The sequence below is a fragment of the Streptomyces flavofungini genome (assembly GCF_030388665.1).
Classification (GTDB): Bacteria; Actinomycetota; Actinomycetes; order Streptomycetales; family Streptomycetaceae; genus Streptomyces; species Streptomyces flavofungini_A.
On the sequence record NZ_CP128846.1, the window covers coordinates 8833689 to 8890956 of the forward strand.

Below are 57268 nucleotides of genomic sequence, written 5' to 3' on the forward strand. Positions count from 1 at the left end.
CGGCAGCAAGGCCCCGGTGTGGTTCATCCACCCGGGCTTCGGGCTGTGCTGGTCCTACCTCGGCATGGCCACGCAGCTCGGCGACCGCCCGGCGTACGGCATCCAGGCCCGCGGCTTCGACGGCGCGCCGCTGCCGGAGACCTTCGCGGACATGGTCGCCGACTACGCCGACCAGATCCTGGCCGTCCAGCCGGAAGGCCCCTTCCACCTCGTCGGCCACTCCATCGGCGGCCCCATCGGCCAGGCCGTCGCCGTGGAGCTGCAGCGCCGCGGCCACGAGGTTCCCCTCGTCGTCCTCCTGGACGCCGTACCGGGCGACTGGTTCGCCGCGCAGGAGGACGCGCGCCTGGACCTGCGCGAGGCCAGGGACTTCCTGGAGAACTACCTGCCGGGCGAGGAGGACGGCGAGGAGCGCCGGGCGCTCATCGACAACGGCGCCGCTCTCATGGTCCAGCACGGCCGGATGGTCAGGGAGTTCAGCCAGCCCACCTACCGGGGCACCGCCCTGTTCTTCAAGGCCACGCAGAGCCCCGAGGCCCAGGCCGCCTTCTGGGAGCCCCACATCGAGGGCGACCTGCACACCTACGACATCGACGCCACGCACCTGGGCCTGAACGCGCCCGCGCCCGCGGCCGAGATGTGCTCCATCATCACCCGCCACCTCACGGACTAACGATCAGGGAGCCGGCATGAGCACCAACCCCTTCGACGACGAGAACGGCACGTTCCACGTCCTCACCAACGACGACGAACAGCACTCCCTGTGGCCGCAGTTCGCCGAGGTCCCGCCGGGCTGGCGCGTCGTCTTCGGCGCGGCCGACCGCGCCGCCTGCCTCGCCTACATCGAGGAGCACTGGACGGACCTGCGGCCCAAGAGCCTGCGCGAGGCCATGGCCGCGGGCGCGTGACGAGGGCCCCCGCAGGCCGCGTGCACCCGCGCACCACCCACCGCGCACAACCCCCGACAGCCGAGCAGTGCCCGAAGAGAGGGAACGAACGAACATGACCCAACTCGCCGACCGCTGGGGACTGAACCCGCTCCACTTCTGGATGTGGGGACGCACTCCGGAGCACCCCGTCAAGGTCGATGAAAACGGCGTCGTCCACATGTACGGCTACGACGAGATCGTCGGCGTCTACAGCAGCCCCAAGGAGTACTCGGCCAACGTGAGCGCCGCCCTGATGGGCGACACTGCGGCCGCCGACGCCTTCAACCAGGGCACGCTCCTGCAGGCGGACCCGCCCGGCCACACCAAGCTGCGCAGGCTCATCAGCGGCGTGTTCACCCCGCGCATGGTGGCCGAGCTGGAGCCGCGCATCGTCGAGATCACCAAGGGTCTCCTCGACGATGCGGAGGAGAGCGCCACCGGCAACCAGCTGGAGCTGGTCGACGCCCTCACCTACCCGATGCCCGTCATGGTCATCGCCGAGATGCTGGGCGTACCGCAGAGCGACCGCGGCCTGTTCAAGCAGTGGGTCGACCAGATGATCGCCGCCGCCGGTGACATCTCGGTGGGCGGCGAGGAGTCGGTGGAGGACGCCGACGTGGCAGCCGCGCTGCGGCACGTGCCGGAGTTCCTCGCCTACCTCCAGCAGCACGTGGACGAGCGCCGCTCGAAACCGCGCGAGGACCTGCTCACCAAGCTCGTCCAGGCGGAGGTCGACGGCGAGGGCCTGAGCGACGCGGCCGTCGTGAACTTCGCCAACGAGCTGCTGATCATCGGGCACACCACCACCAGCGCGCTGCTCGGCAACATGCTGCTGTGCCTGGACGCGCACCCCGAGCACTTCGCCCGGCTGCGCGAGAACCCCGAGATGGTCTCGGGCGTGGCCGAGGAGACCCTGCGGTTCCTGAGCCCGATCGCGGGCTCGTACCGCATCGCCGCCGCCGACACGGAGGCGGCCGGGGTCAAGGTGCCCAAGGGCTCGCTCGTCTCGCTGTGGCTCGGCGCGGCCAACCGCGACGAGCGCCGCTTCGAGCGTCCGCACGAGTTCGACCCCTACCGTGACCCCAACCCGCACCTGGACTTCGGCCGCGGCATGAAGTTCTGCATCGGCGCGCCGCTGGCCCGCCTGGAGGCGCGCATCGCCATCACCGCGCTCCTGGAGCGCTACCCCGTGCTGCGCACGGACCCCGCCAACCCGCCGGAGTTCCTGCCGGTGGAGCAGGCGATCGGGGCGACGAAGCTGCTCCTTCGCACCGACTGACGGGACGTGCCCGGCGTGTGACGGAGCGAGGCGGGACCGGTGTCGCACCGGCCCCGCCTCGCCCGCGTGCCCTAGTGGACGGGGAGCGGCGTGCGCCGCTCGCTCTTCGGCCGGGGGCCGAAGATGCGCCGCTGTGCCTCCGTGATCGGCACGTCGTTGATGCTGGCCTCGCGGCGTGCCATGAGCCCTTCGGCCGTGAACTCCCACAGCTCGTTGCCGTAGCTGCGCCACCACTGGCCGTCGAGGGTCCGGCACTCGTACTGGAAGCGCACCGCGATCCGGGGGCCGTGGAAGTCCCACAGCTCCTTGCGCAACGCGTACTCGCCCTCCCGGGACCACTTGTCGCGCAGGAACGCGGTGATCTCGTCCCGCCCGGTGAGGAACCGGTCCCTGTTCCGCCAGACCGAGTCCACGGTGTACGCGAGCGCGACGCGCTCGGGGTCGCGGGTGTTCCAGGCGTCCTCGGCGGCCTGGACCTTCAGCAGCGCCGTCTCCTCGTCGAACGGGGGGAACGGGGGGCGTGACGTCATGTCGGCTCCTTCATGTGCTCTTGCTGACCCGAGACGGAGAACGCGCGTTCTCCGTCTCGTCCGCTATCGTAGAGAACGATCGTTCTCATGGGTAGCGAACGTGCCTCCGAGGCAAAGCGGGGCACACCGAAGGAGGCCGTCGGCCGATGGACACCGCAGCCGCCGCCGAGCGGGCCCTCGACGCGGCCGAGGGGCTCTTCTACCAGCGGGGCATCCAGTCCGTCGGCATGGACCGGATCCGCACCGCGTCCGGCCTGTCCCTCAAGCGCCTCTACCAGCTCTTCCCCTCGAAGGAACGCCTCGTCGAGGCCTACCTGGAACGCCGCGACGAGCGCTGGCGGCGCGACCTGGCCGAGCACGTCGAGCGGCACGAGGACCCCGAGCGGCGCATCCTGGCCGTCTTCGACTGGCTGGGGGAGTGGTTCGCCGAACCCGACTTCAACGGCTGCGCGTGGATCAACTCGTACGGCGAGCTGGGCGCCACCTCGGAGCCGGTGGCCCGCCAAGTGCGCCTGCACAAGACGGCGTTCAAGGAGTACGTGGCCGGCCTTGCGGCTGCCGCGGGGCTGCCCCGGAGCCTGGGGGAGCAGGTGTTCCTCCTGGCGGAGGGCGCGATGGCGACGGCGGCGATCACCGGCACCCCGGCCCCGGCGGCACAGGCGGCCGAGGCCACGCGCCTCCTGATCACCGCCGGCCGCCCGTCGTAGGCGGGGCCCCGGCCCCGGCCTTCAGGCCTGTCCGGCAGGCTGCCGGCCGGTTTCGGCAGCCCCGCGATCGGCCGCGCCCATCAGGACCTCCGTGGCGGACACCGCCACGGAGGTCGGCTCGTCAGGGAACGGCATTCCTCCTCCTCGTCGACGCGGGCCGGACGCGTCGGCTCATTGCTTCAGGCCGTAGAAGTGGATGGGTGTGTTCGGCTCGAAGCCGATGCGCGGGTACACAGGGGCCCCGGCGACGGTCGCGTGCAGCGTGGCACGGGTCAGCCCGGTGGCCAGACCGCCCTCGTGCAGCGCCTTGCGCGTGACCGCCTCGCCGTAGCCCCTGCGCTGCCACTGCGGGTCGGTGGCGACGAACGCGACGAAGAGGCGGCCCTCGGCTTCGACCGTGGCGGCGCACGCCACGGGGACGTCGTCGCGCAGGGCGAGGTAGGCGTACATCTCGTCGCCCTGCCAGCGGGCCAGGCCGAGCAGGCCCTCGCGGCCCGCCTCCAAGGGGAAGCCGTAGGCGCGTGACTGGAGGTCCGCGTAGGCCCGCAGGTGCTCGTCGGTGCGCACGCGCACGAACGTCAGGTCGGGGTGGACCGGGTCGGGGACGGGCAGCAGGTCTCCGGCCATGCCCGTGCCGGGGAAGGCGTATTGGAGCCCGGCCCGCTCGGCGGCCGCCTCCCGTACGGCGCGCGCCTCGTCGTCGAGGAGGTTCTCGAAGAGCCACAGGAAGCCCGGGTTCTTCTTCGCCCGCATGATGTCCGCCGCCTCGCCCAGGCGTCGCGCGACGAGGTCGGCCCCCGCTCCCGGCTCGGTCAGGGTGATGCAGTTCCAGAACGCGAACGGGCTGTCGGCCCAGCGCACGGCGATGCCGGGGAGGTCGCGCACGTCCGCGTCCGCGTCGCGGTCGAGCACCATGGCACGCCAGGCCACAGCGAGCTGCTGGGCGGATTCGACGGACTCCGTGAGGTCGGTCACCGTACTCCCATGGAAGGTTGGGGCTGTGTGCGAGGACGCGCTGTCGCCGCCATCAGATGATGCCTTCGAACTGCTTGTCCTCGGTAGGGGAACTGGAGCGGGGCACGTGGTACGAGTCGCGTCCGAAGCGCCGCCACAGAGCCGCGATGAGGAAGGCCACCACCACGGCGACGGGGGTGTAGTTGAAGGTGCTTGCGGTGATCGGGCTGCTCTGCGGCAGCAGGAACAGCACCGTCACCGCGCCCGCCCACAGCACCGCCACCCAGCCGATCGGCCGGCTCCAGCGGCCCAGGTTCCAGGGCCCCGGGGTGAAGCGGTCGCGGTGCAGGAGCCGCAGCAGCACCGGGATGGCGTAGGCGGAGGTGAATCCCACGGCGGAGATCGCGGTCACCGCCGAGAACGCCGTGGAGGAGTACAGGGACGGCAGCGCGAGCAGGAACGCCACGGCGACCGCGAGCCAGACCGCGTTGGCGGGGATGGCGGTGCGGCGGCTGACCTGCTTCCAGAGCCCCGAGCCCGGCAGGGCGCCGTCCCGGGCGAAGGCGTAGATCATCCGGCTGGCGCTCGCGGTCACGGTGTAGCCGCACAGGAACTGGGCCACGATGATCACGAGCAGCAGGGCCTTGGCCGCCGCCATGCCCAGCGCGTCCAGGAGGATCTGCGCCACGGGCACGCCGGTCTCACTGCCGAGGGTCGCGGTGTAGTCCTGGATGGCGAAGAGGAGCGTGGTCAGCAGGATGCCGCCGGCGATCCAGGACACCGCAACCGAGCGGAAGATCCCGCGGGCCGCGGCGACGGACGCGTGGTTGGTCTCCTCGCTCAGGTGGGCCGAGGTGTCGTATCCGGCGAGGGCGAAGACCGGCAGGAGCATGCCCAGCAGGACCACGTAGGACGAGGCGCCCCAGCCGGTGTTGTTGGTGAACTCGGAGAAGACGAAGCCGGCCGACTGGTGGTCGGAGGGCACGAGCGCCAGGGCGCCGATGATGACGACGGCCCCCGCCAGGTGCCACCACGCGCTGATGGACGTCAGGATGTTCATCAGCCGGGTGCCGAAGAGGTTCAGGATCGCGTGCAGCGCGAGGATGACGGCGTACAGGAGCAGCAGGGACTCCGGGGTCGGCGTGTGGCCGAACTGGAGGTTCATCCACGCGGCGGTGAACGTCGCTATGCCGTAGTCCTGGGCGGCGATGCCGCCGAGCAGGCCCAGGAGGTTGAGCCAGCCGGTGTACCAGCTCCACCGCTCCCCGCCGAGCTGGCGGGCCATGTAGTACAGGCCGCCGCTGGTGGGGTAGCGGGAGGTGATCTCCGCCAGCGCCGCGGCCAGACACAGCACCAGCGGCCCGATGGCGAGCCAGCCCCATGTGATCACCGCGGGGCCGCCCGAGTTCAGGCCGAAGCCGAACAGGAGCAGGGTTCCCGACATGATGGAGATGACCGACAGGGAGGCCGAGAAGTTGCCGAAGGCGCCCATCCGGCGGTGCAGTTGCTGGGTGTAGCCCAGCGACTGGAGGATGCGCGCGTCCTCCCCCTGGTCGTCGACCGGGTTCGGCTGCTGGCGCGATGTTGGTACCGAAGTCATGGGTTCTCCGCACGGGGAAGCTGGAAGAAGGGGTGCAGGCGGGGTGGCTGCCGGGCCGCTCGCGGGACGTGGCGGCTGCCGCCCCCGGGGCCGGGGCGGGCGGTCATGAGGGTTCTCCCGGGCGCCGCGGGTGGGATCTCAGACAGGCGTAGCGGTCCTCCTCGAATGCCCTGCGCCACTGGTCCTTGGGGTGCCGGGCGTCGTACAGCCACGGGGCGGGCGTGGCGAAGTCGCCGATGGCCTCGAACACTTCGGCCGCCCACTGCGGGAAGCCGCCCCTGGTCAGGGCGTAGGCGAGGTAGTTCAGATCCAGTTGGGAACTGGTCGCCGGATCGCATGTGCGGAACCAGCCCTCGAACGCCTGCGTGACGGCTCGGGTGGTGTCCTCCCTGGTCCACAGCAGGTTCAGCGTGACCTCGGTGCCCTTGTCCCGCCGCTCCCGGAACTCCTGCACGCGGGCGTAGAGAGGCAGCAGGAGCAGCGGCGAGTCCGGTGGCGCGAAGGAGACCGTCCAGCGGGCGAAGTCCGTGGAGACCGCCTGGCGGCCGGCCGGACCGGGGCGGGCCTGGAGCGCCTGGGACATGCGGTGCCAGGCCTCGCGGTTGAACGGGTCGCGGCGGTGCACTTCCCCGAGCAGCCCCCATGGCCCGCTGGGCAGCAGGTACTCGTGCGGTGGCGGAGCCATGTGATGCTCCGGGTGGTGTCCCGTGGTGTCGATCTCGGCCAGGGCCAGGCGGCAGATCCAGGGCACCGAGTCGTGGGGATTCCCCTCGCTCGCCTGGTGGCACGCCTGCCGGGCCCGGTCCGCCAGCTTCTCCAGGTCCCGCGCCTGCTGGGCGTCGTGCGCGCGGTGCCCGCGGTGGGCCTGCAGCACCCGTTCGGTGGCGACTCGGGCGTACATCACCCGGGCCGCGAGGCTCTCCGGTTCCTCCCTGAGCCACAGCTCCACCACATTGGTCTGAGCTGCGACGACCCCGAGGACCTGGGTGCGGGACGTCCACTGCGGCCAGTTGCCCGTCCGGGCGAGCACCTGCCGCATCTGCATCCAGTAACCCGCCTGTATGTCCTGCACCGCCGCAGAGAGGTCCGCGTCACGGCCGGCCGGGTTCGAACCCGCCATCAGCGCTTCCGCCGGGGACGTGCGGGGCTGTCAGCGCTGCGGCTCGCCGATGTGTGTGAGCACGACACCGAGCGGTGTGCGCTGGCGAGCATAGGCGGTGGACCCCTCGGACAGTTGGGACGGTGGCGCACGGTCGTGCGCGGGAGAGCGGCGTGGGCTGACGGGCAGGGCGGAGTCGGCCACTGGCGCAATGACCCGGCCGAGGCCGTCGCACTTGGCTGGTAGCGAATGCCTGACAGGTACTTAAGTGCCTGGAGAGGCGCATGACCAGAGGATTCCAAGATTGTTCGGTTGTGCATCGCCGGGTTTCGGCCATGCGGCGGGAGGGCGTCGCCATCCGTGACCGAACGCGTCGGCCGCAGCACGTGGACGGCGCGCCGCCGCGGCCCGGACGCTCGCGGCCGTGTGCGCGCGGGCACGGGGAAGAGGGTCGCCTTCCGCCGCTGCCGACGGGGGCCGATCGGGTCCCGGGCAAGCCCTGCGGTCCGTCGGCGCGGTGCGCGACAGCCCGCTCGGTACGTCGCGGACCTGCTGAAACTGACGGCGCAGCGCTTCCTCGGCGCGAGTGGGAGCCGCGTGCCGCGTGGCGGGGCCATGCGTCGGCGTCTGCGTGTCGGCGAGCCGCCTTGACACGACCTTCCTCGTGCGCGGCGTTGCCCCGCCGGTGTGCCCGGGCCGCCCGTGGTCGAGGGGAGGTGGTGGTCAAGGCGGGTGCGGGGCAAGCGAGTTGGGGCGTGCTGGTGGCGCACAGGGGCCGTGGGCGCGTGGCGTTCAAGTGTGCACGGGTGTGCCCGTAACGGTCTTCGGGCCGTGGATCATTCGGCCAGTTCGGAGCGGTGGTCACTGAATGTGATCGAATGGTCCGCGGGCCGTGGTGATGGCTTGACGGTCCGTCAAGTCGAGGAGTCGCGGGCGGCTCGAACGGCACGGCGGCACGGCGAAGTGACGAAGAGACGGAAAGGACGGGGACGGGTGTGGGCGAGGGCTGGGAATGGGACGAGACCTTGTTCTCGGGGGCGGCCGCCTACTACCCGCGAGGGCGGCTCCCGTACGCGCCGGGGCTCGCGGACGTGCTCGCCGACGCCCTGCGGCTGGACGGGCAGGGGCGCCTCCTCGACGTGGGATGCGGTCCGGGCACGGTCGCCCTGACCCTGGCGGAGCTGTTCCGTGAGGTCGTCGGCCTGGATCCGGACGAGGGGATGATCGCCGAGGCCGGGCGCCGGGCGGCGGAGGCGGGCCTGGCCGGGAAGGCGCGTTGGGTGCGGGCCCGCGCCGAGGAACTGCCCGCGGGGCTCGGCACGTTCACGGCGGTCGCCTTCGCCCAGTCGTTCCACTGGATGGACCGCGACCTGGTCGCGGCGACCGTACGGGACATGCTCCGGCCCGGCGGCGTGCTCCTGCACATCTCGGACCTGAAGTCGCAGCCGCCCGCCGCCGAGGCCCTGCCCCATCCGGCCCCGCCCCGCGCCGCGATCGCCGACCTGGTCGCCGCGTACCTCGGCCCGGTCAGACGGGCGGGCCGCGGAACCCTGGCGCGGGGCACGCCCGGCGGTGAGGCGGCGGTGTACTCCCGCGCCGGGTTCTGCGGCCCCGACCGGTATGTCGTCCCCGGCGGGGAGCCGCTGGTCCGCGATCACGACGACGTGGTGGCCGAGGTCTTCTCGATGTCCTTCTCGGCCCCGCACCTCTTCGGCCCGCACCGCGCCGCCTTCGAGCGGGACCTGCGCCGCGTACTCCAGGAGGCTTCCGCGTCCGGCCGGTTCTCGGTACGCCGACCCGACACGGAGGTCTGCGTCTGGCATGCGCGCCCGGCCGGGCCGGGACCGGAGGCCGTCGCCTGAAGGTCACCGCGTGCGGGGCGGGGCCGGGTCGTCCGCCCGGGTCCGCAAGGCGCGAGGGAGCCACCGGGTGGCGGGCGCGCCCGCGCGCGCCGTCCCGGCGGACGTGAGCGCGCCCGCGGCTGCCGTCGCGACGGCGACGAGCGGGACCACCACCCGGGCGCCGCCGACGGGGGCGTTGGTCTGTGGTGCGGCGTAGCCACCGGGCACCGCGTACACCGCGATGTGGTCGCCCGTCTTCGCGTCGGCGGGGCAGGCCCTGCCCAGGGGGAGGAAGCCCGACTCGCTGAGGCGCCGTTCGAGGGCTGTGCCGTCGAGACGTTCCAGGGAGCACTCCCACCAGGCGCCCGTGACCTTCCCCGTCGGGGTCTTCCTCTCGTGCCGCACGGCCTTTGTGACGACGGTCTCCCGGCGTTCGCCCCACACGTCGAGCACGGCCTGGCCGAGGAACGTCAGCAATCCCACGGCCAGCAGGCCCTGCACGATCGCGGCCGCCCCGAAGTGCCAGGGGCCGAGGTGGATGAAGCAGAGGGCGATCACGGCGAACCCCGCGCCGAGGACCAGCAGCGCCGCGACGGCGGCCACCGTCGGGTGGTGCCACCACGCGGGCACCAGCACCGCCGCGACCACGGCGAGCGCACACGTCAGCGCCGAAGCGGCCACCCCCACCAGCGCGCCCGCCACCCGCAACCGCCGTCTCCCGCTCACCGCCACCTCCCCGCCCGCAAGCATGCCCCGTACTCTCCTGGCCGGCCTGGCTCAGCCGCTGTGGCGCAGCGCGCGGAGGAGGCGTTCGAGGGCCGCCCAGGTCTCGGCGGGGTCCGTCGGGCCGGACGGGGAGGCCAGCCACAGGGCGGCCTCGTTCATGGCGCCGGACAGGAGGTGGGTGAGGGGTTCCACGGGCTGCGGGGGAAGGGTTCCCTCGGCGACGAGGGCGGTCAGGGCGTCGTGGAGATGCCGGGCCGACGACGCCTCGTCCAGGGCGCGCCAGGCGCTCCAGCCCAGGACGGACGGGCCGTCCACCAGCATGATCCGCTGAATGTCCGGCTCGGCGGTCACGGTCAGGAACTCGCGGCAGCCCGCCGTCAGTTGATCCCAGCGGTCGGCGTGCGCGTCGGCCGCAGCGGCCACGCGCCGGCCCACCTCCCGCTGCACCTCATCGAGCACGGCGCCGAAGAGGTCGGCCTTGCTGTCGAAGTGGTGGTACAGCGCGCCCTTGGTCACCCCGGCGGCCTCGACGATCTGCGCCAGGCCCACCGCCCCGTAGCCCTGGGTGGCGAACAGCTGCCTGCTCTCCCGCAGCAACGTCCGCCTCGTCTGCTCCCGTTGCTGTGCCCGGACGCCCTGCCCGCTCATCGCGCTCCACTCGGTCGACGATTGCCAGTTGACGTACCGATGGTACGTGAATAGCTTCTTTCGCATACCGACGGTACGCGAATGAGGGGCGACCATGAAACTGACCGGCTTCTATCCCGTGATCTGCACCGCCCGGCTCGCGGAGTCCCGGGACTTCTACACCCGGCTCCTCGGCTTCGAGACCACTTTCGAGGCCGACTGGTACGTGAGCCTGCGTCGCCCGGGTGACTCCCCGTACGAGCTCGCGCTCCTCGACCACACCCACCCGACCGTCCCGGAGGGCTACCGCCTCCCGGCCCAGGGCCTCCTGCTCAACCTCGAGGTCGAGGACGTCGACGCGCAGTGGGAGCGACTCGTCGTACGCGAAGGGCTCAGCCCCGCCCTCGAACTGCGCAGCGAGGACTTCGGGCAACGGCACTTCATCGTGGCCGATCCCTCGGGGGTCCTCGTCGACGTCATCACGCCCGTACCGCCCAGCGGTGAGTACGTCAGCCAGTACGTGGGCGGGTGAGCGGGCCCCAGGGGCGCGGCCCCGCGATCCGGCACCGAGGCCGCACGGCGGCGTGGGCGTCGCCCGCCTGGGGGTGCGAGGTCACCGGCGCCTGCGGGACTGCAGGTACCAGGCTGCGGCGATGGCCAGGACGACGAGGACGATGATTATCTTCATGCGGAGTTGCTGCCCCGGATCGTACGGCTGAAGCGCGCGCGGGCCGTCAGCGTTCCGCGACCAGCTCGTGCGCCAGGCGGATCAGGTCCGGGATCGCCGGGTGCGCCGACGTGCCGCGACGCCAGGCGAGGACCAGGGGGACCGGCGGGGCGTCGGTCAGGGGGCGGTAGGCGATCGCCGGGTGCGTGTGCATGCGGGGGGTCGCCGAGGTGGAGACGCCCACGGCCCGGCCCACCGCGATGGCCGTCAGCCACTCGTCCGTGTTGGTGACCTCGATGACCGATGTGGGGCGCGCGCCCGTCGGCCACAGGTCGAGCGTGGTCGTGCCCGCCACCGTGTTGAGGGCGATCGGCCAGGGCGTGAGGTCGGCGAGCGCGAGCTCGTCGCGTGCGGCGAGTGCGCTGTCCGCGGGCACCACCGCCACGCGTTCCTCCCGCATCAGCAACTCCGAGACCAGGTCGGGAGCCCTCAGCTCGCCGCGCAGCAGCGCGACGTCGACCTGGCCCCGGGTGAGACCCGCCGTGCGGTCGTCGACGCGGCGCAGCTCCAGCGGCACACCGGGGTGCCGCTCGTCCCAGCGGCGCAGCAGCGGCAGCGTCAGGTCGCCGAGCGCGGCCCAGGGATGCCCGAGACGCAGTGGCAGGCCGGCCGACGAACGGGGATCGAAGGCCTGCTCCACGGCGGCCAGCGCGGTCGCGGCCCGATCGCGGAACGCCCGTCCCGCGGCCGTCAGTTCCAGATGGTGCGTCGAGCGGTCGATCAGGCGCACCCCGAGATGCGACTCCAGCTGGCGCAGCGTGCGGGACAGCGCGGGCTGGCCCGTGTGGAGCCGGGCCGCGGCGCGCGTGATGGTGCCCTCCTCGGCGATGGCGAGGAAGGCCCGCAGGTGGCGCAGTTCCATGGTCATGCCTGGCAAGCATAACCACGGCTCACATGGCATTTCACACGGTGCGCTCGGCTTTCTAGCGTGGGGGCATGACATACACGAGGGTTCAGGCGGGGGCCGCGGCGGCAGGCTCCGCGGTGAGAGGGACTGGGGCGGCGGGGCCCGCGGCGGCGGGTCCCGGGGGAGCGAGGCCCGCGGGGACGGCGTCCACGACCGGGCGGGGCGCACCCGCCGCCGGGGGCATACGCAAGGCGACAGGGCCCGCGAGCGCCGGCAGCCTGGGCGGCATCGGTCTCGTGCTCGCCGGTGTCCTCTCGGTGCAGTTCGGCTCCGCCGCGGCGGCCCTGCTCTTCCCGCGCGCGGGCGCGCTCGGCGTGGTGGCGCTGCGGGTGACGATCGCAGCCGTGCTGCTCCTGGTCGTCTGCCGTCCCCGGCTGCGCGGCCACAGCCGTAAGGACTGGGGTGTCGTGGGTGCCTTCGGGCTCGCCCTCGGCGGCATGAACGTTCTCTTCTACCAGGCGATCGACCGCATTCCGCTGGGCCCGGCGGTGACGCTGGAGGTGCTCGGCCCGCTGCTCCTGTCCGTGGTCACCGCGCGGCGGGCGGCGAGCCTGGTGTGGGCCGCGATGGCGTTCGCGGGCGTGTTCCTGCTCGGGCAGGGCAGCTTCGGCGAACTCAGCGCGACGGGCGCCGGGTTCGCGCTCGGGGCGGGCGCCATGTGGGCCGCGTACATCGTCTTCAGCTCCCGGGCCGGTGCCCGCTTCCCGCGCCTGGACGGGCTCGCCCTGGCGATGGCCGTGGCCGCGCTCGTGAGCCTGCCGCTGGGGATCGGCGCCGCGGGCGCCACCCTCGTGGAGCCGAAGGTCCTCGCGATCGGCCTGGTCGTGGCGCTGCTGTCGTCGGGCGTCCCGTACACGCTGGAACTCCTCGCCCTGCGCAGGCTGCCCGCGGCCACCTTCGCGGTCCTGATGAGCCTGGCCCCCGCGGTCGCCGCGCTTGCCGGCTTCCTGGTGCTCGGGCAGACGCTGTCGGCGCTGCAGTGCGTGGCGATCGCCCTGGTGGTGGGGGCGAGCGCGGGCGCGGTGCGGGCCGGGGGAGCGGGGCGGAAATGAGAGTTCCGGGCGGGTCCCTCACCGGCCCGCCCGGTCCTTCCCCGGTCCCCGCCGGCCCTTCCCCGGTCCTTCCCGGGCCCCTGCCGGTCCTTCCCCGTCACCACGAGAGCTGCTCGACTCCCGGGCTAGGATGCGGCGCATGGACATCGTGATCCCGCTCTTCGACCGCTTCGAACCGCTCGACGCGATCGGACCGTACGAGATCCTGGCCCATGTCCCCGACGCCACGGTGCGTTTCGTAGCCCCCGAGCCCGGTCTGGTGCAGGACGTCCTCGGCTCCCTGCCGGTGCACGTCCCGACCCGGTACTCCGAGGTGGAGCGCTGCGACGTCCTGCTGATCCCCGGCGGCGGAGGCGCCTGGACCGTGGCGGACGATCCCGAGTTCCTGGACTGGGTCCGCCGCATGCACGAGGGCACCCGCTTCACCACCTCCGTCTGCACCGGCGCCCTCGTGCTCGCCGCCGCGGGGCTCCTGGACGGCCTGACCGTCACCAGCCACTGGGGCGTCATCGACGAACTGCGGTCGTACGGGGCCGTCTACACCCCCGAGCGGATCGTCCGCCACGACCGGATCGTCACCTCGGCCGGGGTGTCCGCCGGCATCGACATGGCGATCCGGCTGGCCGCGCTGCTCAGCGACGACACCACCGCCCAGGCGATCCAGCTCTACACCGAGTACGACCCGCAGCCCCCGTTCGACACCGGCTCGGTCGCCAAGGCCCCGGCCGAGGTGCTCGAACGGGCTCGCAACCTGACCTGAGGCCCGGCCCGTTGCCGGGACGCCGGGACGCCGCCCGGATCTTTGTGGCTTCGGCCCGGGCGTTCGAGGACAGCGATCCCCTGGGCGTGCGCTCCGAGGTCGGTGACGTCGCCGGACTGCGGCCACTGGAGCGGCCCTTCGATGTCGCCCTGGGCGTGCCGTTGCTCAACTGCGCGCCGTACATCGCCGCCATGGAGCGGACGTGCCGCAACGTCCACCGGAGTTCGAAGCCCTGCGGCGAGTTCTTCCTACGCGCCCTGACGCCCGCATACCGCTTCGACGGCCCGCCCCGAGAGGCCTCTGCGCGGCACCACCTCCATGGGGGGTGGTGCTGAGTGCACCCCCGAACTGGTTGGTAGCGCGCCTGCCACCGCCGCCGCTCCTGCCTACCTTCATAGGTACCGCCGCACGCACGGGAATCGCGGCACGGAGGCAGGGCACGGACTGCGGCGCGGGTGCGCGCGGCCGACGACCGAAGGGGCAGTGATGGGTACCAGGGACGAGCAGGCGCGACGCACCGTTCTGCGGGCCGCGACGATCACGGGCGCCGACAAGGCGGACTGGCTGCCGAACGGTCCGGTGCGCGTCACCCCCACCGATCCGCGCTACGCCCACCTGACCGCGCGGGGCGCGAGCAACCACTTCCGGGGGCGGCCCGAGCAGGTCTACCTGGTCGGTACGACGGCCCAAGTGGTGGGCGCCGTACAGGAGTCGGTGCGGGCGGGCGCCCGGCTCGCCGTGCGCAGCGGCGGGCACTGCTTCGAGGACTTCGTCGACCACCCCGAGGTGCGGGCCGTCATCGACATGTCGCCCATGCGGGAGGTGTCGTTCGACGGCGCGCGCCGCGCCTTCGTCGTGGAGGCCGGGGCGACGCTGGGGGAGGTGTACCGGAAGCTGTACCTCGGCTGGGGCGTGACGCTGCCCGCCGGATACCACCCCGAGGTGGGCGTGGGCGGACACGTCCCCGGCGGCGGCTACGGGCCGCTGTGCCGCCTGCACGGCCTCGTCAGCGACTACCTGTACGCCGTGGAGGTCGTCGTCGTGGACCGGCACGGCGAGGCCCGCGCGGTGGTGGCGAGCCGGGAGCAGGACGACCCGAACCGTGAGCTGTGGTGGGCCCACGCCGGTGGCGGGGGCGGGAACTTCGGCGTCGTCACCCGCATGTGGTTCCGCTCGCCCGACGCGACCCGCGACACCGACCCCGCCCACATGCTGCCCACCCCCACCCGGACCGCCCTGACCTTCACGGCGGACTGGAGCTGGGAGGGCATGGACGAGGAGCACTTCGCCCGCTTGGTGCGCAACCACGGCGAGTGGGCCGAGCGCCACCGGGGCGCCGACGACCCGCAGGCCGCGCTGTACGCCGAGTTCGCCCTGACCCGAAGGGCGGCCGGGGCGCACCTGATGCTCGGCCAGGTCACCGCCGAGCCCGGCACGGACCGACGGCTCCTCGACGGCTTCCTCGGCGCGGTGAGCGCGGGGACCCACCGGCCCGCCAAGCTGAACGTCCAGCGGCTGCCCTGGCTCACCGCCGCGCTGCGCGGCTCGGGCGAGGCCGTGGGGGACTGGCACATCAAGATCAAGTCGGCGTTCCTGCGCCGGTGTCTCACCGACCGTCAGGTGGCCGTCCTGCACCGCCACCTCACCCGCGCCGACACCGACGTGGTCGGGGGCAGCGTCGTCCTCAACACCTACGGCGGCGCCGTCAACACGCCGTCCCCCACCGCGACGGCCATGCCCCACCGCGACTCCGCCCTGAAGCTGTCCTGCCTCGCCTCCTGGGCCGACCCGCAGCGGGAGTCCGCGTACCTGGCATGGATCCGCGCCTGCTACCGGGACCTGTTCGCCGACACTGGCGGCGTCCCCGTACCCGGCGAGCACGCCGACGGCAGCTTCATCAACTACCCCGACACCGACCTCGCCGACCCCCGCTGGAACACCTCGGGCACGCCCTGGCAGACCCTTTACCACAAGGCCAACCACGCCCGCCTGGGCGCGGTCAAGGCGCAGTGGGACCCGCGTGACGTCTTCCGCCACGCGCTGTCGGTCCGGGCGGCGTGAGCGCGGAGGCTCGCGTGCGGGCCGCGCACTCCTTCGGGCCGGAAGCCCGCGCGGGCCGGAAGTCGGGCCGCCGATCGGATGGTCTCGACTTTGGATACGCCGCGGAGAACCGATGGCTGATGATCGGGCCCCCGTCCGGCGCCGAGGCTTGAGGTGTTCCGGAGGCGTCGCGCGGACGCTGCGGAACGCGACCTGTTGGCGACGGTGGGAGTGCGTGATGCGCGAGGAAGCGATGACGAGAGGGACGTTCCTGGCGGGGACGGCGGCGGTGGGCGCGGGGGCCCTCGTGGGCACGGCGCTGACCGGGCAGGCGGGCGCCGTCGCGGGCCCGGGGGCCGGCCCGCACCCGGCCTCGGCGCCGGACGCGCGGGCCGGTGCGCACCCGGAGGACGTCCTGACCGGCGCGCGGACGGCGACCGGCGGCCGCGGCCTGGTCCACCGCGGCGTCATGTACGAGTGCGAGGACGGCGAGAGCCGCCACACGGGCTGGCACCGCGCCCGGATGCGGTCCGACATGCGGGCCATCAGGCACGACCTGCACGCGAACTCGGTCGTCGCCTTCGGCACCGGTGTCGAGCGCCTGACCGCCACCGCCGAGGAGGCGGTCGAGCACGGGATGCACGTGTGGCTCCAGCCGCGCATGGCAGACGTCCCCGAGCACGAGATCCTCGACCACCTGGCCGAGACCGGCAGGCAGGCAGAGCTGCTGCGCCGCCGGGGCGCGCGGGTGTACCTGAGCGTGGGCTGTGAGTTCGTCCTGTTCGTGCCGGGCATCGTCCCCGGGGCGAACGCGGTCGAACGGGTCGCGAACATGCAGAAGGGCAACTGGGACCCGGTGGCGGCGCAGCGCAAGCTGACGCGGTTCATCGGCCTGGCCGCGAAGACCGGCCGCCGCGTCTTCCACGGCCCGCTGACCTACGGCTCCGCGCACGGCGACCGGGTCGACTGGGACCTCTTCGACCTCGTCGGCGTCAACTACTACTCGTACTTCGCCGACCCTCGGGGCTACGTCAAGGAGCTGGCCCCGTACCGGAAGTGGGGCAAGCCCGTCGCCATCACGGAGTGCGGCACCTGCACCTTCGAGGGCGCGCCCGACGCGGGCGGCATGGGCTGGGACGTGGTCGACTACAGCAAGCCCGAGCCGGAGATCCGCAAGGGTGTGCGGCGCAGCGAACCCACCCAGGCGCAGTACCTCGGGCAGGTCCTGAACGTGTTCGAGCAGATGGACCTGCACGCAGCGATGGTGTACCAGTTCGTCACCTCCGACGCCCCGCACCGGCGCGCACGCCGCCACGACCTCGACATCGCCAGCTACAGCCTCACCAAGGCCATCTGGAGGACGAAGGACGCCCCGACGGCGCGGTGGCACTGGGAGCCGAAGGAGTCGTTCCACGCCGTGTCACGGCACTTCGCCCACGCCGAGCGCAAGGAGCAGGGGCGGCGCGAGGAGGGCGGCGGGGCCTGGCGGGCCGGGCGGCGTCAGGCCGGATCCGGCAGCGCGTGGGCGAGCAGGACCTCGGCCGCCGCGCGCGCGTGGCGGCCGTAGTCCGCCTCGCCGAGGACCATGGCGCGGCTGGCCGCCCCGTCCGCGAGGGTCACCAACTGCTCGGCGAGGGCCGCGGGTTCGCGGCAGCCCAGCTCCGTCACCAGCGCGGTGACGAGCTCCACCATCCGCAGCTTCTGCGCGCGGGCGTAGGCGTGGACCGCGTCCTGCGGGTCGGGGAACTCCGCGGCGGCGTCGATGAAGGGGCATCCGCGGACCGGGGCCGCGCCCGCTGGAGCCGCGTCCGCCGGAGCCGGGTCGAAGAGGCCGAGGACCCGCTCCCTCGGCGGGATGTCCTCGCGGGTCAGGACGGCCTCCAGCGTGGCCCCCGATGACGCGAGGTCCTGGAGGTGGGCGATGACCAGATCGGCCTTGGTCCGGAAGTGCGCGTAGAGCGTGCGCTTGGAGACCGGCGCCTCCTCCGCGACCTGCTCCATGCCGGTCGCGTTGATCCCCTGGACCGCGAACAGCCGGGCGGCGGCCGCCAGGACGCGCTCTCGTCCGCCGCGCCCCCGCCCCTGAGGTGTCGCGGCCGTCGATGCCGCAGTCGTCGTACCCATCCACAAAGTATACGTCCGCGTTTACATCGAGGGGGTGGCTTGCTAGGGTCCGGCCATGTAAACGCATCCGTTTACATTGGTCCCGTCGAGGAGTGAGGCATGAGTACGTCGATCCCCACCGAGCTGAGCGGGTGCGCGGAGAAGCTGATACGCGCCCGGCACGCGACCCGCGCCTTCCGGCCGGAAGCCGTGCCCGAGGACACGATCCGCGCGATCTTCTCGCTGGCCGGTGCCGCGCCGTCCAACTCCAACGCGCAGCCCTGGCGGGTGGAGGTGGCGAGCGGCGCGGCACGGGACCGCCTCGCGGACGCCCTGCGGGCGGCCCACGCCGCACGGCGCACCTCGGTCGACGTCCCGTACTCCGAGGACATGTACGCCCCGGTGCACCAGGAGCGCCGGGCGGCGTTCGGCGCCGACCTGTACGGAGCCCTCGGCATCCGCCCCGACGACCACGCGGCACGGGCGGCCTACGACGCCCGGAGCCTCGGCTTCTACGACGCCCCGCACGCCGCGTTCCTGTTCGTCACCGGGGACGGCGGCCCGCGCCTCGCCGCCGACGTCGGCGCGTACCTGCAGACGCTGCTCCTGGCGATGACCGCGTACGGAGTGGCGAGTTGCCCGCAAGGGCTGCTGAGTTTCTACGCCGACACGGTCCGCGCCGAACTCGGCGTCACCGAGGGGAAGCTGCTCGTCGGCGTCTCCTTCGGCTACGCCGACGAGGCCGCGCCGGTGAACCGCTTCACGACTCCGCGGGCCGCGCTCGAAGCGGTCACGACCTTCCACCACTAGGGAGTTCGGGCCGCCGATAGCCTCTGCCACCCGGCGTGCGGACCGGCATGGGCGTGCGGACCCGCCCTCTCACCCGGGCGTGTAGAGGTACCGCTGCCCCGGCGGGCAGCCCGCGCTGCGCCCCGCGTCCGTCACCAGGACGTGCTGGTACTGGGGCGCCGGCGTGCACGGGGGCATCGCCCGTACGCCGGACCGCCAGCGCAGGCGCGCGACCACCCCCGTCCAAGGGTCGACCGGCCGCGGCTGCCCGTCGGCGCGTACCTCGGCATCGTCGACGAGAACGTGGCCACGTGCCACCGCACCCGCGACGCCCTCGCCGGCGGGTTTCTCTCCCGCGGGTCACCTCGTCGGAGTGTGCGGACGAGGCGGATCAGAAGACGGAGAGGCCCGTGAGGGTGGTGAAGCGGTCCAGTGCGGCCACCCCCGCCACCGAGTTGCCGCGCTGGTCGAGGCCGGGGCTCCAGACGCAGACGGTGCAGCGGCCGGGGACGACCGCGATGATGCCGCCGCCGACCCCGCTCTTGCCCGGCAGGCCCACGCGGTGCGCGAAGTCGCCCGCGGCGTCGTAGGTGCCGCAGGTCAGCATGACCGCGTTGACCTGCTTGGCCTGGCTGCGGGTGAGGAGCGTGGAGCCGTCGGACCGTATGCCGTGGCGGGCCAGGAACCCGGCGGCGCGGGCCAGGTCGGCGCAGGACGCTTCGATGGAGCACTGGCGGAAGTACTGGTCGAGGAGCGTGGGCACCGGATTGGTGATGTTGCCGTACGACGCCATGAAGTGGGCGAGGGCGGCGTTGCGGTCGCCGTGCGCCGTTTCGGACGCGAGCACCGCCTCGTCGAAGTCGAGACGGTCGTTGCCGGACTCGGCGCGCAGGAAGGCGCGGAGCGTACCGGCCGCGTCGCCGGTGAGGCTCTGCAGCCGGTCGGTGACGACGAGCGCGCCCGCGTTGATGAACGGATTGCGGGGGATGCCGTTCTCGTACTCCAACTGCACCAGGGAGTTGAACGGGTTGCCCGACGGCTCCCGGCCGACGTGCTCCCACAGCAGGTCGCCGTCCAGCGAGAGGTCGAGGGCCAGGGTGAAGGCCTTGGTGATGGACTGGGTGGAGAAGGGACGCTGCCAGTCACCGACGCCGTACACCGTGCCGTCGAGCTCGGCGACGGCCATCCCGAAGTGCCGCGGGTCGGCCGAGGCGAGCGCCGGGATGTAGTCGGCGGGGCGGCCACGGCCCGGCAGGGCCTGGATCTCGGTGGCGATGCGGTCCAGGACGGGCTGAAGGGACGATGGCACGGGCACTTGCTCCGGTTTCGCGCGGTATACGGGGGTGTCCGGAGTACCTTAAGGCAGGCGAGCGGTGCCGATGATCAGGGCCCGGGGCGAGGTCGTACGACGCTTCGCCGCCCGAGGGGGCGACGCCCCGTCCGACCGCCTGCAGAGGAAGTCGGCCCGGACCCGGCCAGCCGCTCATGGGGAGGCCGTGTCAGTGGGAGCTCAGCCGTGCCCTGGCCAGGGTGAGCGCGGCTGCTGTCGGAGGCACCCCGGTGCGACGCGCGTGCTCGATGACCGTGGCCACGCGCTCCCCGACCTGACGGACCCGCTGCTCGGTCCGGGCGTCGTCATGGTGGCGCAGCCGCTCCTCCAGGAAGACCAGACCGCCCGCGTTCACGCAGAAGTCGGGTGCGTACAGGACGCCGCGGGCCTCCAGCGCGGCGGCGTGCTCGGGGGCCGCGAGCACGTTGTTGGCACCGCCCGCGATGATCCGGCAGCGCAGCCGCGGCAGCGTACGGTCGTCGACGACGCCCCCGAGGGCACACGGGGCGAGGACGTCGCACGCGGTGAGCGCCGCGGCCGCCGGGTCGACGACGCGCGCGCCCACGCTCCGGGCGACGGCGTCCGCGCGCCCGGGGTCGACGTCGGACACCAGCAACTCCGCGTCCTGCGCCGCCAGGAGACGGGCGAGCGCGGCACCCACGTTGCCCACGCCCTGCACGCACACGCGGACACCCCGCAGGCCGCCGTCGCCGCCGGTGGCGCGCAGACAGGCCCGGATCCCCTCCAGGACGCCGAGTGCCGTCATGGGGGAGGGGTCGCCGTCCGCGCAGACCGGCGCGGCCTCGGTGCCGATCACCTTCAGGTCGGCCTGCGTGGTGCCGACGTCGTTGACGGGGATGAAACGCCCGCCGAGGGTGGCGACGAAGCGGCCGTGGGCACGCAGCAGTGCCTCTGTCTTGTCGCGTGCCGGATCGCCGAGGACGACGCTCCAGCCGCCGCCGAGGTCGAGGCCCGCGGCCGCGGCCTTGAGGGTCATGGCCCGGGCGAGGCGCAGGCCGTCTTCGAGGGCTGCGGTCTCACTCGCGTACGCGTGCATGCGGACGCCGCCGAGGGCGGGACCGAGGGTGGTGTCGTGCAGGACGACGAGAGAACGCAGCCCCGTCCGGGCGTCCTGGTGGAAGAGCACCTGCTCGAAGCCGCCGGACCGCAGCCTTTCGAAGATCGTGGAGGTCATCCGGCCATCGTGGCAGCGGCCACTGACAACTGGGTGCGGGCCGCAGGTGCGTTGGCCGCGCCCTTTAGACGCCATTTCGTTTGGTGTGATCTTGCGGCAGCCTGGGACGGTGACTTCTTCGCTTGTTGAGCGAATGGCTCCAGATGATCTGTGGGAGCTGTTCGAGCGGGTGGTGCCGCCGGCGCCGGAGCGTCCGCAGGGCGGCGGTCGCCGTCGGCATGGGGACCGGGAGGTGCTGGCCGCGATCATCTTCGTCGCCACCTCGGGCTGCACGTGGAACCAACTGCCGCCGGGCTTCGGCCCTTCGGGAGTGACCGCTTTCCGCCGGTTCACCGAGTGGTCCGAGGCGAGGGTGTGGGCCAAGCTCCATCGCCTTGTCCTCGATGAGCTCGGCTCCCGCGGTGAGCTGGACTGGTCGCGCTGTGCGATCGACTCAGTCAGCGTCCGCGCCCTCAAAGGGGGCGGCTGACGGGACCGAATCCGACCGACCGCGGCAAGAACGGATCGAAAATCCACCTGATCGTCGACCGTCACGGCCTGCCTCTCTCGCTCGGAATCTCCGCCGCCAACCTCCACGACAGCCAGGCCCTCATCCCGCTGGTCCGCGGTATCCCGCCCGTCCGCTCCCGCCGCGGCCCCAGGCGTCGGCGGCCCGCCAAGCTCCACGGCGACAAGGGGTACGACTACCCCCACCTGCGACGCTGGCTCTCTTTACGGCAGATCACCCACCGCATCGCACGCAAGGGCACTGAGTCTTCCCAGCGCCTGGGTCGGCACCGCTGGGTCGTGGAACGGACGGTGTCCTGGCTGTCGGGCTGCCGCCGACTCCACCGCCGATACGAACGCAAGCCCGAGCACTTCCTCGCCTTCACCGCCATCGCGGCAACCCTCATATGCCATCGCAGAATCGCCAAATGAAATGACGTCTTAGGAATTCCACCGGCCGCGGTCCCGGTCGGGGATGTTTGGCGGGCCGGGTGCCGCTACCGCGAACGGGCGTCCACGGGCACCGACACCTGCGGCAGCCGTGGCTCCACCAGCGGACGGAACAGCTTGCGCACCGGTGAGGTCGACAACAGGAACACGGTGACGACGACGCCGAGGGAGAGCAGGACCTGACCGGCCGCGCCCAGGTCCTTCAGGCGCGGATACAGACCGGCGGCCTCCCCCGCGCGGATCAGCAGCCCGTGCAGGAGGAAGGGGTACATGGTGGCGGCGCCCAGCGCGGTGAAGACGGTGCGGCGCCGGGGCACGCAGGCGAGGAACGCCGCGACGAGCACCGCGCTGAGCGCGAAGACGCCGATGCGCAGGGCCAGGTACCGCGGCCAGCTCACGCCGAGCTCCGCGTAGCCGACGTCCATGGAGAGCCAGTGGTCGTCGGGGCCGGGAACGAGCAGGTACGCCCCGACTCCGGCGCAGGCCAGCGCGACCACGGCACAGCGGCGGACCAGCCCCGTCCGCAGCAGGTCGAAGTGGTCCGGACGCAGGTTCAGGCCGAGGACGAACCAGGGCAGGAACATCAGTACGCGCGGCAGCGCCAGGTCGTAGCCCATCGTGGTCAGCCCTGCGGCGAGGGAGATCAGCACGGCGACGGCCACGGGATGGCGGATCGCCCGCCACACGGGTGTGCTCAGCCGCCAGAGGAACAGGGCGATGAGGAACCAGCAGAGATAGGTGGGCTCCGTGGGGGTGAGCACGAAGGGCTCGCCGCGTACCGCGCTGTTCGTGGCGGAGTAGGCCGTCTCGAACAGGAGGTAGGGGATCAGGACCGACTCGATCAGGCGGCGCACCTGGTCGGGGCGGGCGGTGAAGCGCTGCGAGAAGTAGCCGCACAGCAGGATGAACGCCGGCATGTGGAAGGCGTACACGACGGTGTGGACGGCCTGGAGCACGTGCGTGCCACGGACGATCTGCTCCCAGGAGTGGCCGAGGGCGACCAGCACGATCAGGAGGAACTTCGCGTTGTCGAAGAACGGGTCGCGGGTGTCGAGGGCCGCGCCCGGGGCAGGCGGCTCGGTGGTCGGCATCCGCGTCACGCCTTGGACCCGGTCGGCGCCGCGGACCCGACCGCCTGCCAGGGAGCGAGACGTCCTCCCTCACGCGTGGCGTGGGTCCAGTACAGGCGGCTGTCGAGGCCGAGCATGGTGAGCACGACGCCGCCCGACGCCAGGGTGACGCTCGACGGCGCACCGGCGAGGAGGACGCCGGTGTGGTTCCACCGCGGACGGTTCCTGGCGGCGCCGGACGTGCCCCACGCGGTGGCGACGTCCCCCGTGGTGGTCCGGATCGCGAGCAGGACACCGCCCCATTTGTCCGGGGCGACGCTCACCGGGCCGTAGCCCCCCGCACCGCCCAGATCGGTGACGGCCGTCGACGCGTGCGCGGTGAACGGCTGCCGACCCCGGCGCGGCGCCGCCGGGGCGGTCAGGTCCTCCGCGTGCAGGCGGGCCGACCACACGTTCCCGGAGCGGGGAGCGCGGTAGAAGACCCGGACGCCGTCGTCGTCAGGACGGACGGTCAACGGCAAGGTGGTGGCGGGCAGCCCGGTGGCCAGCGGACCGCGCACGTCCGCGCCCGGCTGGTCCTGGATCCAGGCCAGGACGCTGTGCCTGGTGGCGGCCAGGACGTGGACGCGACCGCCGCGGTCGGTGGCGGCGACCGGGTCCCCGTGGACCGCGTCCCCGCCCAGGCCGCGCCAGGGGGTCCACGCCCCGTCCACCTGCTGGACGCGCGCGGTCAGGCGGTGGCTGCTGTCGCGCAGGAACACCGCCATCGTGCCGTCTTCGTGCACGGCGACCGCGGGCACGCTGATGTCGTTCGTGCCGATCTCGTCGGACGCCTCCGGGCTGCCCAGCGACTGCCAGGGCCCGAAGGGCCCGCCCGGGTCCCGCTGAAGGAGGAAACCCACGTCCCTGCGGTACTCGGCGGGGTGGTCGCCGAACAGCGTGCGGGTGCCGAAGACGGCGATGCGCCCGTCGGGCAGGGCCACGGGCCGGACCCCGTTGTCCATACCGGTCTCCGCCTGGAGCACGGGCCCCGTCCACCGGCCCGAGCCCGGCCGGGTCCCGCTGCCGCCCGGCCGGTGCCAGTGCGCGATCCGGCCGTCGAGCACGGCGAAGGCCCACAGGCTGTCGTCCTTGCCCGCGAGCAGCCAGTCGGCGCCGGTGTCCCGGGTGTGGTGGATGCTGTGCGACCAGTGGTGCTTCGGGCGCGCGGCGACCTTGAGGTCACCGCAGCCCGCCGGGTCCTGGCAGGACTGCCGCGGGGCGTCGCTCCAGGAGTACGTCTCCAGGGTGCGGGCCTTGGACGCGCCGGCCGCCGGGTCGAGCGCCCGGGGCAGCCCGCCGTTGAAGTACCCCATGTAGTGCTGCACGGTGAAGTGCGGACGTGCACCGGACGCGGCGTACCGGGCGAGGGCCTGCTGGACGAACCGGGCGCCGAAGCGGTGGTCCTGGTGGTCCGCGCACTTGAGGTTGCGGTCGAGACGGCCCGGCGTCGGGTCCTGCATCCGGACCTGCGTCGGCCGGAACCGCTCCAGATAGCCGGTGAGCGTCCGGATGAGCTGTTCGCGCGTGTACGAGAAGTCGCGGGTGACCACACCGCCGTGCACCAGCTGCGAGCCGAGCGCACCGGTCCTGCCGTCCCACAGCCCGTGCAGGCTGTGCGGGCGCTCCCCGGCGATGCTGCCGGCCTCGTGCAGCAGCGTCCACACGAGCTGGATGTGGGGGTGCCCCTGCAATGTGTCGAGCTCCGCCTGGCCGCCGCCCGCCGTGGCGATGACGGTGCGCCGCCAGGGGTGGTCCGGCCGACCGGTGACCATCTCCGCGTAGGCCGCGCGAATGCCGTTCTGGCGTGCCTTGGCGTACTTGCGCCGGTCACGGGCCGGGCGGGGGATACCCCGGAATGTGCCGCGCCGGGGAGCGTTGACGCCGTTGGACTCGCCGGACGTCAGATAGACCGTGGCCACGGGCCGGCCGCTGCGGAGCGACTGCCCGACCTCCGGGTTGATGAAGAACAGGTCGTCGTCGGGGTGGGCGACGATCTGCAGGATCGCTTCCGTGGTCCTCGGCTGCGGCCCGGAGGCCGCCCACGTACCCGTCGACGCCGCCGTGCTCAGGTCCGGTGGCTGGTGCGGCGTGCTGGGCGCCTCGCCCACGCTCCTCCCCGGACCTGCGGCGACGCGGATGGCCACGGGTGCCGCCGCACACAGCAGGGTGGCCGCGATGACATCACGACGGGTTGCGCGCGCGAAGCGGCGCTTTTCGAGGGGCATGGATGGTGTTGCCTCATCTGACGTACCGGTCACTCGAGCGCCAGCTCCTGCTGTCGACTCTTTGATCACCGAGGAAGAGGGCGGGGGAACGCGGGGGGTTGTCCTCGGTGATCTTCCTCACGGCTGCTGCGGTGTGTGCGTCGTGCACGTCCTGTGCGGTGCCGGGGGCGAGGCGCGTGACGGCGGTGGCACGTGGGAATGCTGGCCGCCGAACACCGAACCCAGGCACGCAGATACACGGGGGCACCTTCATGGCGACGACACGCGCACGTGGGCGGCGAGCGGCGCTCGCGCATCGACGCGCGACGCGGCCGGTGACCGGACGGGCGACCGGGCGCACGACGCGCTGGGCCGCGGGGCTCGTCCTCGCCGTGCCGGCACTCCTGACGGTCGTCGGCTGCGGCGACGGGGACGACACCGACGAGAAGCCCTCGTCCCATGGGAAGACCTCGACGTCCCCCTCCGCGCACCCGTCCTCGGACGAGCCATCGGCGGAGTCGTCGGAGTCTGCTGCCGACGGGAGCGACGTCGGCGCCTGCGCGGACGGCGACTGCGAGATCGCCGTGTCCGAGAAGGTGACGTTCCGCTTCAAGGGCCCGCGGGGCCAGGCGACCCTGTCCGTCACCGAGGTCGGCCCGGACAAGGTCGAGTACACGGTGAAGTCGGGCAGCGGCCGGGCCAAGGGCGGCGCGAGCGGCCCCGGCCAGGGCTGCGTCACGGTCCTCCGCAGCAACGGCAGCGGCAACTCCTGCGGCGGGCTCGGCGACGGCGCACGGCCGAGCCCGCAGCCCGGTGCCGTGGTCATCCAGGCGGCCACCGGCGAGGACGGGACGGCGATCCTCCACATCGTGTCCCGCTGACACCCCGGCGGGCGGCGCGAGCCCGGAGGAGGCCGGCAGCGGCTGACGGGGGCGTCGACGCGGTGCCGTGGACGCGGTCCGGCAGGCGGGCCGCGGCCTGCCCGCACCTGGGCCGGCGAGGAGCGCGGCGCCATGACCGGTTCGAGCCGCCCGGCGCTGATACCCGGCTGACACACAACCGCGCGCCGGTGGATGCACGGTCCTGACCGGCTGGATGCGCTCCTCTCCAAGGCTGAAGGCCTGCGCGGGACAGCCCGCGCGGGCCGGTCGTGGAGAGGTGGTCGTCGGTGAGGGTGCGTCGGGTACGGGTTGCCGGAGTGGGCGGCGCGCTGCGGGGGCCGCAGCGCGGCAGGGCGCTGTGCGTGGCCGCCGCCGTGCTGGTCGCGGCGGGAGCGGGCGGCTGGCTGGTGCTTCCCGGCGGTGGGAGCGGGGAGGGCGAGGACGGGCGGACGCCCGGCGTCCTCGGCTCCCTCGGGCTTCCGTGGCCCGACGAGGGCCAGACGAGCATCGAGGTGCGGGGCGTCGGCGGCGTCGGCAGCAGCGGCGGCCGGGAGCCGGTGCCGATCGCGAGCGTCACGAAGGTGATGACCGCGTACGTGCTCCTCAAGGAACACCCCCTCGACGCGGGGGAGGAGGGGCCGCGCATCACCGTGGACGCGGACGCCGCGCGGGAGTCGCACTCGCTCAGCGAGTCCACGGTGGAGCTCCGCGAGGGCCGCCGCCACACCCAGCGCGAACTCCTGGAGCTCCTGCTGCTGCCGTCCGGCAACAACGTCGCCCGGCTGCTCGCCCGTTGGGACGCGGGAAGCCAGAAGGCGTTCGTCGCGAAGATGAACCGCACCGCCGACGAACTCGGCATGACCCGCACGACGTACACCGGAGCGAGCGGCTACGAGTCCAGCACCAAGAGCACCGCCGAGGACCAGCTGAAGCTCGCCCGGCACGCCCTGCGGCAGCCCGCGCTCCGTGAGGTGGTGGCCCTGCGCGACACGACGGTGCCCGGCGTGCCCGGCACCGTCACCAACACCAACCGGCTCCTGGACAAGCCCGGCGTCATCGGCCTGAAGACGGGGTCGAGCACCCCTGCGGGCGGAAACCTCATGTGGGCCGCCGAGGCCAGGTCCGGCGCCAAGCGCTACCTCGTCCTCGGAGTCGTCCTGGGACAGCGCGCCCACACCACCCCCGCCGAAGGCCTTGCGGCGGCCATCGACAGGAGCGGCGCCCTGATCGACGCCGTCCAGCGGAACCTCCCCCTGGCCCTCGGCGCGGACAAGCCGGTGCGGCCATGACGGCACTGCGCGGACGACTGCCGGAGCCCGCGGTCGGTGCGGGCGGGGTCGCACCCGAGACGGCCGGGAGTCCGGACGCGGACTGCCCGGGAGCGGACTGCCCGGGAGCGGACTGCCCGGGAGCGGACTGCCCGGGAGTAGACCGCCCGGGAGCGGACGGCCCGGGAGCGGACGGCCCGGGAGTAGACCGCCCGGGAGCGAGCCGCACCGGCGACGCCAAGCGCCGCACAGGCGACGGCAAGCACCGCACAGGCGACGGCCCCTGGCGCCGCGGACGGTTCGTCGCCGTGGCCGCCGTGCTCCTCGCGCTGACCATGCTCGGCCACACCCGGGTGCCTCACGGCTTCGGCAACCCCGGCAGCCTGCTGGAGACCTTCCTGCCCTGGCTGGGGGCGGCCGTGCCCGCGCTCCTCGTGCTCGCCGCCGTGCGCCGCTCCGCGACCGCCGCCCTCGCCGTGCTGCTCCCGGCCGTCGTCTGGTGCTCCCTGTTCGGCGGCACGGTCATGGACAAGCGGTCCGGCGGCGGCGACGTCACCGTGGTCAGCCACAACGTCCACGACCGCAACCCCGACCCGGGCGGCACCGCCCGCGCCCTCGTCGCCTCCGGCGCGGACCTGGTCGCCCTGGAGGAGCTGTCCCCGAGCACGGCACCGGACTACGGGCGCGTCCTGGACCGCAGCTACCCGCACCACGCGGTGCTGGGCACGGTCGGGCTGTGGAGCAAGTACCCGCTGCGGGACGTGCGACCGATCCCGATCATGCCGTGGACCCGCGCCCTGCGGGCCACCGCCGAGACCCCGAAGGGCCCGCTCGCCGTGTACACCGCGCACCTCGCGTCGGTGCGCGTGCACCCGGGCGGGGGCTTCGCCACGGCCACCCGTGACGAGGCCGCCGAGAAGTTCGCCGCCGCCGTGCGTGCCGAACGACTGCCCCGCCTCGTCGTGGTCGGCGACTTCAACGGCACGACCGACGACACGGCCCTGCGCCCGCTGACCGGACAGCTGCGGTCGGCGCAGCAGGAGGCGGGCGACGGGTTCGGGTTCACCTGGCCCGCGTCGTTCCCGGTGGCCCGGATCGACCAGATCCTCGTCAAGGGCGTCACCCCGGCCTCGTCGTGGACCCTGCCGCGCACCGGCAGCGACCACCTGCCCGTCGCGGCCACCCTGTCCTTGTGACCACGGCGACAGCGGATACCGTCGTGATCAACGAGCCCGCCGGGCCCGGCGGGCCCGGCGGGCGGACAGTGAGCCACGCCCGCCCCGTACGACCCGACCCCCAGGTGACGAGATGCCACAGCCCCCCAACGAACCGGCGGGACGCCCCGCACCCCGCGAGGGCGGCCCCGCCGCGCCCGTGCGCGTCCTCCTGATCGAGGACGACGACGCGATCCGCAAGTCCGTCGGCATGGCCCTGGAGCGCTACGGTTACGAGGTGGCGGCGGCCCCCGACGGCCTGACCGGCCTCGAGATGTTCCGGGACGGGTGGCACGACCTGCTCCTCGTCGACGTCATGCTGCCCCACCTCGACGGCATCGGACTCTCCTGCCGGGTCCGCGAGACGAGCCAGGCCCCCATCCTGATGATGTCGGCGCGCGGCGACGCACTGGACGTCGTCGCGGGCCTGGAGGCGGGCGCCGACGACTACATCGTCAAACCCGTCGACACCACGGTCCTGGTCGCCCGCATCCGCACCCTGCTGCGCCGCGCCACCTACACCGCGCCTGCGACGGCCGACGCCCCGGCGCCCGACCGCGGCGGCCTGCTCACCTTCCGCAACCTCACTGTCGACACCCGCGGCCTCGAAGTCCGCGCGGACGGCCGCCTGCTCGCCCTCACGCCCACCGAACTGCGCCTGCTCCTGGAGTTCGTGGCCGCGCCCGGCGTCGTCCTGGAGCGCCAGACCCTGCTGCGCAAGGTGTGGGACTACGGCTGGGAGGGCGACAGCCGGGTCGTCGACCTGACCGTGCAGCGACTGCGCAAGAAGATCGGCGCCGATCACATCGAGACGGTGCGCGGCTTCGGCTACAAGTTCCGGCGCTGACATGCGACGTGCTTCTCGCTTCCTGCGCCGACTCGCCGACCTCCGCTCCCTGCGCTGGAAGATCGCCGCGGGAGTGGCCGCGGCGGCCTGCGCGATGGCCGTGGGCATCGGCTTCTTGGTGCATGAGAGGACCGAGGCGCGGTCCATGAGCATCGGCCGCGGCACGGCGCTGCGTGAACTGGAGGTCGCCGAGTTCGAGTTCCGCGACGGCAGGTCCGCGAGCCGGGATCCCTCGACGCCCCCGGGCTACGCCGCCGGGGACCAGGTGCCGGACGTGTTGCGGGCCCGGCTCGCCACCGAACCGGGCCCCCTGACCTGGTACGACACGAGCAAGCCGCTGCAGGGCCCGTTCATGTGGGCGGCGAGCCGCGTCGACGGCACCGACCTGGCCGTCCGGATGGACATGGGGGCCGAGAAGCGCAGCCTGCAGGCGCTCGACCGGCACATCCGGTACGCGGCCCTCGCCACCCTCGCCGTCGTCGTCCCCCTGACGCTGCTCGCCGCCGAACTGGTGCTGCGGCGCCTGCGCCGGGTCGCGGGCACCGCACGGCGCATCAGGAACGGGGCCCTGGACGCGCGCACCGCGAGCCGCGGCCACGACGAGATCAGCGAGATCTCCTCGGCCGTCGACCACATGGCGGACGCCCTCCAGGAACGCCTGCGGGGCGAACAGCGCTTCACCGCCGACGTCGCCCACGAACTGCGCACCCCGCTCGCGGGCCTCGTCACCTCCGCGTCCCTGCTGCCGGAGAGCGAGGCAACCGACCTCGTCCAGGACCGGGTGCGGGTGCTGCGGGCGCTGGTGGACGACCTGCTGGAGATCTCCCGTCTCGACGCGGGCGCCGAGCGGGCCGACGCGCAGCCGGTGCCGCTCGGTGAACTGGTCACGGAGTCCGTGCGCCGCACCGGCCTCGACACCCGGATCACCGTCGTCGGGGACACGACCGTGGAGACCGACCCGCGCCGCGTCGACCGCATCGTCACCAATCTGGTCCTCAACGCCCATCGCCACGGCGGCTCACCGGTGGAGGTCACCGTGGCCACCGACGCAACCACCGGCCCCGGCGCCGTCACCGTCGTCGTCCGTGACCACGGCCCCGGCTTCCCCGCCGACCTCCTGGACCACGGCCCGCAGCGCTTCCGCACCGGCGCCGCCGAACGCGGCCACGGGCACGGCCTCGGCCTCACCATCGCCCTCGGCCACACCCAGGTCGTCGGCGGCCGCCTCACGTTCTCGAACGCCGACCCGCACGGCGCCGTCGCCACCCTGAGCCTCCCGCTCCGGCGCGCCTGAGGCGGGCGCGGCGGTGACCGGTGGCGGTGTCGTCGGCGCCCGCCCGGCGTTGGGGCCCGGCCCTCGGGGACACCGGCCGCGTCGCGCCCGTTGAAGGACGGCAGGAGAACCCGCTGGCCTCGCCGGCCGACGACGCCGAGCGCACCCGCAAGATGGTCAGGCAGTGCCAAGGCCCGGTCCTGCTCGTCGGGCACTCCTACGGCGCCCGCCGTCATCACCGAGGCGGGCGACCTGCCCCAGGTCGCCGGACTCGTCCACGTCGCCGCGTTCACGCCCGACGCGGGCGAGAGCCCCGGCCGGATCTCGCAGGAGAAGCCCACCGAGGCGTTCGACACCATCGCCCCGGACTCCGACGGCTACCTGTGGATCAAGCAGGACGAGTTCCACGAGAGCTTCTGCCAGGACCTGCCCGTCGACCTGATCGCGCAGGCGGCCGACGAACTGCGCGGCTGAGGGGCTGCCTCGGCGCGGTCGAGCCGCGACCCAGCTCCCGTGGATGCCGGGCGGCACCCGGCCCGGGAGCTGGACGCGGGCCGGCGGACGGCCCGTGAAGTCCTGTGCCGAGAGAATCACGAGGTCGGCCGCGCCCGGTCGGGACCGCCACCCACCGCCGGCGTGCGGGACAGCGACGCGCGTCATCGCCGCGCGTCGGGGACGTCGCGGGGGCGGTCCGGGTTCAGGAACCACTTGCGCGCCGAGACGAGCCACCAGGTGCCGCAGAAGGCGACGACCACGCCGACCGCGACGGGCGCGTAGTTGAACGTGTCCCTGGTGACGGGCGAGCTCTGCGGCAGCATGAACAGGACCGTGATGACCGCGACCCAGGCGATGGCGATGGTGCCGACGATGGTGGACCAGGAGCCCAGGTGCCAGGGGCCGCGCTCGAAGCGGTCGCCCTGGCGCAGGCGGAGGTAGGTGGGGATGACGTAGGCGATGTAGAGGCCGATGGTGGCGATGGAGGTGACGGCCGCGTACGCGGTGTTGTTCCACAAGTAGGGCAGGCCGAGGGCGAAGGCGCCGAGGGTGGCGAGCCAGACGGCGTTGGTGGGCGTGCGGGTGGTGGGGTTGAGCTTGTGCCACGTCCGGGAGAAGGGCAGCGCGCCGTCGCGCGAGAAGGCGTAGATCATCCGGGAGTTGGCCGTCACGGACGCCATGCCGCAGAAGAGCTGGGCGACGATGATGACGAGCAGCAGCCACTTGCTGGCCGTCGTGCCGAGCGCGTCCATGAGGATCTGGGCCGGGGGCACGCCCGTGGCCGAGTCGAGGGCGCCGGAGTACGACTGGATGGCGAAGGTGAAGCCGAAGAGGAGCACGAACCCGGCCACGAGGGAGACGAGGATCGAGCGGACGATGCCCTTGGGCCCCGCCGTGGCCGCGTCGATGGTCTCCTCCGTCATGTGCGCGGAGGCGTCGTAGCCGGTGAACGTGTACTGCGCCATCAGCAGGCCGATCGCCACCACGTAGATGCTCGACGAGAAGCCGGTGTTGTTGACGAACTCGCCGAGGACGAAGCTCGTCGACCGGTGCTCGTCGGGCACGATGGCCAGGGCGCCGCAGATCACGACGACACCCAGGACGTGCCACCAGATCGACACCTCGTTGAGGAAGGCGACGATGCGCACCCCGAAGGTGTTGAGGGCCCCGTGCAGCGCGAGGACGCAGCCGAACAGGATGATCGTGTGCTCCGGCGTGGCCTCGAAGCCGAACTGCAGGTCGAGCAGGGCGTTGAGGAACGTCGCGGCGCCGAAGTCGATGCCCGCGGTCACGGCGATCTGGCCGAGGGTGTTGAACCAGCCCGTGAACCACGCCCAGGCCGCCCGCGAGCGTTCCGGGGCCATCCGGTGGGCCCAGAAGTACAGGCCCGCGCTGGTCGGGTACGAGGAGCACACCTCCGCCATCGCGAGCCCGACGAAGAGCGTCATGACGCCCACGAACAGCCAGCCCCACATCATGACGGCCGGGCCGCCGGTGTTGAGGCCGTAGCCGTACAGCGTCATGCAGCCGGACAGGATGGAGATGATCGTGAAGCTGACGCCGAAGTTGGCGCGGCCCGACATGGAGCGGGAGAGCGTCTGCTGGTAGCCGAGTTGCTTCAGGCGTTCCTCGTCGGACACGCGGGACACATCAAGAGGCACGGGCCGTCTGTCCTTGGTCTGTGAAAGGGGAGGGGGAGGAGAGGAACAAGGGGAGGGGAACAAGGGGAGGGGAAGAGGGGGAGAAGAGGAGGTCGGGGAGGCGGCGCGCTGCGGGGTGGGGCGGTGGGGCTAGCAGCGTCGGAGGCGTGGTGGGTCGTAGGTCCAGGCACGGTGGCGCTGGAACAGTTCGGTGGCGGGGCCGCAGTAGGACCACGGCACGGTCGTGGCGTACGGGCCGATCGCGTCGAAGACGTCCCTCGCCTCGGGGTGGCGGTTGGCGAACGACAGGGCGTGGGCGAGGTAGTTGGCGTCGTCGGCGAAGCAGGCGTGCGGGCGCGGCGCGCGATGGCGCCACCAGCGGTCGAGGACCAGGTCGGTCGTGGGGCACTCCACCCAGGGGTGGATCGTCAGGCCGTACCCGTCCCGGTCCCGCTCCTGCCGCGACCGGTGCACCTCGGCGAGGGCCACCAGGGGCAGGACAGCGATGGGCAGCCCCGGTGGGGCGACGGCCGCCTGCTCCTCGGCCCACCACATGGCCTCGCCCTGCTCACCGTGGTTGCGGGCGAAGAGGTACGTGACGACCTCGTGGTGGGCCTCGCGGTTCCACGGGTCGCGCTGCTTGATCTCGTCCCACACGTGCCGCAGCGTGGGGCGGTCGGGGGCGTGGGTGCGCAGCAGCGCGAGCATGACGAGCAGCGGCGCCACGTCCTCGGGCCAGACGCGCTGCACGGCGGCACAGGTGTGCCAGGCGTCCTCCATCAGCGTCCGGCCCTCGTCGGGCCCGGCGACCATCGCGCGCAGCGCCTGCACGTTGGCGAGCAGGGCCAGCGCGTGCGGGGAGCGCGGCTCCGCCTCGGCCCAGGTGTCGGCGAACCGCAGCCGTGCGCCCGCCTCGGCGAGGACCTGGAGTCGGAAGACCCTGCGGTCCCAGTCCGCGCCGGTGGCCGTGAGCAGGTCGCGCGGGCCTTCCCAGCGGCCCATCGAGGCGTCTTCGAGGACGCGGCGCAGGGCCGTGTCGTCGCGGGCCGGGTGCCTGTCGAGTGCGGGTGCGGCCGCGTTCCTTCGCGCTCCCGGGCGGCGCCCGGGCGTCATGCGTGCCGTGTGTGGCGGTCGGTGGCGTTCATAGGCAGGTTCTTCGCACCCCAAGCTCGGTCAGAAGGCTCTGTCGTGGTGACGCTGTGCCGTGCGGCGCTCGGGCGCGGTGGCGCTCCGACGTGCGGTGCTCCGACGCGGCGTGGCCACGTGCTGCCGCGTGGCGCCGGGACGCGCGGTGCCCGGTCGGGTCCGGTGGCGGTACGCCACGCAGGTCACGCGCGGGTAAGCCCTGAGCTGCCCGGAACGACGCGGTCCCAGTGTGGTCAGCGGGTCCGGCGCCCGACAGTGTTTCTCCGTTGCGCAACAGGGGCCGGCGACGGATGGGGCCGACACCGGGCACACGTCACGGGCCGGGCGCGGCGAGGGTGGCCCGGCAGGTCCCGGAGGCGACCGGCCGTCAGGTTCGCGCCGACGCGGGCGGACCCGTCACCGGCCGTCCTCGAACGGGGCGCACGCCTGCCGGAACAGCCGGGCGGCCTGCTCGAAGTCGCCGGCGTCGGTGGCGAGGCGGCACGCCGCCACGGCACGCCGGATGCCGACCTCGTGGGGGTCGATCCACGCACGCCCAGGCTCGCGCGGCGGCCCCCAGTCCTGGGCCGTGCGCACGTGCCAGCCGATCAGGCGTCGCAGGGCCTCCTGGCGGGTAATCGCCGTCTCCTCCTCGGCGGCGCGTTCGGCCGCGTAGTCGCCCAGCAGATCGTGGCGGAGGTAACGGTCGGGACCCGTCTCCTCGAGCAGGTGCACGGCGACCAGGACCTCAAGGAGACGCCGGGTGTGGCCGAGGGGCCGGTCGGCGAGGGCGGCCGCGGCGGCGGCGCTGATCGTCGCCCCGGGGAACAGGCCGAGGAAGCGGAACATCCGGGCGGCCTCGACGTCCAGGGCGCGGTACGAGGAGGACAGGGCGGCGCGCACCGCGAGGTGCGGGTCGTCGATGTCGGTGAGGACGTTCAACCGGTGCCTGCGGTCGGCGAGTTCGGCGACGGCGTCGGCGATGGACCGGTGCGGGAAGGTGGCCAGGCGCTCGGCGGCGATGCGCAGGGCCAGGGGCAGGTGTGCGCAGCGCCGTGCCAGGGCCGCCGTGGCCGTCGGTTCAGCGGCGACCCGCTCCGGCCCCGCGACGGCGCTGAGCAGGTCGGCGGACTCCGCCTGGTCCATCGGCCCGACCGAGAGCCGGTGGGCGCCCGCCTTGACCGCGAGCCCGGTCAGACGGCGTCTGCTGGTGACGAGGGCGACGCAGCCGCGCGCGCCGACGAGGAGCGGTTCGACGTGCGGGGAGCCCGCGGCGTCGTCCAGGATCACGAGGATGGGGCGCCGCACGGCGACGCTGCGGAAGACCGCGGCCCGTTCGGCCTCGTCGGCCGGAATGTCGGTGGCGGCAAGGCCGAAGGCAGTCAGGAACTGTTCGAGTACGTCGGCCGCGGCGAGCGGCCGCGCTGCGGGGGAGTTGCCCTGGAGGTCGGTGAACAGCACGCCTCCGGGGAACCGGTCGGCGATCTCGTACGCCCACCGGAGGGCCACCGTGCTCTTGCCCACGCCCGCGGGGCCGTCGAGGGCGATCGTCAGGGCCTGTCCGGTCCGGTTTGCATCCGTGAGCAGTTCGTCCAGTTCGTGGAGCAGGGCCTCGCGGCCGACGAAGGCGGACGCTGGGGGCGGCAGCTGCGCGGGTCTGAGCAGTTCGAGCGCGCCGCCCCGGTCGGCCCGGGTGAGGGCGGTCAGCTCGCCGTCGAGGGCGAGCAGTTCGTCGCAGGCGCGGGCCAACTCGGCCGTGGGGGCGGCCCGTCCGTTCTCCACGCGGCTGATCCAGCCGGGGCTGTAGTGCAGCAGCCGCGCCATCTGCCGCAGCGACATGCCCCGGCTTTCCCGCCGTTGTCGAAGGACCGTCCCTAACCGGGGCTGCCCGCCCCGCCCAGTGATGATGCCGTCCCCCCGCATGCGTCCTCCCAGACTCGCCTTGGGTCGGTCAGATCATGTGCACAGGCGAACGATACGGAGTCTGGCGCCCGCTGGGGAGTTGGCGGCGCCCGCTACTTCAGATCCACGTCGGCGAGCACCGGGTGGTGGTCCGAGTGCGGGCTGGGACGGACTTCCTGTCGGACCGGTGCGACGTCACGCAGGAAGACGTAGTCGAACTTGAGCTGCCAGTCGGTGGTCGGCGCGCAGGTGCCGGTCCCGGCGGGGGCCGGACGGCACCGGGGGTCCGCGTCCCTGGCCAGGGGCCACATCCGGGAGAGCTCGGGGGCGTCCGGCACGGCGTTGAAGTCGCCGAGGACGATCGCGCGGTCGTGCCGGGCGACGGCCGGGGCGAGCGCGTCGACCTGGTCGGCCCGGACCTCTTCCTGGCGCCGCTGGGCGAGGTGGGTGTTGAAGATCCGGACGGACTCGCCGTCCACGGTGGTGGTGACGGCCATGTAGCCACGGCTCTCGGACCCGCCGTCGGGGTACTCCACGTTCACGTGATCCGTCATCGGCGCCGCGGACAGGATCGCCTGCCCGAAGCCTCCGGGGCTCCAGGGCCAGCCGCCGCACCTGCTCCGGTTGCGCAGCACCGAGCCGTACTCGACGTGGTAGACGAGCCCGTGCAGGTGCTCCAGATAGTCCCGGATCCGCTCGACGTCACGCACGCACGCCTCCTGCACCCCGATGACCTGGGGCGCGTACGCGGCGATGTCCGCCGCGCGGCCGACGTTGTTCTCGTCGCCGCAGGGATTGCAGATGTTCCATGTCATGACCCGGTTCGGCACGATGTCCTGCACCGGCTCGACGGGCGGCCCCGCGAAGTGGGCGCCGCTCGGCGCACTGGGCCCGACGAGCACCAGGCAGGCCAGCGTCATGCCCCCCGCGAGCAACCGCGCGACCCTTCCGAGCACCATCGCCTCCTCAGCGCGGGCCCTTGTCCCGCGCGACAGCACGGGCCCAGGTCCCGCGCGACGTCTTCCCGCATGAGGTTATGGGACGGAAAGATCGGCGACGCACGCGGTGCACCGGATCCCGCCGCGTCCCACCCGCCTGCCGCGTGGCCCCCCGCACAGCACGCAGCCCCGGGCGTCTTGCCGCTCCGGGGCTGTGCGTGAGGACTGGCAGGCTGTCAGGTCGCGGGGGAGTGGGGTGTCACTGGCCGGAGGCCCAGCGTTCGTGGGCCGAGGGTTCGCGGCCGAGGAGGGCCGTCGATCGGGTCTGGGCCGTCGAACGCGGGACGCCCATCGCCTTGGCCAGGCTGCCGTAGGAGCCGCCGAGTTCGCGGTAGCGACGGACGGCGGCGTCCCTGACGCCTTCCAGGGTCGGGATGAGCCGCTGGTCCAGGGCGCGGACGAGGGCGTGCAGCCCGTTCAGGTCGTCCTCGGGGGCGCGGTCGCGGCCGTCCCGCTCCAGGGTGCGCAGCAGCAGGAGCGCCCACTCCAGGGTGCGGGCGAACTCCCCGACCTGGTCCGCGCCGTCGGCCAGGTCACAGGCCTCGTGAGGACCGCTCACGATGCGGTCCGGGGCGCGCGGTTCGTCCTCGTACGGCTTTCGAAGCTCGGCACGCACGACCACATCAGTCATGGCACTTCCCCTTTGGGGTTCCGTATACGGCGCGTGTCGCACACTGCTGGCTCCCCGGGCGCGGGTCAGCAGGTAGTGATATCCCGGGAGCGTGTCAGATGCAAGGGGCGCTGAGGTGGAGATTTACGGTTCTTTAACGCCGCCTGGACGGGGAGGCCGGGCGCAGTGTCCGTGCGGGTCATGAGTTCATCGCCCTCATCCGGTCCATACCGGACACCATGCACTCCAGGCCGTCGCGGAAGCGCTGTCCCGTGCTGCTGGAGGCGCTGCGCTTGACGTAGTCGGTGAGAGATGCCGGATGGTCCTGCGTGGCCGTGCTGAGGTAGGGCCCGAGGCGGCTCGCCCACTCCTCCTCGGTCTCGGCGCTCTGCCGGGCCATGGCCTGCCAGGAGGCCTCGGACAGGGCCGCGCCCACGGTGTAGTAGTAGATCGCCGACAGCGCGGAGTCCAGCTGGCCGGGGGAGAAGCGGGCCTGCTCCAGGATCTGGATGATGGCGCTGGTGTGGGCGAGGGCCCGGGGTCCCACCGGGGGGTGACCGCCCATCAGCTCGATCATCCAGGAGTGCTCCAGCAGCACTTCGAAGAGGTCCGTCGCGCACGTCTGGATATCGGTACGCCAGTTCCCCGAGCCGGACGGCGTGGGCGGGTCCGGAAAGACGGCGTCAATGGCCAGCTCCAGCAAGTCGTCCTTCGTAGGGACGTGCCAATAGAGCGACATCGGCGCGGAGTTCAGCGAGTCGGCGAGCTGCCGCATGCGCAGGTTGCGCACGCCCCCCTCGTCCAGGAGCCGCACCGCGCCCCGCACGATCTGCTCCCGGCTCAGCGGCTGCTTGGCCGGCCGCTGCTTCAGCTCGCGCAGCCAGATCGAGCCAGGTGGGCCGTTCGGTGTCGTGTCTCGTCCAGAAGTTTCAGTCACGTCCCTATGCTATCGCAGACTCGTACGCCGTACGATAGATGGTATGCCGTACGGGAACACTGTTGACGGAATCCCGAAGGAGGCCGGCCATGGATGGCGTGGTGGACGACAAGCAAGGTGGGCGCGAGGGAGGGGGCGGCGAAGTCCCCGGGGCGAAGAACCGGTGGGCGGTGCTCGGTGTTCTCTCGCTGAGCCTGCTGGTCGTCGCCCTTGACCTGACCGTGCTGAACGTGGCCCTGCCCACGCTGAGCACCGAACTCAAGCCGTCGTCGGTGCAGTTGCTCTGGATCGTCGACGTCTACTCGCTCGTCGTGGCGGGTCTTCTCATCAGCTGCGGCACCCTCGGCGACCGCCTCGGCCGCAAGCGGTTCCTGTGCCTCGGCTTCGTCGTCTTCGGCATCGCCTCGGCCACCGCGGCCTGGGCGAACGGGCCCGAGATGCTGATCGCGGCCCGCGCGCTGCTCGGCATCGGCGCCGCCATCATCATGCCGTCGACGCTGTCGATCATTCGCAATGTCTTCACGGATCGCAAAGAGCGCACGGTGGCGCTCGCTGTCTGGGCCACCATGTCCGCGGCCGGTGCCGCGGTCGGCCCCGTGGTCGGCGGCGTCATGATCGAGCACTTCTGGTGGGGCTCGGTCTTCCTGATCAACGTGCCCATCATGGTCTTCGCGCTGTTCGCCGCGGTGACCCTGGTGCCGGAGTCCAAGCACCCCAACCCGCCGCGCTGGGACACCGTCGGCGCGGCCCTCTCCGTCACCGGCCTGATCTCGCTGGTGTACGCCATCCAGCACGGCGGCGCGGAGGGCCTGGAGGCCCAGACGATCATCACCGGCGTCCTCGGCCTCGCGCTGCTCACCGCGTTGGTGCTGCGGGTCCTGCGGGTGCCGGACCCGCTCTTCGATCCCAAGCTGTTCCGCAACCGCGCGTTCTCCGTGGCGGTCGTGAGCGTGGTCCTCGCCATGTTCGGCATGGGCGGTCTGATGCTGCTGCTCACCCAGCACTGGCAGTTCATCGGCGGCGCCTCGCCGATGGAGTCGGGCCTGCGCCTGCTGCCGCTGTTGCTCGCCACCATGATCGGGGCTCCGATCATGTCGGTCATCGTGCCGAGGTACGGGACGCGGTTCGCGATGATGATCGGGATGGGCCTGATCGGCGGGGCGTTCTTCGTCCTGATGAACGTCGAGCCCGACACCGAGTACTGGGTCTTCGCCATCGCCCTCGCGGGCATCGGCGCCGGGGCGGGCTGCGCCATGACGGCCGCGTCGGACGCCATCATGTCGACGGCCGAGGCGGACACCGCGGGCGGCGCCGCGGGCATCGAGGAGACCTCCTACGAACTCGGCAACGGACTGAGCGTGGCGATCATGGGCAGTGTCGCGTCCGCGCTCTTCCGCAGGGAGATGGACACCTCCGTGCCCGGCGTGGACGAGAAGTCCATGGACGCGGCACGGGAAGGCATCGCCGACGCCGTCGGGGTCGCTGGCGCGCTGCCGGGCTCCGCGGGGGAGGCGCTGGAGCGGCAGGCCGACAAAGCCTTCGCGGACGCGTTCGGGTTCACGTCGCTGTGCACCGGCGTCCTGCTCGTCCTGGTGGCGATCGCCGTGTTCCTGTTCATCCCGCGCTCGGCCGGGCGGCTCACCCCGGCGGCCGAGGGCGCCGGGGGAGACTCCGAGGAGGGCGTGGACCTTGTGAAACAGGCGCAGGGGGAGTCGGCCGAGCACAGGACCGAGTCCGCGGACCGGTCCTGACCGCAGGCGCTCCGCACGCCGCGACCGCACATCGCCCGCCCGTCGCACCCGCCCGTGGACCGGGCGGGTGCGACGCGCGGGTCGGGCGCGGGGGCGGTGGGTGCCGCCCGGCGGGGAGCGACGCGGGCGACCCGGGCCGGACGGACGCGTGCGGCCCTGCCTTGACGCAGGTGTCCGGCTCGGCCTTGAACGATGCGCGGGGCGCGGTGGGCAATGGCGAGCGAGGCGCGCGTGAACGGGGTGCTCGGGGCGCGGTGGGGGCCGATGAGCGAGGTGCTCGTCGATGGGGTGCGCGGGGCGCACGTCGAGACAGCCGGGGCCCGTCAAGGACCCCGGCCGTCCGGCGTCGGCGATCACGCCCGTGCGCGCGGCTCGTTCCTCGGGCCGGCGCACGACCGCGTCAGGACGCGCGCTTGCGGCGCTCGACGAGTTCCAGGATCTTGTCGAGCCGCTCCAGCTCCACGACCTCGTCGTCCGTGATCTCCACGCCGAGCCCCTTCTCCAGAGCGAGGGCGAACTCGACCGAGGCCAGGGAGTCCAGGCCCAGGTCCTCCAGCGTGGACTCCGGGGCGATCTGATCCTCGGAGATGTCGAATTCCTTGGTGAGCAGGGACTTGACCGTTTCGTACACCGTTTCCTCCTGGGAGCGCAGTGTCGGTGGGGCCGGCGCGGGGCCCGCGCCGGGAGAACCTCACCCGCGATAGGTGTGCGCCGCGAAGGCCGTCACGTCCGGCCAGGTCAGCGATGCCGCGCCCCAGGCGAGCCCGCCCCCGAACGCCGCGAGGAGCACCCGGTCGTCCGGGCGCAGCCTGCCCTCTGTCGCGGAGTCGGCGAGCAGCAGCGGCAAGGACGCGGCCGAGGTGTTGCCGACGTGCTCGATGTTGGAGAGGACCCGGTCGCGCGGGACGCCCAGTTCGTCGGCCACGGCCTCGCTGATGCGCGCGTTGGCCTGATGGGTGGCGAGCCGGTCCACGTCCTCGACGGTCCAGCCGGAGCGTTCCAGGACGTCGAGCGCCGCCTGGGTCATGCGCTCCTTGGCGTGGCGGTAGACCTTGCGGCCCTGCATCTGCAGGTGGTGGTCGCTCGCCTCGGGCACGGTGCCGGTGGAGCGCTGCCGGGCGCCGCCCGCGGGGATCTGGATCAGGTCGCTGTGCGTGCCGTCGCTGCCGAGCCGGATCGGGCCGATGGCGCCCGGCTCGTCCGGGTCACCGGCGCGCAGCACGACGGCCCCGGCGGCGTCCCCGAAGATGACGGCCGTGTTCCGGTCCTCCGGGTCGACGATGGCGGAGAACGTCTCGGCGCCGATGACGAGGACCTGCTCGGCGAAGCCCGCGGCGATCGCCCCGACCCCGGACGACAGGGCGTACAGGAACCCGGCGCACACGGCGGCGACGTCGTGCGCGGCGACGGGGCCGAGCCCGAGGGCCGCGGCGACCTCGGGGGCGGTGGCCGGGCAGAGCCGGTCCGGGGTCGCGGTCGCGAGGACGACGGCGTCCACGCTGTCGCGGCCCGCGGACTTGAGCGCCAACCGGCCTGCTTCCACGGCGAGTTCGCGGGTGGCCGTGCCCGGCGGGACGGTGTGCCGCTCGGCGATGCCGGTGCGGCTGCGGATCCATTCGTCGGTGGTGTCGAGTCGGGCCTCCAACTCCGCGTTGGTGACCGTGCCGGGCGGCACATGGCCGGCGACGCCCGCGAGGACGGCCGCGCGTGTGCGGTGCTTGTCCATCTCCTCGGCCCTCACGCCTTCCCCAGCAGAATCGCGCTGCTGACCATGCCGACGGTGTAGTTGAAGGACAGCGCGTGCTCGACGCGCTGGGGCCGGGCGGTCGTGCCCGGTACCGGGTCGAAGAGGCAGGCGTCGTCAGGGTCGACGCAGCCCGCCGTCGGGAACACCGCGTCGCGCTGGATCATCAGCGACGTGGCCGCGACGCCGAGGCCGCCGAGCGGCCCGCCGTTGTGCCCGAAGCAGGCCTCCTGCACGGTCACGGGCATGCGCGTCGCACGGTCCCCGAAGAGGCTGTGCACGATGTTCGACTCGGTCTCGTGGAAGACCCGGTCGCCCTCGGCGCCGCCGTTGACGTAGTCGATCTGGTCCGCCTCGACCAGGCCCGCCATCGCGTCCCGGGCGGCCTGGACCATGCCGACGCCCGCACGGTCGATGGCGAAGGCACTGTGCTGCGGGCTGCGCCGGGTGCGCTGCGCCAGCATCCGGGCGTAGGGCGTCGCGCCGCGCCGCTCGGCGTGCGCGCGGCTCTCCACGACGATCGTGATGGAGCCGTTGCCCATGTTGGAGCCCGGGGAGTTCTTGTCGTACGGTCGCATCTGCGCGCCCATCGCCAGGGCCGCGTCCTCCATGGCGTCGACGGTGACGCCCTCTTCGGCGCTCAGCTCGGCGTAGCGGTCGAGCAGGTCGGCGTAGTGCCGCAGGAAGTCGAGGCCGAACACGTCGGCGCCGGTGACCACCGCAACGTCCACCTCACCGCTCTTGATCATCCGCTGTGCCATGCCGAGCAGCACCGCCGACGACGTACAGCCGTTGGAGACGGTGAAGTTGGGTCCCGTCCCGGCGACGACGGACACCTGGACGTTGGCCACGTCCATGGGGATGCCGGTGAGGGCGAGCCGGGTGCCCAGCTCGTTGATCTCGTCCTTGGTCGCTGTGGCGCGGTCGGCCCTGAGGATGTCGGCGTACTGGGCCGACCAGCAGTCACCGCCGTCGCGGGCGGCGAGGATCGCCGCCTCGGACAGCGCGCCCGCACGCCAGTCGAGCCCGGCGTCGCCACAGGCCTCCGCCATGGAGATCAGGCCGAGCAACTGCACCGGGGAATAGAGTTTCAGCGCCTTGACGGGAAGTTCGGGATAACGCTCCTTCACATCCGCGACATCGGTGCGCACTTGACCGAAGAAGACACCGTTGTTTTCCACATGACAGGCGCCGGTGGAGACGATTTCCAGGAATTCCGCGGAAGTCGCGCACAGTCCGCCGGGTCCTGGCAGGGCGAATCCCATGCCCGTGATCAATGTGTCGCGACCGGGATCCTGCTGCTGGTCCGCCATGAGACTCCCTGAGTTGCGTGCCGCTGTCGACAGGTCGCCCGCACGCAGTGGGCGCATGCTGCTGCACCGTGCTGTGCCGGTGACGGCTGCCGACGTTAGAGCGCCGACCTGCCGGGCCGTAACCGGCCGCAGGTACCCGGTTTTCGCGCGCGGCCGGTATCGGTAGTACCTCAATCAATAATTGGTACTTCAAGTACCGGCGGTGAATTCTCCCGGGTACCGGTGGACCGATGTCGCGTCGGAAGGCCCCGGATAGTTTTCCGGCATGGCTGAACTGGCTGCATCCGCTGGACGGAAAGACCGCCGGGGCTCGGTACTGGTCACCGGTATCGGCGTCATGCTCCCCGGCGCGACCCACGTCAATGAATTCTGGCAGGACGTGCGTGACGGCCATTCCCGGATCGGCCGTCTGACCCGCGTCGATCCGGAACGGGCCGGTGTCGGCGCGGCCGGGGAGCTGCGCGACTTCGATCACCGGAAGTTCCTGCCGGAGCTGAACGAGAAGTTCGCCGCCCGGTACACCCGCGACGCCCTGGTGACCATGTCGGCCGTCGAGGAGGCCCGCCGTGACGCGGGGCTCGGATCCGACGACATCGACCCGCGCCGCCTGTCCCTCATCGCCTCGTCGTCGCGCGGCCCCCTGGAGTGGGTCAGCGAGGCGCTGACCGCCGACGACGCCGAGGCGGCCCGGGAGGGGGGCGGCACCGACCACTTCGGCGACAGCGGCGCGATGCTGCGCGGCATGCCCGGCGCCCCGGCCACCCTGTCCGCCATCTACGGCGACATACGCGGGTTCGTCACCACGCTGAGCAGCGCCTGCGTGGGCGGGCACCACGCCATCGCCTTCGCCGCGGACCTGATCCGCGCGGGCGTCGCCGACGCCGTGGTCGTCGTGGGCTACGAATTCCCCCTGACGCCCCTGGTCTTCCGGTCCTTCCGCGCGATGGGCAACCGCGTCCTGTCGACCGAGACCGACGACCCCCGGCGCGCCATCCGCCCCTACACCCGCGACCGCGAGGGCTTCGCCTTCGGTGAGGGCGCCGTCGCCCTGTGCCTGGAGCGGGAGAGCCACGCCCGGGCCCGCGGCGCCGCGGGCTACGCCCGGTTCCTGTCCCACCGGGCCCTGAACGAGGCCACCCACCCCTTCGGCATGGACATGAGCGGGCAGGTCACCGCCTCGGCCGTCGCCGAAGCGCTCGACGACGCGGGCCGGACCCCCGAGGACGTCGACTGGTTCTGCGCGCACGGCACCGCCACACCGAAGAACGACGTGGCGGAGAGCCGGATGCTCGGCGCGCTCTACGAGGGCCGGCCGCGGTCCGCCTGGCCGCCCCTCAGCTCCGTCAAGCCCGTCTACGGCCACCTCCTCGGCGCGGCCTCGATGGTGAACGCGGCGGCCACCTCCCTGGCCCTGCACCACCAGTGCCTGTGCTCCACCGCCAACTACGCGGGCGCCGTACCCGATCCGGAGTGCGACCACGACCACGTCGCGGAGGGCCCCCGCCCGGCCCGCGCCGACCTCGCGGTGTCCCTGGCCTTCGCCATCGGCAGCCAGACCTCGGTGCTCGCCCTGGGCGCCGCGTGATGGGAGCGCCGCGCCCGCGGACCGAAACCCTGAAGGAGACCATGAGCACGCACAGCGGCACGGCGTCCCGACCCGCCGTCGTCCCCGACGTCGACTCCCTGGTGTCCCGGTACGTGACGCCGGGCATGCATCTGCACCTGGCGATGACCATGGCCCGGCCCAACGCCATGGTCTACGCCCTCGCGCGGCAGTTCGCGGGTCGGGGCGAGTTCACCGTCAGCACCTCGGCGACGCACACGGCGATGCACGCGCTGACCATGTCGGGCGCCGTCAAGCACCTGATCACGTGCTTCCTCGGCGACACCTACCCCACACCGCGCCCCAACCCGCTCTACCGCGACCTGGTCCGCGGCACCCCGTTCACCTGCGAGCTGTGGTCCCTGCTCAGCTTCACGCAGCGCCTCATGGCCGGTGCCACCGGGCTGCCGTACGCCGTGACGTCCTCCCTCGTCGGTAGCGACCTGGAGCGCGGGCTCACCACCGAGGGACCCGCGGCCCGGCCGCGGGCGGGCGAGGGTCCAGGAACCGGCGCGAAGTTCCTGCGCGTGGCCGACCCGGCGGCAGGGGAGCGCCCCTTCGCCCTGGTGGAGCGGATGCGCCCGGACCTCACGCTGGTGCACGGGGCCTGCGCGGACCGGCGCGGCAACATCGTCCTCGTGCCGCCCGCGGGCGAGGGCCCCTGGGCCGCGTACGCCGCCGAACAGGGCGTGATCGCCACGGTCGAGCGCATCGTGCCGGACGACTTCGTCGACGCGCACCCCGAGCGGGTCGTCATCCCCGGGCAGCGCGTCCTCGCCCTGTGCGAGGCGCCGCTGGGCGCGCACCCGCAGTCGCTGCGCGGCGTGGCCAGCGGCGACGAGCGCGGCGACGTGGTGGGCTACCGCGACGACTACACCTTCCTCACCGAGCTCGTCGAGCGCCTCGCCACCGAGGACGGCGCCAAGGAGTGGTACCGCGAGTGGGTCGAGGAACCCATGGGGCACACCGAGTACGTGCACAAGCTCGGCGCCGCGCGCCGCGCCGAACTGACCCTCTCCGCGGAGCCGTTGACTCCGCGCGAGCCCCTGGCACCGCCGCCGCTGCCCACCACCGCCGAGCCCGTGACGCGCGCCGAGCGGACCGTCGTCCTCGGGGCGCGCGCCATCGTCGAACAGGTCACGAGCGGCGCCTACGACACCCTGCTCGCCGGGATCGGCGTGTCCCACCTGGCCGCCTGGCTGGCCGCCGCCCTGCTGCGCGAACGCGGCATCCGAGTGCCGGTCTGCGCCGAACTCGGCTTCTACGCCACCGACCCCGAGCCCGGTGACGTCTTCCTCTTCAGCCAGCTGCACGCGACGCGCTCCCAGCAGCTCGGCGGCATCCCGGAGATCCTCGGTGGCATGGTGTCGGCGAACCCGCGCTGCCTCGGCGTCCTCGCCGCCGGCGAGGTCGACGCGGACGGCAACGTCAACACCAGCCTGCTGGCCGACGGCCGGTGGCTGACCGGCTCCGGCGGCGCCAACGACATCGCCACGAGCACCGACTGCCTGGTCCTCTCCACGGCCTCGCCGCGCAAGTTCGTCGAGCGCGTCGCCTATGTGACAAGCCCCGGCGCCCGGGTGCGCGAAGTGGTCAGCCACTTCGGGAGGTTCCGGCGTACAGAGGGCGCGGCGGGCACCCCCGGCCCCTTCCGGCTCGCGACCTGGCTGCCGCCCGGCGGCGACGGACCCGCCCGGCCGGACGAAGCCGTGGCGAAGCTGACCCGGTGGCCGGTGAGCAGCGCGGGCTGCACCCCGGAACCGGAGGTCACCGAGGCGGAGATCGCCTGGCTGCGCAGTCTCGACCCGCAGGGTTTCTACAGGTGAGGAGCACGGTGTGAGCGGTGGAATCTGGATGGGCAAGGGCCTGTCCTTCCGGGGCTTCGGGCACTACTTCCCGCGGCACTGCGAGGAGATCCCGGCGGACCTGCCCGAGGCCCCCGAGATGGAGGCGGCGGTCCTCGGCCCCGACCTCGGCGTGGAGCGGCGGCACCTGTCCGACGACACGGAGACCGTGCCGTTCATGGCCGTGCAGGCGGGCCGGCACGCGCTGCGCAACGCCGGTCTCGAAGCCGACGACCTCGACCTGGTGGTCTTCTCGTCCTGGTCGCAGCGCAGGTACGCGCCCGAGGACGCGCCCCGGATCGCGATGCGGCTCGGCGCCGGGCGGGCCCTGGCCTTCGACGTGTGCGCGGCCTGCGTCGGCTTCGTGCACTCCGTGCAGACGGCCGCGGCGATGCTGACCAGCCACCAGTGGCGGCGCGCCCTCGTGGTCTGCTCCGACCAGTTCTCGCAGCGGCTCAAGCCCGGACGGCGGGGCTCCTACGTCGGCGGGGACGGGGCGGGCGCCGCGGTCCTGGAGGCGGGGCCGCCGGACGACTCCCGGCTGCGGGACTCCGTCGTGCTCAGCTACGGCGAGCACGCGGGCGTCTCCAAGGCCCGTGGCAAGGACGGCTGGACGGTGAGCCTGCCCTCGATCGCGCAGGTGGCGGCGGCGACCGCGGGCGAGGCCACGGATCTGGTGCTGCGGCGCGCGGGCATGACGATGGCCGACGTGGACCGGGTGGTGCCGCATCCGGGGTCGACCCGGATCAGCGAGGAGCTCATCCGGCGCATCGGCGCCGACCCCGCGAGGGTCCTGACGAACCTGCGCACCCGCGGCCAGACCACCAGCGCGACGATCCCGAGCGCGCTGTCGGAGTTCACCGAGTCCGGCGAACTGCGCAAGGGCGACGTGATCCTGTCGCCCGCGGCCGGCGCGGGCTGGTTCTCGGGAGCGCTGCTCTACCAGCTCTGAGACCCCAGCTCTTCTGAGTGAGCCCCCAGCTCTGCGACTCCAGCTCCGAGACCCCAGCTCTGCGACTCCAGCTCCGAGCCTTCAGCTCGGAGACGAGACAGCACGCACACGACGGGAAGACGAGGAAAGGACCTCCCTCATGTCCGCAACCCAGTCACCGCTCGACAGCGGCGGTCCGCCGGTCGTGCTCAGCGGCGTCGGCCACTACTTCCCCGGCGAGCCGGTCACCAACGACCACTTCGCCCAACTGCCGGGACTCGACGTGGACGACGCCTGGATCCGCAAGTACACCGGCGTCCGGACCCGCCACTGGGCGGGGCCCGAGGAGCGGTTCGCCGAGATGGGCGTCAAGGCCGCGCGGGCCGCCCTCGACGACGCGGGTCTCGACATCGCCGACGTGGACGTGATCGTCGGCACCAGCGCGACCGCCCGGCCGCGCGCCAACCCGTCCTCGATCGGCAACAACTACATGGACATCTCCCTTCCGGTGCAACGGCAGTTGGGCGCCAGGGACGCGTTCTGCTTCGACGTGACCGCCGTGGCCTGCGCGGGGTTCCTGTACGCGAGCGTGGTGGCCCGGGGCCTGCTCGCGACGACGGGGGCGAGGACCGCCCTCGTGGTGTGCGCCGAGAGCCCGCGCGCCATCCTCAACTTCGGGTTCAAGAACTCCGCGCTGTTCGGTGCCGGCGCCGCGGCGGCGGTCTGGCGGCGCGGCGAGTCCGTGGGCGGCGGCGCCGACGGACTGCCCACCCGCAGCGGGATGATCGACGTGGTGCTGCGCGCCGACGGCCGCTACTACGACGCCTTCGACATCGACGAGAACGACAAGATGGTGATGCGCGGGGGAGTGCTCTCCGAGGTCACGCCGGACATGCTCGTCGACGCCGGGCAGACCGTCCTGAAACGCAACGGCCTGGCCCCGGAACAGATTTCCTGGTGCGTTCCCCATCAGGCCAACACCAATCTCCTGCACCCGATGGCGGACCGCCTCGGGATTCCCCGCGAACGCATGCTCCTGAACCTGCCGCGGCGCGGCAACACCTCCAGCGTGGGAATGCCGAGCGCGCTCTCCGAATATGTGCGGGACGGCACGGTGAAACCCGGCGAACTGCTCCTCGGCGTCAGCATCGGGCGCGGTCTGAGCTGGGGCGCCATGGTTTTCCGGTACCAGTGAATCCACGTACCAGTGAATCCCCGTACCAGCGAATCGCCGTACCAGTGACCTGCGGTGCCGGAAAGCGCCGTACCGAGGCTGAACCAGAGAGCGAGAGGTGAACGGTCTTGTCCGATTCCAGGAACGCGCTGGTGACCGGGGGCACCCGGGGCCTCGGCCTGGCCGTCGGCCGGATGCTGGCCGAGCGGGGGTGGCGCACCACGGTGCTCGGCCTCGACCCGGGCCGCATCGAGAAGGTGCGGGCCATGGCCGAGGCCGAGGGCCTCGACCTGCGGGCGGTGCGCGCCGACGTCACGTCGGAGGAGTCCGTCAAGGAGGTCTTCGCCGAGCTGACGGCGGAGCAGCCGCTGCACCTGTGCGTCAACAACGCGGGCCGCAACCTCTCCCGCCTGCTGCTGCGCACACCGCGGGACGACAGCGCCGGCGAGCTGCTCACCCATCCGCTCGACGACTGGGAGAAGACGCTGCGGCTGTGTCTGACGGGGGTGTTCCTCGTCGGGCGGGAGGCCGCCGCCAGCATGGTGCGGCACCAGGTGGCGGGCGCCATCGTCAACGTCTCGTCCGGCCTCGCGGCCGGCGCCTACGGCCAGTCCGCGTACACCGCGGCGAAGGCGGGCGTGGAGGCGCTGACCCGCACCTGGTCCTACGAACTCGGTCCCTACGGGATCCGGGTGGCGGCCGTCGCGCCGGGCGTCATGGACGGCGAGGCCCTGCGGGAGAAGAGCACGGCCTTCCCGCGGCACGCGCGGTACATGGACGGCCTGAAGCGCTTTGTGCCGCTCGGCCGTTGGGGCGCGGAGGAAGAGATAGCGGACGCGGTGTGCTTCGCCGCGGAGAACCCCTATGTCACCGGTTCCGTGATTCGGGTCGACGGCGGCGGGCCGCCCGGCTGGGTGCCGTGACGAAAACCGGCGGGCCGGGCGAAGCGCGCCCATGAGTGGGGTACGTCGAGTACCCACGGAATGAATCATCGAGTACTGGAGGCCAGATGCAGTCGAATGCCGACGCCACTAGTTTTCCGTCCATGACGACAGGCCACCACGGCATCTGGGAAGACGCCGGAATACGCTTCACCGGATTCGGTCACTATTTCGGCTCCGAGGAAATACACAACGAGGGCGTGGAGGACGCCACGACGAGCGTCGTGGAGGACCGCGTCATCGGCGGAGTCGGCGTCCGCACCCGCTATCGGGCCGGTGAGCACGAAACCCCCGTCTTCATGGCCGCGGCGGCTTCCCGGCAGGCCCTGGAGGACGCGGGACTCGACGCCGGCGACATCGACGTGGTGGTCGTCAGCCACTGGACCGACCGCAACTACGTCCACGAGGTGGGCGCGCTGACCGCGGCGGAGCTCGGCATGAAGGGCTCCATGGCCTTCGAAGTGTGCGGCTCCTGCGCCGGGTTCATCCAGGCAGTGCACACCGCGGCCTCGTTCCTGACCTCCCCCACCGGCTACCGCAAGGCGCTGGTGGCGACCACCGAGCGCGTCACCCGGCGCGTGCGGCCCGGCTCCAAGGGCTCGATGCTCGTCTCCGACGGCGCTGGTGCCGTCGTCCTCGAGGCGACCCCCGGCGGCACGCCCGGCCTGATCGACTCGGTGTTCCACACCGACGGCAGCCTCGCCAACATGTCCGCGGCGGGCGGCGAGAAGGGCTGGGTCAAGAGCCACCCGGACCTCAACGACGTCGCCCTCGCGCACATCGCCGACACCGTCGAGGAGATCCTCGGCCGCAACAAGCTGACCATCGGCGACATCGACTGGCTCATCCCGCACTCCGGGACCGAGCCGCTCGCCAAGGGCATCCAGCACAACCTGGGCGCGGACCCGGCACGCGTCCTGACCAACCTCTCCTTCCGCGGCAACGTCTCCAGCGCCTCCATCCCCACCACGGTCTCGGAGCTGCGGGAGCGCGGCGTCGTGAAATCCGGCGACCTGGTCCTCTCGCCCTCCATCGGCGGCGGGGTCTGGTGCTGGGGCAGCCTCCTCTACCGGATCTGAGCGCACCGACCGAGCTGGGGACACGTGGCGAATCCGATCAAAGGGGTCCGAGCGGTGACCACGACCAAGAGCCCCCGGGACGCACTCGTCACCGGCATGGGCTTCTGTCTGCCGGGGCGCGGGGCGCCGACGGCGACACCGGAGCAGTTCTGGACGGCCGTCGCGCACGGCGACTCGTTCCTGGCACAGGACGACGGCACGTACTTCGGCAGCGTGCCCCTCGACCCGGAGTCCGTCGTCGCCCGGCTGCCGGAGATACCGCCGCGTTTCGTCGCGAAGTACTCCGACATCCATCTGTACGGGCTCCTCGCCCTGCTCGAGGCGTGCGAGGACGCCACCCTCGACTGGCGCACGGGCGCGCTCCGCGAGGCCGCGGTGCTCGCGGGCCGCAACGCCACGGCCGACGCCATCGTCGACACCTATCTGCCGGTGCTGCTCGCCGACACCCGGCACATCAGCCCGCGCGAGGCCCGCTCCGTGCTGTTCCGCAACGTCCTCAACGCGGTGATGTCGGACGTCGAGACCACCCAGGCGGGCCTCGTGGGTGCCACCGGGCCCAGCTACACGCTGTCGTGCGGCTGTGCCTCGTCCGCCGTGCTGATCGGCAACGCCGCCCGGATGATCGCGGCGGGCGAGACGGACATCGCCGTCGTCACCGGTGCCGACTACTGGCGCGAGAGCCGCCTGCGCCAGTACGCCGAACTGGAGGCCAGGTCCGTCCAGGGGAGCGAGCCGCAGACCGCCACCCTCATCGACGAGCCCATGCGCCCCTACGACGAGCGGGCCGCGGGCCTCAACTACGGCAACGGCGCCGCCACCTTGATCCTGGAGAGCCGCGAGCACGCCCGGCGCCGCGGGGCCCGCAGCTACGGCCGGATCCTCGGCCAGACCACCACCCGCAACGCCCAGCCGAACCTGGCCCTCGACACCGACGGCGCCGGGGCGGTGCGCGCCGCGCGCTCCTGCATGGCGGGTCGCGCCGCACCGGACGAGATCGACTACGTCAACGGCGCCGCGACCGGCGACCGGGCCTTCAACCTCATGGAGGGCAACATCATGCCCGCGATCTTCGGCGAGCGGACGGCCACGCTGCCCGTCACCGTCCAAGAGGCCGTGTTCGGCCACAGCGGGGCGCCGCTCGGTGTGATCGGAGTGGCGGCGACGCTCCAGATGATGGGCCACGGCCGCATCGCCCCGACCGCCAACTGCGAGAAACCCGCCGGGGTGTGCACCTTCGACCCGGTGCCCGGGACGGAGGGCCGGCCCGCCCGCGTCGACCTGGCCCTCAGCCTCAACTACACGATCGGCTCCGTGGCCAGCGCCATCCTCGTGGGAGGCTGCGATGACTGAACAGCGCACGACGACCGCACAGCGCACGACCAGCGCACAGCGGACGGCCGAGGCCGCCCCCGTCGCACGGCTGGAGACGGACTCCCTCGCCCCCGTGGGCCGCCACGTCCTCCTCGAATCCACCCCCGGCGCCACCCACACCCGCGCCGTCAAGGAGGCCTGGGAGCGCCTCGGGTTCCACGTCACCGCCGTCAACGGCGCGGACACGCCCGAACCCCCCGACGTGTACTGCGTCGTGGCCCTCGGCAACGAGGCGCTCGGCAGCCGCACCTCGGCGTCGCTGCGCCGCGCACACGTGGCCCGCGTCCTGGAGGCGATGGCCCGCCGGGGCTACGGCCGCGCCGTCCTGGTCACCGACGCGGGCCCGCACGTCCACGACGACGCGGAGCCGGAGTGCGCCGCGGAGCGAGCGGCCGACCACGCCTGGTGGCAGCACCTGGCCAAGCGGTGCGCCACCCAGGGGGTGCTCGCCAACACCGTGCGCGTCGGCTACGCCCCGTTCCTCGGGCACGACCTCACCGCCGAGGCCGCGGGCGAACTGCTCCGGCACCTGGTCACCCGCCGTCCCCTCACCCCGCCCGAACTCGACTCGGCACTGCGCCTGCTCGCCTCACGCGGCTTCGGCAGCGTGGCGGGGGAGACCCTGCCCCTCGACGGCGGGCTCGACGCGGGCATCGTACCCATGCCGTCGGCGCGCCCGCCGCGCCCCGACCGGGCCGCCGCCGACACCCAGGAAGCCGACCCGTTCCGGCTCGCCGGGCGCGTCGTGATGGTCACGGGAGCCAGCAGCGGCATCGGCGCGAGCATCGCCCGGGAGAGCGCGGCCCGCGGCGCCGATGTCGTCCTCGTCGCCCGCCGCCGCCCCGAGCTGGAGAAACTCGCCGCCGAGATCCGCGAACTCGGCCGCAGGGCCTGGGTGGTGACCGCGGACCTGTCCGACCCGTCACGGGCGGCCGGCCTGGTCCACGAGGCCTGGGAGCGCACCGGGGGCGTCGACGCCCTCGCCTACGCCGCGGGCGCCGTCTCCTTCGACGGCGCCGGCGACAACTCCGACAACCGCCATCGGCTCCTCGCCCTCAACTCCCTGTCGTACGCCAGCACGTGCGACGCGCTGCTCAAGCACTGGGCGGCGACCCGCCGCGGCGGCGCCGTGGCCGTCGTGTCCTCCCTCGCCGCGGTGAGCGCACCGGTGGCGAACCTGGCGAGCTACGGCCTGAGCAAGGCCGCGACCGCCCAGTTCACCAGCCACTTCGCCACCTCGGCGGCCCGGTACAAGGTGCGGGCCAACAGCGTGCTCCCTGGCTTCGTCCGCACCCCGATGACGGACGTCACCAACCCCGCGTTCCTGGACGCGACCAACCGGCTCGTGCCCACGGGCCGGATGAGTGAACCCACGGAGGTCGCGGCCCTCGTCTGCTACCTCATCAGCCCCGCGGCGGCCGGTCTGACCGGCGCGCAGCTGCGCGTGGACGGCGGCGGCCACTGCCTGGCCGGACTGCCGCACCTGGACCCGTCCGAGCACCCCCTAGAGGAAGGACCCCGGCAGTGACGCCCCACGTGCCGCGCCCCCGGCCCTCCGCGCCGCGCACCGACACCGCAGTGCCGCTCCCGAACCCCACCGCGCCGGAAGGAGACCGCAGGTGACCGACAACAGGCCCCTCAAGGGCAAGGTGGCGCTGGTCGCGGGCGCATCCTCCGGGATCGGGGCGAGCATCGCCCGTACGCTCGCCCAGGCGGGCGCCTCCGTCGCGCTCGTGGCCCGGCGGGGGGACCAGCTCGCCGCCGTGGAGCAGGACGTGGCGGGCCACGAAGTGCCCGCCGTCACCCTCGTCGCCGACCTGGCGGCCGACGGCGCGCCCAAGGACACGGTGGCCGCCGCCGAACGGGCCCTCGGCCCCATCGACATCATGGTGAACAACGCCGCCCTGGCCCGCACCGGGCCCATCCACGACACCCACCCCCGGCACTGGCGGCAGGCCTTCCACCTCAACCTGGACGTGCCGTTCCTGCTGGCCCGCGCCGTCCTGCCCGGCATGCGCGAACGCGGCCACGGCTGGATCGTCAACATCAGCTCCGAGGGCAGCCTGCTCCAGGCCGACTGGTCGGCCCCGTACTCCATCACCAAGCGCGCCCTGAACGCCCTCACCGGCCAGATCGACCTGGAGAACCGGCACCTGGGAGTGCGCGCCATCGCCGTGCTGCCCGGCTGGGTGCGCACCGACCTGGCCCAGGACCCCGAGACTCTGGGCGTGGAGGTCAGGGACCTCCTCGACCCCGCGGACATCGCCGACGTCGTGCTGTGGGCCGTCACGCTCCCGCCCGCGGTCAGCGTAGGCCCGCTGATACCCGTGCGCCCCGTCAGCAGGAACGCCCAGACCTTGGTCAACTGGGAGCAGTACCTGCGGACGCTGCGCCACTACGACGCCTCCGGCGGCCACATGGTCGACGTGCCCGGGATCCCCGAATGACCGGCGCCACGACCGCCCCCGGACCGGCCCCGGCGACGCAGCCCGAGGAGCGGGCGGCCGACCGGATCGTCGAGATCCTCCCGCCCGGCGACCCCCGGGTGCCCGACGCCGCGCACTGTGTGACGGGCGAGCTGCTCGCCGCCCGCGCCCAGGCCCACCCCGACCGTGTGTACGCCGTCTTCGATGACGACGCCGACGCCGACGGCGGTGACGTCACCGAGTGGACGTACGGGCAGGCCTACGACGACGCGCGCGCCACCGCCGCCGCCCTGCACCGCCTCGGCGTGCGCCAGGGCGACACCGTGCTGTGCTGGCTGCCCAACGGCCGGGACGCGCTGCGGGTCTGGTACGGCGTCAACCTCCTCGGCGCCGTGCACGTCCCCGTCAACACCGCCTACCGGGGCAGCCTGCTCGGGCACGTGCTCGCCAACTCCGGCGCCCGCGTCCTGATCGCGCACGCGCTGCTCGTCGACCGGCTCCAGCACACCGGCGGCGGCCGCCTCCAGGAGGTCGTCGTCCTCGGCGGCGGCCCCGACGACCCCTGGCCCGACGCCCTGCCCGGCGCCCCGCGCGTCCACGGTCCGTCCGCCCTGCGCGGGAAGCCGCAGGACTTCGTGCCGCCCGAGCGGCCGGTCGCCCCCTGGGACACCATGGCGGTGATCTACACCTCGGGCACCACGGGACCGTCCAAGGGCGTCCTGGTCTCCTACGTCCACCACTACTCGACGGTGACGGCGCTCCTCGACGACGACATCAGCGAGCACGACCGCTACCTGCTCAACCTGCCGCTGTGTCACGGCGGCGGCACCGAAGTGGCCTACTGCATGCTCCTCTTCGGGGGATCGGTCGTCGTCACCGAGGGCTTCAGGACAGCCGAGTTCTGGGAGGTGGTCCGGCGCCACGAGGTGACCATGTGCACCCTGCTCGGCGCCATGGTGGACTTCCTGCTGGGACTGCCGCCACGCCCGGGCGACACCGACCATCCGCTGCGCGCCGCCTGCGTGATCCCGCTGACGCGCCAGGCCCTCGACTTCGGCCGCCGCTTCGGTGTGGACGTCTACACCGGCTTCAACATGTCCGAGACATCGGCTCCGCTGGTGTCCGCGCTCAACCCGCAGCGCACCGGCAGCTGTGGCCGGCCGCGCCCCGGCGTGCAGTGCAGGGTGGTGGACGAGCACGGCATCGACGTACCGGACGGCACCGCGGGCGAGCTGGTGCTCCGCGCCGACCGGCCGTGGTCGCTGTTCCACGGCTACCACGGCATGCCGGAGGCCACCGCGGCGGCGTGGCGGCACGGCTGGTTCCACACCGGCGACGCCGTGCTGCGCGAACCGGGCGGCGACTACTTCTTCGTGGACCGCATCAAGGACGCCATCCGGCGCCGGGGCGAGAACGTCTCCTCCGCCGAGGTGGAGGCCGAACTGCTCAGCCATCCGGCCGTGGCCCTCGCCGCGGCCGTGGCGGTGCCCAGCGACCACGCGGAGGACGAGATACTCGCCGCCCTCGTGCTGCGGCCCGGCGTCCGCTTCGACCCGGAGCAGTTCCTCGCCCACCTGCGGCCGCGCATGGCGCACTTCATGGTGCCGCGCTATCTGCGGGTGCTCTCCGAGCTGCCCGTGACGGAGACGGGCAAGGTCCGCAAGGAGACGCTGCGCGCGCAGGGCGTCACCCCCGACACCTGGGACCGGGTGGCCGCAGGGATCGAGGTCACCCGTGACCGCGTCCGCTGAACCGGCCCCCGCGCACCGCGTCGTCGACGTGTGCGCGCTGGCCCTGGACCGGGAGTGCTGGCGCACGTACTTCCGCGGGCTCGGCGCGGTGGCGCCGACGTACCTGCGGGCCTTCGGCCGCCACGCCACGGCGGTCTTCGGCGCCGAGTACTCCCGCTTCCGGGCCCGTCTGGACGAGGGCGACCAGGACGGCGCCGTGGACCTGCTCGTCGCCGGCCGGCCGGAGCGCGTGGACGCCGAGGCGCTGCTCGCGACCATGGACGACAACGGCGTCGTCCACCAGGTCCTGATGAGCTGCGGCGGCGACACAGCCGACGGGGACGACGTCAACAGCCGCGTCGCCGCCGTCGCCGCCAAGGCCCCCGACCGGCTGCAGGCCTGGGCGGGCATCGACCTCACCGACCCGGCCCGGGCCGTCGCGGAACTGGAACGCTGCCACGGCCTCGGCATGCGGGGCTTCGCGGTGACGCCGTTCTGGCAGGGCGTCGACCCGCGCGATGCGGCATACGACCCGGTCTACGCCAGGGCACAGGAACTCGGCATGCCGCTGTGGCTGCACACCGGGCACCACTTCTCGCGGCACGCCGCCGAGCTGTGCCACCCCCGCAACGTCGACTGGATCGCCCTGCGCCACCCCGGACTGCCCATCGTGGCGGGGCACGCGGCCTGGCCCTGGGTGCTGGACCTGATCTCCGTCGCCCAG

General features: G+C 72.8%; 53 protein-coding genes and 1 pseudogene (2 of these 54 only partly in view). 31 read left to right on the plus strand and 23 right to left on the minus strand.

Annotation, left to right across the window (positions count from 1 at the left end):
- The 3 genes from QUY26_RS38165 to QUY26_RS38175 all read left to right on the plus strand — a co-directional run.
- Positions 1-673 carry the final stretch of a non-ribosomal peptide synthetase gene (locus tag QUY26_RS38165; protein WP_289954958.1) on the plus strand. 16880 nt of this gene lie to the left of the window's left edge, so the window shows 673 of its 17553 coding nt (coding positions 16881-17553); its start codon lies beyond the left edge, outside the window; it ends in the stop codon at positions 671-673.
- A gap of 16 nt (positions 674-689) precedes the next feature.
- Positions 690-908 (plus strand): MbtH family protein, encoded by a 219-nt coding sequence (locus tag QUY26_RS38170; RefSeq protein WP_289954961.1) that lies wholly within the window; start codon positions 690-692, stop codon positions 906-908.
- 94 nt (positions 909-1002) lie between these two features.
- Positions 1003-2208 carry a cytochrome P450 gene (locus QUY26_RS38175; RefSeq protein ID WP_289954963.1) on the plus strand — a complete coding sequence of 402 codons (1206 nt, stop codon included), beginning with the start codon at positions 1003-1005 and terminating at the stop codon, positions 2206-2208.
- Positions 2209-2279: 71 nt separating this feature from the next.
- Here QUY26_RS38175 and QUY26_RS38180 read toward each other — a convergent pair whose 3' ends face one another.
- Positions 2280-2738, minus strand: a complete 459-nt coding sequence (locus tag QUY26_RS38180; protein ID WP_289954966.1) for a nuclear transport factor 2 family protein — start codon at positions 2736-2738, stop codon at positions 2280-2282.
- Positions 2739-2884: 146 nt separating this feature from the next.
- Here QUY26_RS38180 and QUY26_RS38185 point away from each other — a divergent pair, with 146 nt between their 5' ends.
- A complete protein-coding gene (locus QUY26_RS38185; protein ID WP_289954969.1) occupies positions 2885-3445 on the plus strand; it encodes a TetR/AcrR family transcriptional regulator in 561 nt (186 codons plus the stop codon).
- 171 nt (positions 3446-3616) lie between these two features.
- Here the strand turns inward: QUY26_RS38185 and QUY26_RS38190 are convergent, their stop codons facing one another.
- From QUY26_RS38190 to QUY26_RS38200, 3 genes are all read right to left on the minus strand, one after another.
- Positions 3617-4420: a GNAT family N-acetyltransferase gene (locus QUY26_RS38190; protein ID WP_289954971.1), complete on the minus strand. Its 804-nt coding sequence runs from the start codon at positions 4418-4420 to the stop codon at positions 3617-3619.
- A gap of 52 nt (positions 4421-4472) precedes the next feature.
- On the minus strand, positions 4473-5999 hold the full coding sequence (locus QUY26_RS38195; RefSeq protein WP_289954972.1) for an amino acid permease: 1527 nt from the start codon (positions 5997-5999) through the stop codon (positions 4473-4475).
- A 103-nt stretch (positions 6000-6102) separates the two neighbouring features.
- Positions 6103-7071: a hypothetical protein gene (locus QUY26_RS38200; RefSeq protein ID WP_289954973.1), complete on the minus strand. Its 969-nt coding sequence runs from the start codon at positions 7069-7071 to the stop codon at positions 6103-6105.
- 1022 nt (positions 7072-8093) lie between these two features.
- Here QUY26_RS38200 and QUY26_RS38205 point away from each other — a divergent pair.
- Positions 8094-8960: a class I SAM-dependent methyltransferase gene (locus tag QUY26_RS38205; protein WP_289954975.1), complete on the plus strand. Its 867-nt coding sequence runs from the start codon at positions 8094-8096 to the stop codon at positions 8958-8960.
- Between the two features lie 3 nt (positions 8961-8963).
- Here QUY26_RS38205 and QUY26_RS38210 read toward each other — a convergent pair whose 3' ends face one another.
- Positions 8964-9665: a hypothetical protein gene (locus QUY26_RS38210; protein WP_289954978.1), complete on the minus strand. Its 702-nt coding sequence runs from the start codon at positions 9663-9665 to the stop codon at positions 8964-8966.
- 51 nt (positions 9666-9716) lie between these two features.
- Positions 9717-10313 carry a TetR/AcrR family transcriptional regulator gene (locus QUY26_RS38215; RefSeq protein WP_289956372.1) on the minus strand — a complete coding sequence of 199 codons (597 nt, stop codon included), beginning with the start codon at positions 10311-10313 and terminating at the stop codon, positions 9717-9719.
- Between the two features lie 94 nt (positions 10314-10407).
- On the opposite strand from QUY26_RS38215, the gene QUY26_RS38220 reads away from it, so the two are divergent.
- Positions 10408-10824, plus strand: a complete 417-nt coding sequence (locus QUY26_RS38220) for a VOC family protein (RefSeq protein WP_289954980.1) — start codon at positions 10408-10410, stop codon at positions 10822-10824.
- Positions 10825-11026: 202 nt separating this feature from the next.
- On the opposite strand, the gene QUY26_RS38225 is transcribed toward QUY26_RS38220, so the two are convergent.
- On the minus strand, positions 11027-11887 hold the full coding sequence (locus tag QUY26_RS38225) for a LysR family transcriptional regulator (RefSeq protein ID WP_289954982.1): 861 nt from the start codon (positions 11885-11887) through the stop codon (positions 11027-11029).
- A 68-nt stretch (positions 11888-11955) separates the two neighbouring features.
- Between QUY26_RS38225 and QUY26_RS38230 the strand changes: the two genes are divergently transcribed.
- The 5 genes from QUY26_RS38230 to QUY26_RS38250 all read left to right on the plus strand — a co-directional run bounded on the left by QUY26_RS38230 (position 11956) and on the right by QUY26_RS38250 (position 17345).
- Positions 11956-12978 (plus strand): EamA family transporter, encoded by a 1023-nt coding sequence (locus tag QUY26_RS38230; RefSeq protein ID WP_289954985.1) that lies wholly within the window; start codon positions 11956-11958, stop codon positions 12976-12978.
- Positions 12979-13117: 139 nt separating this feature from the next.
- Entirely contained in the window at positions 13118-13738 is a 621-nt protein-coding gene (locus QUY26_RS38235; protein ID WP_289954987.1) for a DJ-1/PfpI family protein, read from the plus strand.
- 44 nt (positions 13739-13782) lie between these two features.
- The gene (locus QUY26_RS38240; RefSeq protein ID WP_289954988.1) at positions 13783-14073 is read left to right on the plus strand and encodes a hypothetical protein; all 291 of its coding nucleotides are present in this window, start codon (positions 13783-13785) and stop codon (positions 14071-14073) included.
- A gap of 151 nt (positions 14074-14224) precedes the next feature.
- A complete protein-coding gene (locus QUY26_RS38245; RefSeq protein ID WP_289954990.1) occupies positions 14225-15799 on the plus strand; it encodes an FAD-binding oxidoreductase in 1575 nt (524 codons plus the stop codon).
- Positions 15800-16016: 217 nt separating this feature from the next.
- Positions 16017-17345, plus strand: coding sequence for an abortive phage infection protein (locus QUY26_RS38250; protein ID WP_289954992.1), 1329 nt, complete (start codon positions 16017-16019; stop codon positions 17343-17345).
- Here QUY26_RS38250 and QUY26_RS38255 read toward each other — a convergent pair.
- Positions 17279-17902, minus strand: coding sequence for a TetR/AcrR family transcriptional regulator (locus QUY26_RS38255; protein ID WP_289954994.1), 624 nt, complete (start codon positions 17900-17902; stop codon positions 17279-17281). The two genes, QUY26_RS38250 and QUY26_RS38255, sit on opposite strands and share 67 nt — an antisense overlap.
- A 99-nt stretch (positions 17903-18001) precedes the next feature.
- Here QUY26_RS38255 and QUY26_RS38260 point away from each other — a divergent pair, with 99 nt between their 5' ends.
- Positions 18002-18691 carry a nitroreductase gene (locus QUY26_RS38260; RefSeq protein ID WP_289954995.1) on the plus strand — a complete coding sequence of 230 codons (690 nt, stop codon included), beginning with the start codon at positions 18002-18004 and terminating at the stop codon, positions 18689-18691.
- Between the two features lie 69 nt (positions 18692-18760).
- On the opposite strand, the gene QUY26_RS38265 is transcribed toward QUY26_RS38260, so the two are convergent.
- From QUY26_RS38265 to QUY26_RS38275, 3 genes are all read right to left on the minus strand, one after another.
- The gene (locus tag QUY26_RS38265) at positions 18761-18988 is read right to left on the minus strand and encodes a hypothetical protein (RefSeq protein ID WP_289956439.1); all 228 of its coding nucleotides are present in this window, start codon (positions 18986-18988) and stop codon (positions 18761-18763) included.
- Positions 18989-19061: 73 nt separating this feature from the next.
- Complete coding sequence (locus QUY26_RS38270) at positions 19062-19979, minus strand: glutaminase (protein ID WP_436840468.1); 918 nt, start codon at positions 19977-19979, stop codon at positions 19062-19064.
- A gap of 190 nt (positions 19980-20169) precedes the next feature.
- On the minus strand, positions 20170-21195 hold the full coding sequence (locus QUY26_RS38275) for a Leu/Phe/Val dehydrogenase (RefSeq protein ID WP_289954999.1): 1026 nt from the start codon (positions 21193-21195) through the stop codon (positions 20170-20172).
- A 133-nt stretch (positions 21196-21328) separates the two neighbouring features.
- On the opposite strand from QUY26_RS38275, the gene QUY26_RS38280 reads away from it, so the two are divergent.
- Positions 21329-22113, plus strand: a protein-coding gene (locus QUY26_RS38280) for an IS5 family transposase (protein ID WP_289955696.1) whose coding sequence is annotated in 2 segments (ribosomal slippage) — positions 21329-21662 and positions 21662-22113 — 786 coding nt in all. Because the reading frame shifts where the segments join, the coding sequence is not laid out codon by codon here.
- Between the two features lie 65 nt (positions 22114-22178).
- Here QUY26_RS38280 and QUY26_RS38285 read toward each other — a convergent pair.
- A complete protein-coding gene (locus QUY26_RS38285; protein ID WP_289955003.1) occupies positions 22179-23222 on the minus strand; it encodes an acyltransferase family protein in 1044 nt (347 codons plus the stop codon).
- Positions 23223-23227: 5 nt separating this feature from the next.
- Positions 23228-25468: a PIG-L family deacetylase gene (locus tag QUY26_RS38290; protein WP_289955005.1), complete on the minus strand. Its 2241-nt coding sequence runs from the start codon at positions 25466-25468 to the stop codon at positions 23228-23230.
- Between the two features lie 314 nt (positions 25469-25782).
- On the opposite strand from QUY26_RS38290, the gene QUY26_RS38295 reads away from it, so the two are divergent.
- From QUY26_RS38295 to QUY26_RS38320, 6 genes are all read left to right on the plus strand, one after another.
- Complete coding sequence (locus QUY26_RS38295) at positions 25783-26328, plus strand: hypothetical protein (RefSeq protein ID WP_289955007.1); 546 nt, start codon at positions 25783-25785, stop codon at positions 26326-26328.
- 287 nt (positions 26329-26615) lie between these two features.
- Positions 26616-27617, plus strand: a complete 1002-nt coding sequence (locus QUY26_RS38300) for a D-alanyl-D-alanine carboxypeptidase family protein (protein WP_354670738.1) — start codon at positions 26616-26618, stop codon at positions 27615-27617.
- Positions 27614-28792, plus strand: a complete 1179-nt coding sequence (locus QUY26_RS38305; RefSeq protein ID WP_289955008.1) for an endonuclease/exonuclease/phosphatase family protein — start codon at positions 27614-27616, stop codon at positions 28790-28792. The genes QUY26_RS38300 and QUY26_RS38305 overlap by 4 nt, the downstream gene beginning before the upstream one ends.
- A gap of 112 nt (positions 28793-28904) precedes the next feature.
- Positions 28905-29657: a two-component system response regulator CseB gene (gene cseB / locus QUY26_RS38310; protein ID WP_289955010.1), complete on the plus strand. Its 753-nt coding sequence runs from the start codon at positions 28905-28907 to the stop codon at positions 29655-29657.
- 1 nt (position 29658) lies between these two features.
- Positions 29659-30951, plus strand: coding sequence for a sensor histidine kinase (locus QUY26_RS38315; protein ID WP_289955013.1), 1293 nt, complete (start codon positions 29659-29661; stop codon positions 30949-30951).
- A 90-nt stretch (positions 30952-31041) separates the two neighbouring features.
- Entirely contained in the window at positions 31042-31404 is a 363-nt protein-coding gene (locus tag QUY26_RS38320) for a hypothetical protein (RefSeq protein WP_289956441.1), read from the plus strand.
- A gap of 39 nt (positions 31405-31443) precedes the next feature.
- Here the strand turns inward: QUY26_RS38320 and QUY26_RS38325 are convergent.
- The 7 genes and pseudogenes from QUY26_RS38325 to QUY26_RS38355 form a co-directional block, all read right to left on the minus strand.
- A pseudogene (locus QUY26_RS38325) lies at positions 31444-31590 on the minus strand (hypothetical protein); the annotation flags it as partial.
- Entirely contained in the window at positions 31587-33086 is a 1500-nt protein-coding gene (locus QUY26_RS38330) for an amino acid permease (RefSeq protein WP_289955015.1), read from the minus strand. The pseudogene QUY26_RS38325 and the gene QUY26_RS38330, both read right to left, overlap by 4 nt.
- 129 nt (positions 33087-33215) lie before the next feature.
- Complete coding sequence (locus QUY26_RS38335) at positions 33216-34178, minus strand: hypothetical protein (RefSeq protein WP_289955017.1); 963 nt, start codon at positions 34176-34178, stop codon at positions 33216-33218.
- A gap of 429 nt (positions 34179-34607) precedes the next feature.
- Complete coding sequence (locus QUY26_RS38340) at positions 34608-36113, minus strand: helix-turn-helix domain-containing protein (protein ID WP_289955018.1); 1506 nt, start codon at positions 36111-36113, stop codon at positions 34608-34610.
- Positions 36114-36205: 92 nt separating this feature from the next.
- Positions 36206-37051, minus strand: a complete 846-nt coding sequence (locus QUY26_RS38345; RefSeq protein ID WP_289955020.1) for an endonuclease/exonuclease/phosphatase family protein — start codon at positions 37049-37051, stop codon at positions 36206-36208.
- Between the two features lie 238 nt (positions 37052-37289).
- Positions 37290-37721, minus strand: a complete 432-nt coding sequence (locus tag QUY26_RS38350) for a hypothetical protein (RefSeq protein WP_289955021.1) — start codon at positions 37719-37721, stop codon at positions 37290-37292.
- A 178-nt stretch (positions 37722-37899) separates the two neighbouring features.
- On the minus strand, positions 37900-38637 hold the full coding sequence (locus QUY26_RS38355) for a TetR/AcrR family transcriptional regulator (RefSeq protein WP_289955023.1): 738 nt from the start codon (positions 38635-38637) through the stop codon (positions 37900-37902).
- Positions 38638-38726: 89 nt separating this feature from the next.
- On the opposite strand from QUY26_RS38355, the gene QUY26_RS38360 reads away from it, so the two are divergent.
- Positions 38727-40388, plus strand: coding sequence for an MFS transporter (locus QUY26_RS38360; RefSeq protein ID WP_289955027.1), 1662 nt, complete (start codon positions 38727-38729; stop codon positions 40386-40388).
- A 400-nt stretch (positions 40389-40788) separates the two neighbouring features.
- On the opposite strand, the gene QUY26_RS38365 is transcribed toward QUY26_RS38360, so the two are convergent.
- The 3 genes from QUY26_RS38365 to QUY26_RS38375 are packed head-to-tail and all read right to left on the minus strand — an operon-like array spanning position 40789 to position 43445.
- Entirely contained in the window at positions 40789-41019 is a 231-nt protein-coding gene (locus QUY26_RS38365; protein ID WP_190118824.1) for an acyl carrier protein, read from the minus strand.
- A gap of 60 nt (positions 41020-41079) precedes the next feature.
- A complete protein-coding gene (locus tag QUY26_RS38370) occupies positions 41080-42114 on the minus strand; it encodes a beta-ketoacyl-ACP synthase III (protein ID WP_289955032.1) in 1035 nt (344 codons plus the stop codon).
- Between the two features lie 11 nt (positions 42115-42125).
- Positions 42126-43445, minus strand: a complete 1320-nt coding sequence (locus QUY26_RS38375) for a beta-ketoacyl synthase N-terminal-like domain-containing protein (protein ID WP_289955034.1) — start codon at positions 43443-43445, stop codon at positions 42126-42128.
- A gap of 265 nt (positions 43446-43710) precedes the next feature.
- Here QUY26_RS38375 and QUY26_RS38380 point away from each other — a divergent pair, with 265 nt between their 5' ends.
- The 11 genes from QUY26_RS38380 to QUY26_RS38430 form a co-directional block, all read left to right on the plus strand.
- The gene (locus QUY26_RS38380; protein WP_289955036.1) at positions 43711-45030 is read left to right on the plus strand and encodes a beta-ketoacyl-[acyl-carrier-protein] synthase family protein; all 1320 of its coding nucleotides are present in this window, start codon (positions 43711-43713) and stop codon (positions 45028-45030) included.
- A 41-nt stretch (positions 45031-45071) separates the two neighbouring features.
- Complete coding sequence (locus QUY26_RS38385; RefSeq protein ID WP_289955038.1) at positions 45072-46874, plus strand: CoA-transferase; 1803 nt, start codon at positions 45072-45074, stop codon at positions 46872-46874.
- A gap of 10 nt (positions 46875-46884) precedes the next feature.
- A complete protein-coding gene (locus QUY26_RS38390) occupies positions 46885-47844 on the plus strand; it encodes a ketoacyl-ACP synthase III (protein WP_289955041.1) in 960 nt (319 codons plus the stop codon).
- A 139-nt stretch (positions 47845-47983) separates the two neighbouring features.
- Positions 47984-49018: a 3-oxoacyl-ACP synthase III family protein gene (locus tag QUY26_RS38395; RefSeq protein WP_289955042.1), complete on the plus strand. Its 1035-nt coding sequence runs from the start codon at positions 47984-47986 to the stop codon at positions 49016-49018.
- A 107-nt stretch (positions 49019-49125) separates the two neighbouring features.
- Entirely contained in the window at positions 49126-49920 is a 795-nt protein-coding gene (locus QUY26_RS38400) for an SDR family NAD(P)-dependent oxidoreductase (RefSeq protein ID WP_289955043.1), read from the plus strand.
- Between the two features lie 122 nt (positions 49921-50042).
- The gene (locus QUY26_RS38405; RefSeq protein WP_289955044.1) at positions 50043-51017 is read left to right on the plus strand and encodes a 3-oxoacyl-ACP synthase III family protein; all 975 of its coding nucleotides are present in this window, start codon (positions 50043-50045) and stop codon (positions 51015-51017) included.
- A gap of 54 nt (positions 51018-51071) precedes the next feature.
- Entirely contained in the window at positions 51072-52367 is a 1296-nt protein-coding gene (locus QUY26_RS38410) for a beta-ketoacyl-[acyl-carrier-protein] synthase family protein (RefSeq protein WP_289955045.1), read from the plus strand.
- On the plus strand, positions 52360-53916 hold the full coding sequence (locus tag QUY26_RS38415; RefSeq protein WP_289955047.1) for an SDR family NAD(P)-dependent oxidoreductase: 1557 nt from the start codon (positions 52360-52362) through the stop codon (positions 53914-53916). The genes QUY26_RS38410 and QUY26_RS38415 overlap by 8 nt, the downstream gene beginning before the upstream one ends.
- Before the next feature lie 91 nt (positions 53917-54007).
- A complete protein-coding gene (locus tag QUY26_RS38420; protein ID WP_289955048.1) occupies positions 54008-54835 on the plus strand; it encodes an SDR family oxidoreductase in 828 nt (275 codons plus the stop codon).
- Positions 54832-56565 (plus strand): AMP-binding protein, encoded by a 1734-nt coding sequence (locus QUY26_RS38425; RefSeq protein ID WP_289955050.1) that lies wholly within the window; start codon positions 54832-54834, stop codon positions 56563-56565. Before QUY26_RS38420 ends, QUY26_RS38425 begins: the two co-directional genes overlap by 4 nt.
- Positions 56549-57268 carry the 5' portion of an amidohydrolase family protein gene (locus QUY26_RS38430; RefSeq protein ID WP_289955052.1) on the plus strand. The gene runs 261 nt beyond the window's last position, so only the first 720 of its 981 coding nucleotides appear in the window; the start codon lies at positions 56549-56551; its stop codon lies beyond the right edge, outside the window. Before QUY26_RS38425 ends, QUY26_RS38430 begins: the two co-directional genes overlap by 17 nt.

What these genes read in the sequence shown, in the direction of transcription:
- QUY26_RS38275 (WP_289954999.1), bottom strand. Translation starts at nt 21,195, where the DNA reads ATGACCTCCACGATCTTCGAAAGGCTGCGGTCCGGCGGCTTCGAGCAG.
- QUY26_RS38175 (WP_289954963.1), top strand. Translation starts at nt 1,003, where the DNA reads ATGACCCAACTCGCCGACCGCTGGGGACTGAACCCGCTCCACTTCTGG.
- QUY26_RS38255 (WP_289954994.1), bottom strand. Translation starts at nt 17,902, where the DNA reads ATGGGTACGACGACTGCGGCATCGACGGCCGCGACACCTCAGGGGCGG.
- QUY26_RS38285 (WP_289955003.1), bottom strand. Translation starts at nt 23,222, where the DNA reads ATGCCGACCACCGAGCCGCCTGCCCCGGGCGCGGCCCTCGACACCCGC.
- QUY26_RS38345 (WP_289955020.1), bottom strand. Translation starts at nt 37,051, where the DNA reads ATGGTGCTCGGAAGGGTCGCGCGGTTGCTCGCGGGGGGCATGACGCTG.
- QUY26_RS38375 (WP_289955034.1), bottom strand. Translation starts at nt 43,445, where the DNA reads ATGGCGGACCAGCAGCAGGATCCCGGTCGCGACACATTGATCACGGGC.
- QUY26_RS38185 (WP_289954969.1), top strand. Translation starts at nt 2,885, where the DNA reads ATGGACACCGCAGCCGCCGCCGAGCGGGCCCTCGACGCGGCCGAGGGG.
- QUY26_RS38180 (WP_289954966.1), bottom strand. Translation starts at nt 2,738, where the DNA reads ATGACGTCACGCCCCCCGTTCCCCCCGTTCGACGAGGAGACGGCGCTG.
- QUY26_RS38350 (WP_289955021.1), bottom strand. Translation starts at nt 37,721, where the DNA reads ATGACTGATGTGGTCGTGCGTGCCGAGCTTCGAAAGCCGTACGAGGAC.
- QUY26_RS38260 (WP_289954995.1), top strand. Translation starts at nt 18,002, where the DNA reads ATGAGTACGTCGATCCCCACCGAGCTGAGCGGGTGCGCGGAGAAGCTG.
- QUY26_RS38405 (WP_289955044.1), top strand. Translation starts at nt 50,043, where the DNA reads ATGACGACAGGCCACCACGGCATCTGGGAAGACGCCGGAATACGCTTC.
- QUY26_RS38370 (WP_289955032.1), bottom strand. Translation starts at nt 42,114, where the DNA reads ATGGACAAGCACCGCACACGCGCGGCCGTCCTCGCGGGCGTCGCCGGC.
- QUY26_RS38290 (WP_289955005.1), bottom strand. Translation starts at nt 25,468, where the DNA reads ATGCCCCTCGAAAAGCGCCGCTTCGCGCGCGCAACCCGTCGTGATGTC.
- QUY26_RS38195 (WP_289954972.1), bottom strand. Translation starts at nt 5,999, where the DNA reads ATGACTTCGGTACCAACATCGCGCCAGCAGCCGAACCCGGTCGACGAC.
- QUY26_RS38415 (WP_289955047.1), top strand. Translation starts at nt 52,360, where the DNA reads ATGACTGAACAGCGCACGACGACCGCACAGCGCACGACCAGCGCACAG.
- QUY26_RS38335 (WP_289955017.1), bottom strand. Translation starts at nt 34,178, where the DNA reads ATGACGCCCGGGCGCCGCCCGGGAGCGCGAAGGAACGCGGCCGCACCC.
- QUY26_RS38235 (WP_289954987.1), top strand. Translation starts at nt 13,118, where the DNA reads ATGGACATCGTGATCCCGCTCTTCGACCGCTTCGAACCGCTCGACGCG.
- QUY26_RS38245 (WP_289954990.1), top strand. Translation starts at nt 14,225, where the DNA reads ATGGGTACCAGGGACGAGCAGGCGCGACGCACCGTTCTGCGGGCCGCG.
- QUY26_RS38170 (WP_289954961.1), top strand. Translation starts at nt 690, where the DNA reads ATGAGCACCAACCCCTTCGACGACGAGAACGGCACGTTCCACGTCCTC.
- QUY26_RS38340 (WP_289955018.1), bottom strand. Translation starts at nt 36,113, where the DNA reads ATGCGGGGGGACGGCATCATCACTGGGCGGGGCGGGCAGCCCCGGTTA.
- QUY26_RS38250 (WP_289954992.1), top strand. Translation starts at nt 16,017, where the DNA reads ATGCGCGAGGAAGCGATGACGAGAGGGACGTTCCTGGCGGGGACGGCG.
- QUY26_RS38385 (WP_289955038.1), top strand. Translation starts at nt 45,072, where the DNA reads ATGAGCACGCACAGCGGCACGGCGTCCCGACCCGCCGTCGTCCCCGAC.
- cseB (WP_289955010.1), top strand. Translation starts at nt 28,905, where the DNA reads ATGCCACAGCCCCCCAACGAACCGGCGGGACGCCCCGCACCCCGCGAG.
- QUY26_RS38305 (WP_289955008.1), top strand. Translation starts at nt 27,614, where the DNA reads ATGACGGCACTGCGCGGACGACTGCCGGAGCCCGCGGTCGGTGCGGGC.
- QUY26_RS38230 (WP_289954985.1), top strand. Translation starts at nt 11,956, where the DNA reads ATGACATACACGAGGGTTCAGGCGGGGGCCGCGGCGGCAGGCTCCGCG.
- QUY26_RS38225 (WP_289954982.1), bottom strand. Translation starts at nt 11,887, where the DNA reads ATGACCATGGAACTGCGCCACCTGCGGGCCTTCCTCGCCATCGCCGAG.
- QUY26_RS38380 (WP_289955036.1), top strand. Translation starts at nt 43,711, where the DNA reads ATGGCTGAACTGGCTGCATCCGCTGGACGGAAAGACCGCCGGGGCTCG.
- QUY26_RS38425 (WP_289955050.1), top strand. Translation starts at nt 54,832, where the DNA reads ATGACCGGCGCCACGACCGCCCCCGGACCGGCCCCGGCGACGCAGCCC.
- QUY26_RS38215 (WP_289956372.1), bottom strand. Translation starts at nt 10,313, where the DNA reads ATGAGCGGGCAGGGCGTCCGGGCACAGCAACGGGAGCAGACGAGGCGG.
- QUY26_RS38220 (WP_289954980.1), top strand. Translation starts at nt 10,408, where the DNA reads ATGAAACTGACCGGCTTCTATCCCGTGATCTGCACCGCCCGGCTCGCG.
- QUY26_RS38315 (WP_289955013.1), top strand. Translation starts at nt 29,659, where the DNA reads ATGCGACGTGCTTCTCGCTTCCTGCGCCGACTCGCCGACCTCCGCTCC.
- QUY26_RS38395 (WP_289955042.1), top strand. Translation starts at nt 47,984, where the DNA reads ATGTCCGCAACCCAGTCACCGCTCGACAGCGGCGGTCCGCCGGTCGTG.
- QUY26_RS38360 (WP_289955027.1), top strand. Translation starts at nt 38,727, where the DNA reads ATGGATGGCGTGGTGGACGACAAGCAAGGTGGGCGCGAGGGAGGGGGC.